Here is a 56,927-nt window from a genome sequence, read left to right on the forward strand (position 1 = left end):
GAAGAGTCTATCAGCTACGGCGTGATCAAGATGAACATCGATACCGATACCCAATGGGCGACCTGGGACGGTATCCTGCAGTATTACAAAAAGAACGAAGGCTATCTGCAGTCGCAGCTGGGTAACCCGGAAGGCGCTGACAAGCCGAACAAAAAATACTACGACCCACGCGTCTGGCTGCGTTCAGCCCAGGCCTCTATGGTGGTCCGTCTGGAGCAGGCTTTCAAAGAGCTTAACGCTGTCGACGTACTGTAATAGTCAGTGAGTTAGCGTACAAAAAAGGCCCGAAAGGGCCTTTTTTTATGCATCTGCGGCAGAAAATTGCGGTTAAACGACCCGCTGTTTGGCGCTTCAAACAATAATTGATTACCCTAGATCACGGGGTGTCGGATTACATCTGGCAGTTTTTGTTTATTCCCGGCGGGAATCCAATTACAGGGCTTATTAATGGAAGATTTACACGTCGTCGATGGCTTAACGAACGCAGGCAGCTGGCTGGTGCGCAATCAGGCGCTGATCCTCAGCTATGCCGTCAATATTGTGGCGGCTATCGCCATCATTATCGTCGGGATGATCATCGCCCGCATCATTTCTAACACCGTAAACCGTCTGCTGCGCGCACGACACATTGATGCCACCGTGGCTGACTTCCTCTCTGCGCTGGTTCGCTACGGGGTGATTGCCTTCACCATTATCGCGGCATTGGGACGGATTGGGGTCCAGACCGCTTCGGTGATTGCGGTACTGGGTGCGGCGGGTCTGGCCGTTGGTCTGGCGCTGCAGGGATCGCTCTCTAACCTGGCAGCCGGCGTATTGCTGGTGACTTTCCGTCCGTTCCGCACCGGCGAGTTCGTCGATCTGGGCGGCGTAATGGGCACGGTACAGCAGGTGCAGATCTTCTCAACCACCCTGAAAACGGCCGATGGCAAAGTGGTGGTGGTGCCGAACGGCAAGATTATCAGTGGGAACATCGTCAACTTCTCTCGTGAACCGATCCGCCGTAATGAGTTCATCATTGGCGTTGCTTACGATGCGGATGTTGATGAGGTGATCGCATTACTGCAGCAGGTAGTTGAAGCCGATAGCCGGGTGCTGAAAGAGATGGGCATTCAGATTGGCCTGAACGAGCTGGCTGCCTCTTCAATGAACTTTGTGGTGCGTTGCTGGAGCAACAGCGGCGATCTGCAGAACGTCTACTGGGACCTGCTGAAGAACTTCAAGCGGGCGCTGGATGCCAAAGAGATCGGCATTCCTTATCCGCAGCTGGATGTGCATCTGCATCAGCAAACACCATCTGACGCAGTGTCATCTCCGGCTCAGCCACAGTAATCTCTCTCAATGGGCGGCCACCGTCGCCCATTAATTTCTCTAATTATAGATTAATTATTTCAATTTCCGCTAATCATCCAGCCTCTTTATACTGCGTCCCATCTTAACTTTCTCGGGACTTAATCCGGTGCTGACTCTCTATTTTCAAGGGCTTGCTCTTGGTGCTGCGCTTATCCTGCCGCTGGGACCTCAAAACGCGTTCGTGATGAATCAGGGCGTAAAACGCCAGTATCATTTGATGACCGCCTCACTGTGCGCACTGAGCGATATTGTGCTGATCTGCGGTGGTATCTTCGGCGGCAGCGCCTTGCTGAACCAGTCGCCATTGCTGTTGATGCTGATCACCTGGGCCGGGGTGGCTTTTCTGCTGTGGTATGGCTGGGGCGCGCTGCGTACTGCTTTTAGCGGCAGCGTTGATTTAGCCGACGGCCAGCCGCTGAAGCAGGGAAGGGCGCGGATTATCGCCACGCTGCTGGCAGTGACCTGGCTGAATCCGCACGTCTATCTCGATACCTTCGTGGTACTGGGAAGTCTGGGCGGTCAGCTACCCACCACGACCGCCCGCCAGTGGTTCGCCATGGGCACCATCAGCGCCTCTATCCTGTGGTTTTTTGGCCTGGCGCTGCTGGCCGCCTGGCTATCACCACGGCTGCGCACCGCCAGAGCACAGCGCATTATTAACCTGCTGGTCGGGGTGGTGATGTGGTTTATTGCCCTGCAACTGGCGCGTCAGGGACTCGCCGGTTTTTAAACTTCACCCGAACAGGCTGCGGTAATTGCCGCGCTGAGGGCGAACTTTTGCCATAATGACCACTCAAAGCATGGCGCATACCGATGCGCTTTTGGGCTTCGCCGGTTGGAAGCCGTCATATTGACCTTTTCAAGGAGGACTTTCATGAAACTGAAAGCATTGGCTTTGGCCGCAATAATGAGCGCAGGGGCACTGCCCGGCGTACAAGCTGATGAGTTGCCGAATGGGCCGCACGTCGTGACCTCGGGTAAGGCAACGGTCGATGCCCGTCCGGACATCGCTACCTTATCCATCGTGGTTAACGTGTCATCAAAAGATGCCGCCGATGCGAAAAAGCAGGCCGATAGCCGGGTTGCGCAGTATTTCGATTTTCTGCAGAAAAATGGCATTGAGAAGAAAGATATCGATGCTGCTAACCTGAGTACCCAGCCAGAATACGATTACACCAAAGAGGGTAAATCGGTACTGAAAGGCTATCGTGCCGTGCGTCAGGTGCAGGTGACTCTGCGTCAGCTGGACAAACTCAACGATCTGCTGGATGGCGCGCTGAAGTCCGGCCTGAATGAGGTTCGCAGCGTTGAGTTAGGCGTGGCCAATCCGGAGAGTTATAAGCAGCAGGCCCGCAAAGCGGCAATCAAAAATGCTACTCAGCAAGCTTCAGAGCTGGCAGCCGGTTTCAACGCCCAGCTGGGCTCGATCTACAGCATTCGCTATCAGGTCGCCAACTACCAGCCGATGCCGATGAACCGTATGTATAAGGCCGCCGCTGCTGCCGATACGTCGGCTCAGGAAACCTACGATCAGCAAAGCATCAACTTTGACGATCAGGTCGATGTGGTGTTCGAGATCAAACCGAACACGCCATAATGAAAAACGGGGCCTGCGCCCCGTTTTCTTTTGTGGTTACGCGGCGACGTCATCCTGACGCAGCACGCGATGTCCGTGCGCGATCAGCGCATCGGTCACCCGCCGCATCAGACGGCTCTCCGGCGCGAAGCGATGCCAGTAGAGCATCCGGCGCTGATAGAGGCCGGGCGTCAAATCAATCAGCTCACCGCTTGCCAGCTCGCGCTCAATCTGCAAGTGCGGGATCATACAGCAGGTCGAACCCTGTCGCGCCATCTGCACAAAAGCTTCCGATGAATTGACGATATGGCAGGGCACGCTGCCCGGCGACAGATCGAAGTTTTGCTGCAGAAACGCCTGATGCATATCATCCAGATGGTCAAACGCCACGGCAGGCGCTTTCAGCAGGGCAGAACGGGTGACGCCGTTCGGGAAGAAGCGGTCGGCAAAGTCACGTGATGCGACGAACAGATAGTCGAGCGCACCCAGTTGATCCACCAGGCAACTCGGTAACGGCTGGGGCTGAATACTCACGGCACCGACCACTTCACCACGGCGTAAACGCTCCTGGGTACGGGTTTCATCTTCTACCTGCAAATTCAGCCGTACCGGTGAGTCGGCCAGCACATCTTTCAGCGCAGGCAGCAGCCAGGTTGCCAGACTGTCGGCGTTGACCGCCAGCGACAACAGCAGCGGCGTAGTACCGCTGTTTTCATCGCCCAGCCACTCCTCTTCCAGCAGCTCTACCTGATGCAACAGCGCCAGCAGTTTCTGGCCCTGTTCGGTCGGGCGAGGCGGGACGGTACGCACCAGCAGTGGCTGACCAAACAGATTCTCCAGCTGCTTGATACGCTGTGAAACCGCCGACTGCGTGATACATAATTTCTGTGCGGCGCGTTCGAAACCGCGTTCACGAATCACTGAATCCAGCGCCTGAAGCGTACGATAATCCGGGCGTTTCATTGTTATTTTCTCTCCTTCAGGGTGGACGTTACTATGCCACAAAAGTGTCACCTGTGAGCGACCGCGTGTTTTTTGTGGTCTGGCTTCCAAAGCGATAAATCCGCGTCTGTCACCCGAGCAATTTCAGTCAGCCTTGTTTTATACTACGCGCACTTCGTTGTCGCACAGGTTTTAAACATACCATGACCCAGGATGAACTGAAAAAAGCCGTAGGCTGGGCTGCACTCGATTATGTGCAGCCTGGTACGGTTGTCGGCGTCGGCACCGGATCGACCGCGGCCCACTTTATTGATGCGCTCGCGACGGTCAGGCATCAGATTGAGGGCGCGGTCTCCAGTTCCGACGCCTCAACCCAGAAGCTGAAAAGCCTGGGGATTCAGGTGTTCGATCTGAATGAGATCGACATTCTGTCGGTTTACGTCGACGGTGCCGATGAGATCAATCCGCAGATGCAGATGATCAAAGGCGGGGGAGCCGCGCTGACGCGTGAGAAAATCGTCGCCGCGGTGGCTGAAACCTTTATCTGCATTGCTGACGCCTCCAAAGAGGTCGACGTGCTGGGCCGTTTCCCGCTGCCGGTTGAAGTGATCCCGATGGCGCGCAGCTACGTGGCGCGTCAGCTGGTTAAACTCGGAGGATTACCTGAATACCGTCAGAACGTGGTCACCGATAACGGCAACATTATTCTCGACGTGCATAATCTGCGCATTCTCGATCCTATAGCGCTGGAAAAAACCATCAACGCCTTGCCCGGCGTGGTCACCGTCGGTCTTTTTGCCGCTCGGGGTGCCGATATCGCACTGATTGGCGGGCCTGACGGGGTTAAAACCATCAAAAAATGATCTGTCCGGCGTCATTACGGCGCCGGTTATTTCTGCCCGCAAAACATCTTTTCTCGCCAGGGTGAAATTTGGTGACTTATGTCACATTAGCGTCATCCACAGCGGGTTCGTTCTCCCTTCATCGCAGACATCACGATTTTGTACGGCAATGTGCTGTTGCTGAGCCTTGCCGTGCTGTCGGGCAGGCAATCGTTTGTATTGCCGGACGCGTATTTTTTGATATTTTGACAGAAGGCTGGCTTATGGCAGTCCTCAATGAATTCTGAATAGGGTCGGGAAATGGCAAAGGTATCACTGGAAAAAGACAAGATTAAGTTCCTGCTGGTGGAAGGTGTCCATCAGAGCGCGGTGGAAAACCTGCGGGCTGCAGGCTACACCAACATCGAATTCCACAAGGGCGCGCTGGACTCCGACGCGTTAAAAGCATCGATCCGTGATGCACACTTTATTGGTATCCGTTCCCGCTCCCAACTCACCGAAGAGATCTTTGCCGCAGCTGAGAAGCTGGTCGCGGTCGGCTGTTTCTGCATCGGGACTAACCAGGTTGATCTGCAGGCTGCTGCCAGCCGTGGTATCCCGGTGTTTAACGCCCCGTTCTCCAACACCCGCTCGGTGGCGGAACTGGTGATTGGCGAAATGCTGCTGATGCTGCGCGGCATCCCGGAAGCCAATGCCAAAGCCCACCGCGGTATCTGGAACAAGAATGCCAAAGGCTCGTTTGAAGCGCGTGGCAAAAAGCTGGGCATCATCGGTTACGGCCATATCGGCATGCAGCTGGGCGTGCTGGCTGAAAGCCTGGGGATGCACGTTTTCTTCTACGATATCGAAAACAAACTGCCGCTGGGTAATGCGACTCAGGTACGCCATATGGCGGATCTGCTTAACATGAGCGATGTGGTCAGCCTGCACGTGCCGGAGACGGTCTCCACCCAGAATATGATCGGTGCTGAGCAGCTGGCGCAGATGAAGCCTGGCGCACTGCTGATTAACGCCTCACGCGGTACGGTGGTGGATATTCCGGCGCTGTGCGAGGCGCTGGCCAGTAAACAGGTTGGCGGCGCCGCGATCGACGTCTTCCCGGTTGAGCCTGCGACTAACAGCGATCCGTTCATCTCGCCGCTTAGTGAGTTTGATAACGTGATCCTGACGCCGCACATTGGCGGATCGACGGAAGAAGCGCAGGAGAATATCGGTATTGAAGTGGCCGGTAAGCTGGCGAAATACTCCGATAACGGCTCCACGCTGTCAGCGGTTAACTTCCCGGAAGTGTCACTGCCGATGCATGGCGTCAGCGCCAGCCGTCTGCTGCACATCCATGAAAACCGTCCTGGCGTGCTGACGGCGATCAACCAGATTTTTGCTGAGCAGGGCATCAACATTGCGGCGCAGTATCTGCAGACATCGCCATTTATGGGCTACGTGGTGATTGATATTGATGCTGAGCCAGAGCTGGCTGACAAAGCGTTACAGCTGATGAAAGCGATTCCGGGCACCATCCGCGCCCGTCTGCTTTACTAAGCAAACTGCACCGCAGGTAACGCAACGCGTTGGCCCGGCTACGGGCGTACCTCAGGGATGAGGTGCGTAATCGCGTGGGCCGGGCGTGTCATGGATGGCAGCTTTTGCGTCTTTCCGATCTGGCCGTGTTCCCTGCGCTGGCCCGATCTCACCACTCATCGGACAGACTTTGCCAGAAATATCAGGCGCTTCATTGCGCCTCCTTCATTCCAAACGTCTACTCCCACTGCCAGAGTTTTGACGGCGTCATTATCGCTGGCAAAGGCACATCCCAGCCGGCCACCGGCAGGCTATCGACGCGCTGACAGTCGTGCGCCAGGCCCACCGGCAGGAAACCGTGCTGCCGCCAGTTTTGCAGGGTGCGATCGTAAAAACCGCCACCCATCCCCAGGCGCTGTCCATACTGGTCGAAAGCCACCAGCGGCACCATCATCACATCAAGCTGATCCAGGGTAATCAACTGCCGGATGTCCAGCGGCGGCTCGGGAATGCGCAGCTTATTGCGCACCAGTTGGGTTTCGGTTGAGTAGCGCAGAAACAGTAAGTTGCCGGGCGAGAAAGGGTGTAAAACCGGCAGGAAGACCTGCTTTTTCTGCTGCCACAGTCGGGCAATCAGCGGGCGGGTGTTGAGTTCGCCATCGACCGACAGAAACAACGCCACGTTTTGTGCGGCAGTGATCGGGGCGTAATTGAGGGCGTGTTCAGCGAGTTGCTCTGCCGCCTGTTCCTGCTGCTCATCGGTCAGTGCGTGCCGCAGATGACGGACGTGCTGGCGAATCGCCTGGCGCTGGCCTTGAAGCTGAAGCTGAGAAGAGTCAGACATGGTTTCCCCGCCGGATAAGTCGCTGTTGAAGCAACTATAACATGACAGTTGGGGAAAAATACCGGGACCACAAGAGGACGCGCTGGGAACTACAGAAGAGAGATCTCCGAGATGCCGCCGTAGGCTGTAACCCTTGAACCCTTGGTTCAAGGTGAACATGCCGTCGTAACCATCAGGCTTCTCGGACGAACCGAGCATGCACACAGGTTACAGAGCGTCACATTCTGTTTTTTCGAAATATCGGCTCAGGGGACTGGCCCACATGCAAACATCTCAGAGAAAATTTACCTCACCGTTACCTGATTATAGCAACCATGAAGTTTTATTCGAACTTCGCACCCTCACGCTCAGAGATGCGACCTTGCTCAACCAGTGCCTGTTCAATCGTCTGCTGCAACATACGGATACGCTGTTCCATATTAGCAGCATAATCGCGCGTTTTCACTTTCTCTTGCGCCAGCTCGTGGCAGACGTTTAACGCGGCGATGAACACCAGTTGTTCTGTATTGGTGACTCTAGTGCGAACTTTTAGATCTTGCAACCGTTGATTGAGATCTTCAGCCGCTGCATTCAGCGCATCTTGCTGTTCAGGCGGACAATTCACTCTCAACGAACGACCAAAAATTTGTAAATCTACCGGTTGTGCAGACATGCCACCTTCCTGACTGATTACTTCGCCCGCAACTCCCTTAGCAGTCAATGGCTTGGGAGGCGGGCAACTATATAGACCCGCGAAATAAGTTACAACCCCTTTTCTGGAAACCTTGAGGCAGCTAGTGGTAGCATAACACGAACTTATTCTGCCAACGACGATGAAAACTTATGTCCTTACAGAACGCAACCCCCGATTACAACGCGCTGGCGGCGGCGCTCTCACAGCAGGGCGTAGGAATGACCCCCGCAGAAATGCATGGCTTGCTGAGCGGCATCCTGTGCGGCGGCAATCAGGACCCCAGCTGGAAGACTCTGGTGCACGATCTGGCCAATGAAGGCATGGCGTTTTCACAAAGCCTGTCGATGCCGTTACAGGCACTGCATGAAAATATCGCCACCACCCTGGAAGATGAGGGATTCCTGTTTCAGCTGCTGTTACCCAGCGATGATGACATCACGGTATTCGATCGCGCCGACGCGCTGGCCGGCTGGGTGAATCATTTTCTGCTCGGCCTTGGCGTGACACAGCCTAAACTGGATAAAGTCACTGGCGAAACCGGTGAGGCGATTGATGATTTACGCACCATCGCCCAGTTGGGTTACGAAGAAGATGAAGATCAGGAAGAGCTGGAGCAGTCGCTGGAAGAGGTGATTGAGTATGTCCGTGTTGCAGCGCTGCTGTGCCACGATACCTTTACCCGTCCACAGCCGACCGCGCCAGAAGTCCAGAAACCGACGCTACACTAAGCTTACGATAACGGGTCACCTGGTCAGTTTAAACAGGTCAGATTACAGGGAGTGCAGAGATGATTTCACTGGACAGATTCCAGCAGCGTCGACAGGCGCTGTTAGCGAAAATGGTTCCTGGCAGCGCCGCGTTGCTGTTTGCCGCGCCTGAAGTGACGCGCAGCAACGACACTGAATACTCATTCCGTCAAAACAGCGACTTCTGGTATTTCACTGGCTTCAACGAGCCGCAGGCGCTGCTGGTGCTGATTAAAAGTGATGAAACGCACAACCATAGCGTCCTGTTTAACCGGGTGCGCGATCTGACAGCAGAAGTCTGGTTCGGGCGTCGTCTGGGTCAGGATGCGGCACCGGCAACGTTGGGTGTCGATCGCGCCCTGCCGTGGAACGATATTGGTGAGCAACTGCACCTGCTGCTCAACGGTCTGGATGTGGTTTACCACGCGCAGGGTGAATATGCGGAAGCTGACACGCTGGTGTTTAACGCGCTGGATAAACTGCGCCGCGGTTTCCGCCAGAATCTTAGCGCACCGGCCACGGTGACAGACTGGCGTCCATGGGTGCATGAGATGCGCCTGTTCAAAGATGCGGATGAGATTGCGCTGTTACGCCGTGCTGGCGAAATCAGCGCGCTGGCCCATACCCGCGCGATGCAGGCCTGCCGCCCAGGGATGTTTGAATATCAGCTCGAAGGCGAAATCCATCACGAATTTAATCGCCACGGGGCGCGCTTTCCCGCCTACAACACCATCGTTGGCGCCGGTGAAAACGGCTGCATCCTGCACTACACCGAGAATGAAAGCGAACTGCGTGATGGCGATTTGGTGCTGATCGACGCTGGCTGCGAATTCCACGGCTATGCCGGTGACATTACCCGCACCTTCCCGGTTAACGGCAAATTCAGTGCCCCGCAGCGCGCACTCTATGACATCGTACTGACATCGTTGTATACCGCGCTCAGCCTGTTCCGGCCGGGGATCAGCATCCGCGAAGTGAATGATGAAGTGGTGCAGATTATGGTCAGCGGTCTGGTAGAGCTGGGTGTACTGCAGGGGGAGGTCGACACACTGATTGCCGAAGAGGCCCATCGTCAGTTCTATATGCATGGCCTCAGCCACTGGCTGGGGTTAGATGTGCATGATGTCGGTCACTATGGCACGCCCAGCCGCGATCGCGTGCTTGAGCCAGGCATGGTCCTGACCATTGAGCCAGGGCTTTACATCGGCCCGGATGCCGATGTACCGGCAGAATATCGCGGCATTGGTATTCGTATCGAAGATGACATTCTGATCACCGAAACCGGCAATGAAAATCTTACCGACAGCGTGGTGAAGGATGCCGCAGCGATCGAAGCATTAATGGCGGCGGCAAAAACAGCATGAGCATTCTGATTGCCGGTGGCGGCATGACCGGCGCGACGCTGGCGCTGGCAATATCCCATCTGACCCAGGGCCGGTTGCCGGTGACGCTGATTGAAAGCAGCGAACCCGCCAGCCGGGCACACCCCGGCTATGATGGTCGCGCCATTGCGCTGGCGGCGGGCACCTGCCAGCAACTGGCCGATATCAACCTGTGGCAGCGTATTGCCGGCTGCGCCACGCCAATTACCCGGATTCATGTTTCCGATCGCGGTCATGCGGGCTTTGTTTCGCTGGCGGCAGCTGATTACGACATTCCGGCGCTGGGGCAGGTGGTAGAGCTGTTTGATGTCGGACAGCGTCTGTTTACTGAACTGAAGAAAGCGCCGGGCATCACTCTGCGCTGTCCGGCTCGCGTTACTCAGGCCAGCCGCAGCGAGCAACAGGTAACGGTAACGCTTGATAATGGCGAGCAGCTAAATGGCGATCTGCTGGTGGCGGCAGACGGCTCACGCTCTGCGCTGGCCGCCTCCTGCGGCATTCAGTGGCAAACCGATGACTATCAGCAGCTGGCGTTGATTGCCAACGTCACTACGGCGTTGCCACATCAGGGGCAGGCGTTTGAACGCTTCACCGAGCACGGTCCGCTGGCCCTGTTGCCGATGTCAGATCATCGCCTGTCGCTGGTGTGGTGCCATCCGCTGTCACAGCGTGACGCGCTCACGCGCTGGAGCGAAGCCGAATTCCTCAGTGAACTGCAGCGGGCGTTTGGCTGGCGGCTGGGCAAATTTACCCATGCCGGTCAGCGGGAATACTACCCGCTGGCGCTGCAACGGGCGGTGCAGCCGGTCACACATCGTGTGGCGGTGGTCGGCAATGCGGCGCAGACGCTGCACCCGATTGCCGGACAGGGCTTTAACCTTGGCCTGCGTGACGTAATGTCGCTGGCCGAGACGCTGGCGTCAGCCCATCAACAGCAACAGGATCCCGGCAGCTATGCGGTACTGCAACATTATCAGCAGCGCCGTGAGCAGGATCGCGCCGCGACCATCGGTATTACCGACGGCTTAGTGCGTATCTTTGCCAACCGTCATACGCCGTTGGTCATCGGGCGTAATCTGGGTCTGCTGGCGATGGATCATCTGCCGTGGCTACGAAATCAACTGGCTGAGCGCACGCTTGGCTGGGTTAAGCGTTAATAAAGAGGCTTTGATGCAAACTTTTGATGTGGTGATTGCCGGTGGCGGTATGGTCGGACTGGCAGTGGCTTGTGGCCTGCAGGGCAGCGGACTGCGCATCGCGGTACTGGAAAAATCTCCCGAGCCGCCAGTCAGCCTGAGTGATACACCCTCGATTCGCGTCTCGGCTATCAATGCGGCCAGTGAGCGTCTGCTACAGAAGCTGGATGTCTGGTCGACCATTCTCTCGCTGCGTGCCAGTGCGTATCACGGTATGGAAGTGTGGGATAAGGACAGTTTCGGTACCATCGCCTTTGACGATCAGCAGCAGGGGCTGTCTCACCTGGGCCATATTATCGAAAATCCGGTGATTCATCGCGCCCTGTGGCAACGCGCCAGCGCCTGCAGCGACGTGACGCTGATGGCATCCGCCGAGCTGCAGCAGGTGGCGTTTGGCGATAACGAAGCCTTTATTACCCTGCAGGATGGCAATATGTTAACCGCGCGTCTGATGATTGCGGCTGACGGAGCCAACTCCTGGCTGCGTAACAAAGCCGATATCCCGCTGACTTTCTGGGATTACGATCATCACGCGCTGGTCGCTAACGTCCGCACCGGGATGCCGCACGATGCGGTAGCGCGTCAGGTGTTCCATGGCGACGGTATTCTGGCTTTCCTGCCGATGCAGGACCCGCATCTGAGTTCGATTGTCTGGTCGCTGTCACCGCAGGAGGCGAGCCGGCTGGAAAGTATGCCGGAAGCGTTATTCAATCAGCAGCTGTCGGTGGCGTTTGATATGCGGCTTGGTCTGTGCCAGCTGGAAAGCGAGCGCAAATCGTTTCCTCTGACGGCGCGCTATGCCCGTAATTTTGCCGCGCACCGCCTGGCGCTGGTCGGGGATGCGGCCCACACCATTCATCCGCTGGCAGGACAGGGCGTGAACCTGGGCTTTATGGACGCGGCTGAACTGATCGGTGAAATTCGCCGGCTGCATCAGCAAGGCAAAGATATCGGACAGCACCTCTATCTGCGCCGCTACGAACGCAGCCGTAAGCACAGCGCCGCGCTGATGCTGGCTGGCATGCAGGGCTTCCGTGAGATGTTTGCCGGTAACAACCCGGCAAAAAAACTGCTGCGCGATGTCGGCCTGAAGCTGGCAGACAGCCTGCCGGGCGTTAAACCGCTGATGCTGAAGCAGGCGATGGGCCTGAATGACCTGCCGGCGTGGCTACGCTGAACCCGCTCTGACCCGCTCCCGAGCCAGCATTTGCTGGCTTTTTTTCTGTCCGAAACCCACTCTGCACCATCACAAGGCAGCGCCGCACCACTATCGCCCCTCGTTTGATTTATTCTAATTTTGCCGCTCAATTCGCATTACTTTTTCTTATTCGGCGCATCGGCGAGCACCGCATTTTTTATAACATCCTGAACGGCTTCTCGCATAAATTTGCTGCGGTTATTTAACCTTCCTACATTTATTGCGTGATTAATCACAAAATTGCAGTTTTTTATCCTGTCGGTGATTAATCCTGGTTAGGCTGTGCATCAGCTTTCGACCCCGGTTTGCTTATGGTTAATCGCCAGATTCGGTGGTAACGTCAGCCTAAAGAGAACGTTTGCGTCGGCAGGGTTTGCGGCGCGCTTTGGTACTCACTCGCTTCTGCACAGGATGGTTATGACTCAGCAAACACCTCTGTTTGAACAGCATCAGGCCTGCGGCGCTCGCATGGTGGATTTTCATGGCTGGATGATGCCGCTGCACTATGGCTCCCAGATGGATGAGCATCATGCGGTGCGTAATGACGCCGGCATGTTTGATGTCTCCCACATGACCATTGTTGACCTGAAAGGCCCGCGTACCCGCGAATTTCTGCGCTACCTGCTGGCAAATGACGTGGCAAAACTGACTCAGCCCGGCAAGGCGCTCTATACCGGCATGCTGAATGCATCAGGTGGCGTCATTGATGATTTGATTGTTTACTTTATGAGCGAAGACTTTTTCCGGCTGGTGGTGAATTCCGCAACGCGGGAGAAAGACCTCGCCTGGATCGCTGAACATGCGCAGGGCTACGGCATTACGCTGACCGAACGTGACGATCTGGCGCTGATTGCCGTACAGGGGCCGCAGGCCCAGCAGAAAGCGCAGACGCTGTTCAGCGAGACACAACGGCAGGCGGTATCCGGGATGAAGCCGTTCTTCGGCGTACAGGCGGAGGCGCTGTTTATTGCCACCACCGGCTACACCGGCGAAGCGGGATATGAGATTGCGTTACCGGCAGACGAGGCGGCCGATTTCTGGCAGCGGTTGCTGGCCGCCGGAGTAAAACCTGCGGGTCTCGGTGCACGTGACACGCTGCGGCTGGAAGCCGGCATGAACCTGTACGGTCAGGAAATGGATGAAAGCGTTTCACCGCTGGCTGCCAACATGGGCTGGACGGTGAGCTGGGAGCCGGCCGATCGGGCCTTCATCGGACGTGAAGCGCTGACGTTAAAGCGTGAACGCGGCACCGAAAAACTGGTCGGGCTGATCCTGACCGAAAAAGGCGTGCTGCGTAACGGCTTGCCCGTGCGCTTTACCGACGATCAGGGCGAGCCACAGGAAGGGATCATCACCAGCGGTTCGTTTTCGCCCACTCTGGGTTACAGCATTGCCCTGGCACGCGTGCCAGCCAGTATCGGCGACACCGCCATCGTTGAGATCCGTAACCGCCAGATGCCGGTAAAGGTTACCCGACCGATTTTTGTCCGCGCCGGTAAACCGGTCGCCCAGTAAATTTTATTCAGGAGAAATGGCCAATGAGCAATGTGCCAAATACGTTGAAGTACCGCGACAGCCACGAGTGGGTGCGCAAAGAAGAAGATGGTTCTTATACCGTAGGCATCACCGAACATGCGCAGGAACTGCTGGGTGACATGGTGTTTGTCGATCTGCCTGAAGTCGGCGCAACCTTTGCTGCTGGTGAAGAGTGTGCAGTCGCCGAATCAGTCAAAGCGGCCTCCGACATCTATGCACCAATCAGCGGTGAGATTGTTGCGGTTAACGACCTTCTGTCCGATTCGCCAGAGCAGGTCAACAGCGAACCTTATGATGGCGGCTGGTTATTCAAAATCAAAGCCAGCGACGAGTCTGAAATTGACACGCTGCTGGACGCGGACGCTTACAAAGCCTCTATCGACGAGTAATCGTCAGGCGGCCTCGCGCAGAGGCCGCAGATTTCTGTTTGCACTCTCTGTTCCCCAGCCCGATTCAGGATTTACTGCTAATGACTCAGACTCTCAGCCAGCTTGAACACAACGGTGCATTCATTGAGCGCCATATCGGTCCTTCACCCGAGCAGCAAGCGATGATGCTTGAGGCGATTGGCGCCCCCTCGCTGGAGGCGTTAATCGGCACGATTGTCCCGGCCGACATTCAGTTGCCCGGCCCGCCAGCCGTGGGTGAAGCGGCGACGGAACAACAGGCGCTGGCTGAACTGAAAGCGATTGCCAGCCAGAATCTGCGTTACAAATCCTGGATCGGGATGGGATATAGCGCGGTGATCACCCCACCGGTTATCCTGCGCAATATGCTGGAAAACCCAGGCTGGTACACCGCGTATACTCCGTATCAGCCGGAAGTTTCGCAGGGACGACTGGAGGCGTTGTTAAACTTCCAGCAGGTGACCCTCGATCTGACCGGCATGGATATCGCCTCGGCCTCGCTGCTGGACGAAGCGACCGCTGCGGCAGAAGCGATGGCGATGGCCAGACGCGTCAGCAAGCTGAAAAATGCCAACAAATTCTTTATTGCCGATGATATTCATCCGCAAACGCTGGATGTGGTGCGGACCCGTGCCGAAACTTTTGGCTTTGAACTGATTATCGATCGGGCTGAAAAAGCGCAGGATCATGACGATCTATTTGGCGTGCTGCTGCAACAGGTTGGCACCACCGGTGAAGCGCACGATTACAGCGCGCTGATTGCCGGACTGAAAGCCCGCAAAGTGGTGGTCAGCGTCGCAGCGGATTTCATGTCGCTGGTCCTGCTGGAAGCGCCAGGCAAGCAGGGTGCCGATATTGTCTTTGGCTCCGCACAACGCTTCGGCGTGCCGATGGGGTACGGTGGCCCTCATGCGGCCTTCTTCGCCAGCCGCGATGAGCATAAACGTTCAATGCCGGGGCGCATCATCGGCGTCTCCCGCGATGCCGCCGGTAATACCGCGCTGCGCATGGCGATGCAGACCCGTGAACAGCATATCCGTCGTGAAAAGGCCAACTCCAACATCTGTACCTCACAGGTGCTGCTGGCGAATATCGCTGGCCTGTATGCGGTATTCCACGGTCCGGCCGGACTGAAACGCATTGCCTCACGTATTCATCGTTTTACCAACATTCTGGCGGCGGGCTTGCAACAAGGCGGCCTGACGCTGCGTCATCAGCACTGGTTCGATACGCTGACGGTTGAAGTAACAGACAAAGCGGCGGTCCTGAACCGCGCTCAGAGCTTTGGCGTCAACCTGCGAAGCGATATTCACCATGCTGTTGGCATCACGCTGGATGAAACCACCCGTCGTGAAGATATTCTGGCGCTGTTCGCCATTCTGCTGGGCGATGCGCACGGCCTGGATCTGGATAAGCTCGACAGCGAAGTCGCACTGGAGAGCCAGTCGATTCCAGCCGGTTTGCAGCGCCACAGCGATATTCTGACCCATCCGGTGTTCAACCGTCATCACAGTGAAACAGAGATGATGCGCTACATGCACAGCCTGGAGAAAAAGGATCTGGCGCTGAATCAGGCGATGATCCCTCTGGGCTCCTGCACCATGAAGCTCAACGCCGCGGCAGAAATGATCCCGATTACCTGGCCGGAATTTGCCGAACTGCACCCGTTCTGCCCGGCAGAACAGGCCAGCGGTTATCTGCAGATGATCGGTCAGCTGTCACAGTGGCTGGTGCAGCTCACCGGTTACGATGCGCTTTGCATGCAGCCGAACTCTGGTGCACAGGGCGAATATGCCGGTCTGCTGGCAATTCGTCGTTATCATGAAAGCCGCAATCAGGGCGACCGTCACCTCTGCCTGATCCCCAGCTCGGCGCACGGCACCAATCCGGCGTCGGCCCAGATGGCCGGCATGGATGTGGTAGTGGTGGCCTGTGACAAACAGGGCAACATCGACCTCGGCGATCTGCGTGAGAAAGCGGCACAGGCGGGCGATAAACTCTCCTGCATCATGGTGACCTATCCGTCAACACACGGCGTTTATGAAGAGACCATCCGCGAAGTCTGCCAGATTGTGCATCAGTACGGCGGTCAGGTTTATCTCGACGGCGCAAACATGAATGCCCAGGTCGGTATCACCACGCCAGGCTATATTGGCGCGGATGTCTCGCACCTTAACCTGCATAAAACCTTCTGTATCCCGCACGGCGGCGGCGGACCGGGAATGGGGCCGATTGGCGTAAAAGCGCATCTGGCACCGTTTGTTCCGGGCCATAGCGTGGTGCAGATCGATGGCGTATTAACCCAGCAGGGAGCGGTGTCAGCGGCCCCGTTTGGCAGCGCCTCTATTCTGCCGATCAGCTGGATGTACATCCGCATGATGGGAGCAGAAGGGCTGAAGCAGGCCAGTTCAGTCGCGATCCTGAATGCCAACTATATTGCCAGTCGTTTGCAGTCCGCCTATCCGGTGCTCTATACCGGCCGTGATGGTCGGGTGGCGCACGAATGTATTCTTGATATCCGGCCACTGAAAGAGCAGACCGGCATCAGCGAACTGGATATTGCCAAACGCCTGATCGACTACGGTTTCCATGCGCCAACCATGTCGTTCCCGGTCGCGGGCACGCTGATGGTGGAGCCGACCGAATCGGAAAGCAAAATCGAGCTGGACCGCTTTATTGATGCGATGCTCTCTATTCGTATGGAGATCGACCGGGTCGCGGCGGGCGAATGGCCGCTGGAAGACAACCCACTGGTGAATGCGCCGCATACCCAACTGGAAATCGTCAGCGAGTGGACGCATCCTTACAGCCGTGAACTGGCGGTTTTCCCGGCGGGCAGCCACAACAAATACTGGCCGACGGTAAAACGTCTGGATGATGTGTTTGGTGACCGCAATCTGTTCTGCTCCTGCGTACCAATGAGCGACTATCAGTAACTCACGCCAATCGCATAGCCGCTAAGCAAATCTGAGCAGGGCCGATTCGTCGGCCCTTTTTTATCTGGAGGCGAAATGAAATTAGCACTGGTTACCGGCGGCAGCCGCGGTATCGGACGCGCCACGGCGTTATTACTGGCGGCCAGAGGCTATCGGGTGGCGGTCAATTATCGCCAGCGCGAGGCAGAAGCACAGCAGGTGGTGACAGAGATTCAGCAGCAGGGCGGCGAGGCCTTTGCGCTGCAGGCAGATATTGCTGATGAAGCCCAGGTGATGGCGATGTTTGCGCAGCTCGATCAACAGCCAGCGCCGCTGACGCTGCTGGTCAATAACGCCGGGATTCTGTTTCAGCAGTGCCGGGTCGAGCAGCTGGATGCAGCACGCCTGCACAAAGTGTTTGCCACTAACGTCATCGGCACCTTTCTCTGCAGCCGCGAAGCAGTAAAACGTATGGGCACCCATCACGGCGGTCAGGGCGGCGCGATTGTTAACGTCTCGTCAGCCGCCTCACGGCTTGGCGCACCGGGAGAGTACGTCGATTACGCCGCCTCTAAAGGGGCGATGGATACGCTGACCAAAGGGTTATCGCTGGAAGTCGCGCAGCAGGGGATTCGGGTAAATGGGGTTCGTCCGGGATTCATTTATACCGAGATGCATGCCGACGGGGGTGAAGCAGGCCGGGTTGATCGCCTCGCCAGTGTAATCCCGATGGGCCGCGGCGGGCAGGCAGAGGAGGTGGCAGAAGCGATCGTCTGGCTGGCCAGCGAGGCGGCCTCTTATGTCACCGGCAGCATCATTGATGCCGCCGGCGGACGCTAACCGACAGCGCCGCCGCTTTTCAGCCGCGGCGTCATCCGTTACAGGTTTTCGCCGTTGCTGGCGATGACCTGCTGATACCAGTTAAAGCTTTTCTTCTTCGAACGGGAGAAATCGCCGCTGCCGTCGTCGTTTTTATTGACGTGAATAAAGCCGTAACGCTTATCGTACTGGCCGGTGGTAAAGGAGACGCAATCCAGGCAGCCCCACGGCGTATAGCCCATTAATTCCACGCCGTCGTGCGTCACCGCCTTTTTCATCTCTTCGATGTGGGCGCGCAGATAATCGATACGGTAATCATCTTCAATCACGCCCGCGTCGTTTGGCTTGTCGATTGCGCCAAAACCGTTTTCTACGATAAACAGCGGTTTCTGATAACGCTCATACAGCTCGTTAAGCGCGTAACGCAGGCCGACCGGGTCAATCTGCCAGCCCCAGTCTGACGCTTTAACGTGTGGATTTTTTACCACGCCTTCGAAACCGGTGATCGGATCGTCCACGCCGCTGGCATCAGTCTTCACGGCATTACTCATGTAATAGCTGAAACCGACGTAGTCCGCACAGCCTTCACGCAGCGTGTCGGCGTCCTCCGCTTCCATCTGGATCTCATAGCCTTTACGCGCCCACTCTTTCAGCGTGTAGGTCGGATAGTAGCCGCGCATCTGCACATCACTGAACACGTAACGCTGATGCATCGCTTCCTGCGCCAGCACCACATCATCAGGATGACAGGAGAATGGGTAGACCGGCACCATGGCGATCATACAGCCAATCCGGAAGTCAGGATTAATAGCATGACCGAGTTTGACCACCTTAGCGCTGGCGACAAACTGGTGGTGCATTACCTGATACATCGCCTGCTCAGGCTTCTCATGCTCGGTAAAGATTACCCCAGAGCAGCAGTAACCAAACAGCGGATATTGCCAGTTGCGCTGGTTATTGATCTCGTTAAAGGTCATCCAGTATTTCACTTTGTTTTTATAGCGATTCAGCACTACTTCGCTGAAACGCACAAAGAAATCGACCACTTTGCGGTTGTGCCAGCCGCCGTACTGTTTCACCAGGTGATAGGGCATTTCGAAGTGGGAGAGGGTGATGACCGGTTCAATGCCGTACTTCAGCAGTTCATCAAACAGATCGTCGTAGAATTGCAGGCCAGCCTCGTTTGGCTGTTGCTCGTCGCCATTCGGGAAGATGCGGGTCCAGGCAATTGAGGTGCGGAAGCATTTGAAGCCCATTTCGGCAAACAGCGCGACATCCTGTTTATAGTGTGAGTAGAACTCAACGGCCTGATGGTTAGGATAGAAATTGCCGGGCTGGACACCGTCGGTAATCACCCGATCGACGCCGTGTGAACCGCCGGTCAGCACATCAGCGATGCTGACGCCTTTACCGCCCTGATCCCAGCCGCCTTCAACCTGATGCGCTGCCACCGCTCCGCCCCAAAGAAACCCTTTTGGTAACTGCAATTCTGCACTCATGCTTCACCCCATTACGGATATTGAAATTGGAATGAGTTTAGCAAGGCAATAATGAAAGTCACGATATAACAGCGCGCCAGTAATGTGATCTGTTACATCAGAAAAACAGGCTGTTTTATTTACCCAGTTGGCGGCCAATCGCTTCAATAATATAGGTGACCGGCACCTGCGTCGTAATGTCTGAATTATCAGCCATCCGAATAATCGGGACGTGATAGCAGAGGCTGAAATCACTCATTTTCGCCAGCGAGCAGCTCTCGGTGTTAGTGATGGCAATGATTTTGCACTTGTTGAGGCTGAACTGGCTGGCAATGCGCAGGATCTCTTCGGTCTCGCCGGAGACGGATAAAATAATCGCAATCGCATTTTCATACAGATCAGGGCTGACCGGATAATAGGGATCGTCAATCGCGTGGCTGAATTTACCCAAATTGGAAAAGAAACGGGCGCCATATTTTGCCAGGCTGCCTGAGGTGCCGACGCCAATAAAAAATACCCGCTCCGCCCGATTAATCTTTTGCGCCGCCTGGGCAATGATCTGCTCGAACTCCGGGTTATTAATACTTTTAAAAAAACTCAGCATCTCATTGACGCTGGCGGTATTAACCTGCGGCGCAGTCTGCTGCTCGGTTAACCGTAGCCGGATACGGAATTCCGACCAGCCTTCACAGTGCATCTTGCGGCAAAATCGCAGCACGGTAGTGGTGGAGACCGCGGCCTGCTCGGCCAGCTCGCGAATGGTCATATAGCTGACACGTTCACGATGTTTGATGATGAACTGATAAACCTGCATTTCCAGGTCGTTAAGGCGGGCGAGATCGCGGTGCGAAAACATGGGTGGCTCATTGTACAGTTGACCAGCCCGCAGTTTACCAGATTCATCGGCTGGTTTGCCCGTTACAAGGTTTCACAGATTAATTTCAGCGTACATGTGTACACCGAAACTGATGTTGGCTACTCTGGATAAGGTTTTTTTTATCGCTTCACTTTCAGGACACCTTATGACCACCACGCGTTTACCCTCAACGGGCTACTCACTGACCGAGGAAATTGCCAATAGCATCAGTCATGGGCTGGGCTGTCTGTTTGGCGTTGTCGCACTGGTATTAATGCTTAACCAGGCGAGGGATACGGGCGCAGATGCCATGGCGATCACCAGCTACAGCCTGTACGGCGGCAGCATGATTTTGCTGTTCCTGGCCTCAACGCTCTATCACGCCATTCCCAACGGACGGGCCAGACCCTGGCTGAAAAAGCTGGACCACTGCGCTATCTACCTGTTGATTGCCGGCACCTATACGCCTTTCCTGCTGGTGGGCCTGAGGTCGCCGCTGGCCTACGGTCTGATGGTGGTGATCTGGAGCCTGGCACTGGCCGGCATCATCTTTAAGCTGACCATTGCGCACCGCTTTAAAGTGCTGTCGCTGGTAACCTATCTCTGCATGGGTTGGCTGTCGCTGATCGTGGTGTATCAGCTGGCGATGACGCTGGCACCCGGCGGTATCTGGCTGCTGGCAATCGGCGGCATCATCTATTCGCTTGGGGTCATTTTCTACGTCGCGCGCCGCATTCCATTCAATCATGCTATCTGGCACGGGTTTGTACTGGGCGGCTGTGTCTGTCACTTCTGCGCGATTTACTTTTATGTCGGATAGCCAGGCGGAGCGATCCTCCGCCTGGCCGCGATCAGAGCTGTGACGCGAGCATATCTTCCAGCTTTTGCTGATCGAGTGCGAACTGGCGGATGCCTTCTGCCAGCTTATCGACCGCCATCGCGTCCTGATTATGCAGCCAGCGAAATTGCGCTTCCGTCAGAGGCGAGGGCGGATTCGACACCGCAGTCGAAGGCGTCAGCTGGCGCGTCACCGGCAAATTACTGCTTTCCAGGCTCTGCAGCAGCTCAGGCGAGATGGTCAGCCGATCGCAACCGGCCAGGGCCAGGATCTGTTCGGTTTTACGAAAGCTGGCCCCCATAATCACCGTCTGATAGCGGTGAGATTTGTAGTAGTGGTAAATATTGCGAACCGATACCACGCCCGGATCGTGCTGCGCTGTGTATTCCGCCTGCGGATTGCGGCTGTGATGCCAGTCAGAGATGCGTCCGACAAACGGCGAAATCAGGAACACCCCGGCTTCGGCACAGGCCTGCGCCTGAGCGAAGGAAAACAGCAGCGTCAGGTTGCACTGAATGCCGTTGCGCTCCAGCGTTTCAGCCGCGCGGATCCCTTCCCAGGTTGATGCCAGCTTAATCAGAATACGTGAGCGGTCGACGCCTTGCTGTTCATACATCCGCACCAGCTTTTCAGCCCGGGTGACGCACATGCCGCGGTCAAATGAGAGCCGCGCATCGACCTCGGTCGAAACCCGGCCCGGCACGCTTTTCAGGATCTCCACGCCCAGATTGACCGCCACCCGATCGCAGGCATTGATGATCTGCGTCTGTTTACTGCCGCCCTGTGTTCTGGCGTAATTCACCGCCTCTTCAATCAGTGGCTGGTAGCGGCTCAGGGTCGCCGCTTTCAGAATCAGTGACGGATTAGTGGTGGCATCCTGCGGATGATAGCGACGTATCGCCTCGATATCGCCGCTGTCGGCGACCACGGTGGTGTACTGTTTCAACGCCTCTAAGGGGTTCATTTTTCACTCCATAATCAGGTCTGCAGCGCCATGGCGGGCACACTTTTCCCTGCGAAAGCAGCGTCGCATTTCTGGTGGTGTCGGTAAGGGGGATCGGGCGAAGCCCTGAGTTGACTGACTTCGCCCGCACAGCAAAGGCGGCTTACTTATTCAGGCTGGCCTGCTCGTAGTACTCAATTTTATCGACTTTAGCGCTCGAGCCGCCGGCTTCAAATTCTGACGCCAGCCAGGCGTTGACGATACTTTTCGCCAGCTCCGGCCCGACCACGCGTGCGCCCATCGTCATCACCTGGGCATTGTTACTTTTACGGGCGCGCTCAGCAGAGAAGGTGTCGTGGCACTGGGCCGCACGGACGCCGGGGACTTTGTTGGCGACAATCGCCACCCCGATTCCGGTGCCGCACAGCAGAATTCCACGCTCATATTTCCCCTGCTGGATAGCGGTTGCCAGCGCAAACGCCACATCCGGATACATCGGCCGGTCATTACGGGCGTCATTGCTGTAATCCACCACTTCGTACTGCTTCTCTTCCAGATGACGTTTAATCAGGTTTTTCAGCTCAATCGCCGCATCATCGGCGCCAATCGCGATCGTTTTCATCGTCTTCTCCAGCAAGTTACCCGCTCAGCCCGCCATGCAACAGCAGGCGCAAAAATGTTCAGCATCAGCCTGACACACTTCTGTTCATATGTTCAAGTCTATTTCATTTGTTTGGAAAGCAATTCGACCGTGAAGCGCAGGCAAAGGCGGCCTTCACGCCGCACAGCGCGGCGCTTTCGGCGTTTTATCTGAAAAGTGCACCAGATTTAATTCGTTTGAAGAGGATCACAGATCTCATTGTTGCAGTTGAGAGCTGCTCAATTATACGTGTACTGTTCATTTGTTCGCGTAGTGATACCAATGTACAAGAAGACCCATCGAGGACTCGCACATGGATTACCCAGGCTCTGTTTTTTGCACCTGCTTCGACAATGCACCGCGTGCGTTGCCAACACCTGACACTCTCTTTCATCGCGCCCGGACCGGAGGTGCGTCGTGACCCAAACCACAATGACCGCAGTGGAGCAATCCGCGATTCGTAAGATCTCCTGGCGACTGGTGCCGTTCGTCGCCCTGATGTTTTTTATCAACTTCCTCGACCGTACGGCAATTTCGTTCGCCGGGCCGAATGGCATGATGCAGGACCTCGGCCTGACTGCCGTACAGTTCGGCCTCGCCTCCGGCATCTTTTTCATCGGCTATATCCTGCTGGAAGTGCCGAGCAACCTGGCCCTGCATCGCTTTGGTGCCCGCAGATGGCTGGCGCGCATCATGATCAGCTGGGGCATCGTGTCGCTGCTGTTCACCTGGGTCAGCAGCATTAATGGGCTCTATACCCTGCGCCTGCTGCTGGGCATCGCCGAGGCGGGCTTTTTCCCGGGCGCAATCCTCTATCTCAGCATGTGGGTACCGGCGCGCCATCGCAGCAAAATTCTGTCACTTTTTTACCTGGCGCAGCCGCTGACCGTGGTATTTGGCGCACCGCTGGCAGCGTCCTTCATTGAACAGCATGGCCTGTTTGGACTTGCGGGCTGGCGCGTGATGTTCCTCGGCGTCTCGATTCCGGCGATTTTGATCGGCATTGTGGCGCTGTTCTGGCTGGTGGATTCACCGCGGCAGGCGAAATGGCTGACGGCGGATGAGAAAAACTGGCTGACCCGTGAGCTGGATGCTGAGCATCAGGCCAAGCAGCACACCGGACACCAGGGCGTCCGCAGCATTCTGGGTAATGGTCGGGTCTGGATGCTGTGTCTGATCTACTTCGGTTTTATCTATGGCCTGTACGCGCTGGCTTTCTTCCTGCCGACTATCATCGGCGGCTTCCAGCAGCAGTTCGGCACCACCTTCAATGTGATGCAGAAAGGGTTGATCACCGGCGTCCCTTATCTGATTGCGGCAGTCGTGATGTTCTTCTGGTCCCGTGACGCCTCACGTCGTGGCTGCAAAACCTGGCATATCGCTATCCCGGCGGTGGCCGGTGGTATCAGCGTGCCGCTGGCGCTGTTCATGGACTCACCGTTCACCACCATCATGGTGATTGCGATTACCGCCAGCTCGATCTTTGCCGCCTTACCCAATTTCTGGACCTTACCGACGCAGTTTCTGACCGGTGCCTCTGCCGCGGCCGCTATCGCCCTGATCAATACGCTGGGCAATGTCGCAGGCTTCTCGGCGGGCTATATCACTGGCGCGCTGCACGATGCAACCAGCAGCTACACCGTACCGATGTTTGTGGTGGGCGGATTTATGCTGCTGTCAGCGGTGCTGATGCTGTTGCTGAATCGCAGTCGCCAGCAGGAACCGACCTCTCTAGCACAGGAGCAATTACCATGACTTACCTGTTTAACCAACCTTCAGCCTTCGCGGCTGAACTGATTGAAGGCTTTGTGGCCGCCAATGCCGATAAAGTGCGTCAGGTGCCTGGCGGAGTGGTACGCAACACCCGCAGCCAGCCGGGCAGCGTGGCGGTGGTGGTCGGCGGTGGCTCCGGCCACTATCCGGCGTTCGCCGGGTTGGTTGGGCAGGGTCTGGCGCACGGCGCGGCAATGGGTAACCTGTTCGCCTCGCCGTCGGCGCAGCAAATTTATAATGTGGCCCGCGCGGCAAACAATGGCGGCGGCGTATTACTGATGTTCGGCAACTACGCCGGTGACGTGCTGCATTTCGGTCAGGCCTGTGAGCGTCTGCGCGGCGAGGGTATTCCGTGCGACATTCTGGCGGTCACCGACGACATTTCCAGCGCCGGCATCGACGAGATTGAAAAGCGGCGCGGGGTGGCGGGGGATCTGACGGTATTCAAAGTCGCCTGTGCCGCCGCAGAAGCAGGCTATGCGCTGCCGGAGGTGCTGCGGGTGGCGCAGCATGCCAATAACCGCACCCGTTCATTTGGCGTGGCATTTTCTGGCTGTACCTTACCCGGCGCATCACATCCGCTGTTTGAAGTTGAAAAAGGGCGGATGGCGCTGGGCCTGGGGATTCATGGCGAACCGGGCATCAAAGAGACGGAGGTGCCAACCGCCGATGAGATGGCTGACATCTTTGTCAGCCGGCTGCTCAGCGAACTGCCGCCGGGCGTCAGCCAGACGGCGGGACAGCGGGTGGCGGTAATTCTTAACGGTCTCGGCACGGTGAAATATGAAGAGCTGTTTGTGGTCTACCGGCGGGTGGCGCAACTGCTTGAGGCGGCGCGGCTGCAGATCGTCGAGCCGGACGTCGGTGAATTCGTCACCAGCTTCAATATGGCCGGTGCCTCACTGACCTTGATGTGGCTGGATGATGAGCTGGAAACCTTCTGGCGCGCCCCGGCGAATGCGCCGGCCTATCGCAAAGGCAGCGTTATCGTTGCCGAACCGCTGGGTCAGGAGGCCACGCAGGCGCAGGCGGAAGAGAGTCTGCCTGTCGCCAGCGCCGCCTCACAGCAGAGCGCACAACAGGTGCTGCAACTGCTGGAGGCGGTGGCCACGATGCTGCAACGCAACGCCGAAAAACTGGGAGATATTGATGCGGTCGCCGGCGATGGCGATCACGGCATCGGCATGGAACGCGGCGTGTTGGGCGCGGTGGAAAAGGCGCGTCAAGTCGCAGCCCGGGGCGCCGGTGCCGGCACGCTGTTATGCCGTGCTGCGGATGCCTGGGCAGACAAAGCGGGCGGCACCTCTGGCGCACTGTGGGGCGTAGCGCTGACCGCCATCGGAACCGCTATCGGTGATAATCAGACGCCGGACGCTGCGCGAATCGCCAGAGGCGTACGACAGGCGCAGGAAGGGATTCAGCACTTTGGTAAAGCGCGGGTCGGCGACAAGACCATGGTTGATGTGCTGGTGCCGTTCAGCGACAGCCTGAATGCGGCCGTCGCACGCGGTGCCTCGCTGACGGACGCCTGGCACGAAGCTGCGCGCGTGGCTGACCAGGCGGCGCAGGCCACGGCACAACTGCTGCCTAAAATGGGTCGCGCCCGTCCGCTGGCCGAAAAAAGTCTCGGTACGCCCGATGCAGGAGCCATTTCGCTGGCAATGATTGTTAATACGGTGGCTGATTTGTTGAAAGATCACGCGACCGCCGGGCAGGGAGTCTGAGCATGACACAACCTGCTCTGTGGCTGGGTGTCAGCCTGAAAATGTACTTCAGCTACCAGCAAACTCTCGACTGGTGCCACGAAGTCGCCGCGCTGGCGCGTCGACATCCGGCGATTCAGCGTGGCGATATCGGGCTGTTCGTCCTGCCTGCCTATCCGGCGATTCCGGCGGTTGCCGCTATTTTTGCCGATACCCCGGTGCGCGTTGGCGGCCAGGATGTTTGCCAGGCCGAAAACGGTGCCTGGACCGGCGAAGTCAGTGCCAGCATGTTGCAGGAACTCGGCTGCAGCCTGGCTGAGATTGGTCACGCCGAACGCCGCCGCCATTTCCATGAAGATGCCGCGCAGATTGCCGCCAAGGTGGCGATGTCGCTCCGCCACGGCCTGACCCCGGTGTTGTGCATCGGTGAAACGCAACAGGGTGAACCGTCACAGGCGATCGCCCTGTGTCAGCAGCAGCTGGCCGAGGCGCTGTCGCTGGCGCAGCAGCAGGGGCTGACCGGTACGCTATTTTTCGCCTGGGAACCACAGTGGGCGATTGGCGCACCGCAACCGGCTCCGGATCACTACATCCGCGCGGTCTGTGAAGGGCTACGCGAGCTGCCGTCGCCTGCGGGTATTACCCTGCAGGTGATCTACGGCGGCAGCGCCGGCCCCGGCTTGATTCAGCGCCTTGGCGGCGCGGTTGACGGCCTGTTCCTCGGCCGCTTTGCCCATGATCCTGCCGCGCTGGCGCAGATTATCGATGAGGCCAGCGCGTTGCTGGCGGAGCGTCTCTCATGAGCCAGATCGGACTCAGCACCTATGCCTTTTTCTGGCGCATGTCAGAGCGGGTCCCGCAGCCGCTGACGCTGGAGCAGATGCTGGAGCAGACCGCCGCGCTGGATTTGTCGCTGTTCCAGATTTGTGATTATCCGGCGATTGAGAGCTGGTCGGATGCTGACCTGCAACGGTTGCGGTTGCGGGCTGATGCGCTGGGCATCACGCTGGAGCTGGGGACTCGCGGGCTGGATACCGCCCATCTGCAACGCTACCTGCAGCTGGCACAGCTGCTCGGCGCGCAGGTGGTACGCTCCATGTTTTATACCGCCAGCCATCGACCGTCGCTGGAGCAAGCGGCACAGCTGATCGCCAGCGTGCTGCCGGACTATGCACGTCAGCAGGTGCGCCTATGTCTTGAAACCTACGAGCAGGTCAAAACCGCTGACCTGATGTCAGTGATTAACCGCTTTTCATCGCCGTGGCTGGCGGTCTGTCTCGATCCGGCCAACTGCGTCGCCGGGCTGGAGTTACCTGAACAGGTTATCGCGCAGACTGCGGCACGTGTCGGCAATCTTCACATCAAAGACTTTGCCTTTACCCGGCGTGACGGCTGGGTTGGCTTCACCTATGCCGGTTGCCCGATGGGCGAAGGCTTACTGGATTATGACCAGATGATCGCCAGCGTGCGCCCGGCCGAAAGGGGCATTAACCAGATTATTGAACACTGGTTGCCATGGCAGGAGGACGCCGCTACCACCTGTCAGCGTGAGGCGGAGTGGACAGCGCGCAGCGTGGAATTCTTACGTAGTAAACAAAATCGGGAGTAATAATAATGAATCAACTGAAAACCCTTACTGTGATTGGCGCCGGCGGCAAAATGGGCATGCGCATTTCAGCCAACTTCCAGAAAAGCGATTACCAGGTCTTTTACTGCGAGAATTCACCCGCTGCACAGCAGCAGGTTACTCAACAGGGCCGTGAGCTTTCAGATGCCGATTCGGTGGTGCCGTTAAGCGACGTCGTCATTCTGGCGGTGCCGGACATCGTGCTGGGTAAGGTCTCTGAAGCGGTCGTGCCGCAGATGAAGCCAGGCGCGGTACTGTTAACGCTCGATCCGGCGGCCGCTTATGCCAACCTGATCTTCCAGCGTGACGATATCGACTATGCGGTGGCGCATCCGTGTCACCCGTCCGTTTTCCTTGAGCGCTACACCAAAGAAGAGCACGCCGACGCGTTTGGCGGAATTGCAGCTATTCAGCATGTGGCCGCCGCCTGGGAAGCGGGCAGTGAGGCGCAGCGCGACGAACTCAGCAAGGTTATCCGCGTGATGTATGGTCCGGTGGAGCAGGTGCACTGGGTGACCGTAACGCAGCTGGCCTACCTTGAGCCGACGCTGGTGGAGACCGTTGCCTGCATGGTCGGGGCCTTTATGAAAGAGGCGCTGGACGAAACGGTTAAGCACAGTGGCGTACCGGAAGAGGCCGCAAAGGCGATGCTCTACGGGCATATCCAGATTGCGCTGGCGGTGGCGTTCCGCGCCACCAATCCGTTCTCTGATGCCTGCATGATCGCCATGGAGTATGGACGCGAGAAGATTGTGAAGCCTGACTGGAAGCAGATTTTCGAGCAGAAAGAGCTGGATATCGTGATTGCCCGCATGCTGAAAATCGACGCGATTCGTCGCTAATCTGTGACACTGCTAGCGGCTCGCCGCGTCAATGCCTGGCGAGGTGAGCCGTATCAATGGTATAAATTCCCTCCTGAAACGCCTGTGCTTAGTCAGGTAACTCACTGCGAGACAGATAACGCATGGAAAAACACACGCTTTCTCAGGACTCCGAACTGCTGACCGAAATCGCAGTCGCCTATTATCAGGACGAAATTACCCAGGAAGAGATTGCGCGTAAGTTTGGCATTTCACGCATCAAAGTCGGACGGCTGCTGAAGCGCGCCAGGGAAGAGGGCATTGTTGAAATCAACGTGCGTTACCACCCGGTGTTCAGTACCCGTCTTGAGCAACAGCTGCTTGACCGCTTCCCCCACTTACAGCGCGCGCTGATCGCCCTCGACCTGCAGGACAACGATGAGCAGCGACGTCAGGTGGCGGCGCTGGTCTCCTCCTGGCTGGAGCAATCACTTAAAGAGAATTCGGTCGTGGCGGTCGGGCAGGGACGCAATGTGGCGGCTGTCGCCGACCATCCGGGTCAGGTACCGACGCGTAACTGTCACTTTATCAGCGGTATCGGCGGCACGCACCGCCCCGGTGATGCGATCAATGCCGACCATATCAGCCGTCGTCTGGCGAAGAAATTTGGTGGCATCAGCGAAACGCTCTACGCCCCGGCTTATGTTGAAGATCGGGCGCTGAAAGAGGCGTTTATGCAAAACGGCACGATTAAAGAGACGCTGGATCGGGCGCGCAAAGCCGACTTTGCCCTGGTCGGCATTGGCGACATGAATGAAAACAGCTATATGGTGAAATTAGGCTGGTTTACGCCGCATGAAATTATCGACGCCAGTCTGAATCAGGGCGTGACGGGCGATATTGCCGGCTATGATTTTTTCAATTCGCAGGGACAGCACGTCGATACCGTAATGAACGATCGGGTGATTGGTCTGAGCATTGATGAGCTGCGCAAGATCCCCTGCGTTATCGCCATCGCCTCAGAGAACACCAAAGCAATGGCGATTCTCGGTGCGTTGCGTACCGGTGCCATCGACATTATCGCCACCACGGCGCAAAACATCCGCACTCTGCTGAACATGACGCAGAAAACGGAGTAATCGCCGGGCAGGCACGCAGCTTATGCGGCTGCGTGCCTGAGTGGTTACTCTTCCTGCAGCGAGTAGGGCAGCGGCTGAATCGTCAGCTGTCCGCCTTCATCACCCTCAACCCGCAGCACGCTATCCGGCTCCAGATCGTTATTCATCACCACCTGCACCCAACTGACACCGTCATCCAGCTGCACTGCCGCCAGCACGCTGCCGGTACGACGCCAGCGCTCACCCATCCGGAGTTCCAGCGCCGTATTTGCCGCTGGCAGATGGCTGGCCTGGCCCGCCAGCCAGTAGAGCGCGCGTTTGTTCGCACCGCGGTATTTGGCCCGCGCCACCATCTCCTGACCGGTATAGCAGCCTTTTTTAAAGCTGATGGCGTCCAGCGCCTGCAGGTTGGTGGCCTGGGGAATAAACTGCACGCTGGTGGCGGGATCAATCACCGGAATGCCGGCTTCAATGTCCAGCGCCAGCCACTGCTGACTATCATTTAACTGTGCATCATCCGCCAGTTTCTGCTGCAGTGATTCGGCCTGGGCCAGCGAGGTAACGATCAGGAAACGCTCTGCCGGATGCGCGAACCACAGCAGCGTCGTTTCTCCCTGCTGCACCACCGGGGTTTCGCTGTCGGGCAGCTGTTCAAACAGGTTGGCCAGCGCAGCGCGTGCCTGAAAACCAGCCACGCCGAGTAACACTGCCTCATCGTCGGCCGCCAGCGTCACTTTAGAGAACACCGCATATTTCTTTAATTCGCTCAGTTGGGTGTCGCGCAGTTCACGACGAACCAGGTAGGCGTAGCCTTCGCCACGATGGAACAGACGCAGGTTGCTCCACATCTTGCCTTTAGCATCACAGTGGGCGGCGGGCAGATGGTGCGCAGCATCCAGCGCGGCGACGTCCAGCGTCAGCTGACCCTGCAGGTAGGAGGTGCTGTCGGGACCGAAGACGGAAACCAGCGCCCAGGCATCCAGTGAAATCAGCGTTAACGGCAGACGGGACGAGGCTGCAGGCTGGCGCGGCGGTAAGGTAAAGGTTGGCATGGAGATATCCTGAGTAAGAGGGTTCATCCGAAAAGATATCCTCAATGTTAAAAGAGCCGACTGGCAATGCAACCTGTTTACCGATAACGGCGCACAAATCGCGTGATAACCCTGAAAAAATGCGGCTTGCTTTGCGGCCGATTGCACAGTGTGTTGCGCTGCGCCTGCAGCCCGCCACAATCCAGGTTACACTAGCCGCCATGTTGTGAACTGTGGAAACTGACGCATGGATATCAATGATAAATCACGTATTCAGTGGGCCTGCCGCCGTGGCATGCTGGAGCTGGATGTCGCTATTATGCCGTTCTTTAAATATGAATATGACAGCCTGAACGACACCGATAAGCAGGTGTTTATCGCGCTGCTGAAGAGTGACGATCCCGACCTGTTTAACTGGTTGATGAACCACGGTGAACCCAGCGATCCTGAACTGAAGCGGATGGTTAACCTGATTCAGCAGCGTAACCGTGAACGCGGCCCCGTGGCAATGTAAGCTGCGGCCATCCCGCCTGGCGCGCGGCCTGCTGGGCGTCTGGCTGGGGGTGACGGTAACGGCTCTATTGCTGCTGACGCTGCCGGTCAGCGGATGGCTGATTAAACTGGCGATGATCGGACTGCTGCTGGCCGAAGGCTGGCGTAATCATCGACGGCTCAGTCAGCGGCGCGGTTCGCTTCAACGGGAAAGTGCGCAAATCTGGTGCTGGCAGGGTACACGCTGGCGGCCGACTCAGCCGCTGCGCTGGTTGCCGTTTGGCGTGCTGCTGGTGGCGAAAAGCGAGCAGGGCAAGACGCTGCGCTGGTGGCTGATGCAGGACAATATGCAGCCTGGCGAATGGCGGGCGTTACGCGCCTGCTGTTTCAGCGAGGTGCAACACTGACGGCGTCACTAGCGGCATCAGTTGCGGCGTCAGGGCCAAAAGCCACCCGCCGGACCACACCGTTTCGCGATTACAGCAGTTCGGCGGTTTCCGTTAACACCTGCTCGCACCACTGCTCGACGCGCTCGTCGGTGACCTCAAACTGATTCACATCATCGAGCGCCAGACCGACAAACTGCTTCCCATCGGCACTGAGCGGTTTCGGGCTGGTGAACTCGTACCCTTCCAGCGGCCAGTAACCCACAAAACGCACCCCCATCGGCTGCAATAGCTCATGCAGCATACCGAGCGCATCAAGGAACCATTCACCGTAGCCAATCTGATCGCCCATGCCGTACAGCGCCACAATCTTATTGCGCAGATTCAGGGTCGACAGCTGTGGCCAGATCGCTTCCCAGTCCTCCTGCAACTCGCCAAAATCCCAGGTCGGGATGCCCATGATCAGCAGATCGTACTGTTCCATCAGGCGCGGATCGTCATCTTTGACGTTGTGCAGGGTGACCAGCTCTTCGCCAATAAAATCGCGAATTTTCTCCGCTACGATTTCGGTGTAACAGGTACTGGAACCGTAAAAAAGACCGATTTTCATGCAGATAACACTCTGTAAATACTGACTTTGGCGCAATTGTACCAGAAGCGCCGTTGAATCAGGCATAATGAGCATGATTTTACAGCGAACGGCGGGGATAACGTGCAAGACAGCGAACTGACTGAACAGTTTCTCGATGCGCTCTGGATTGAACGCAATCTGGCGCAGAATACTCTCTCCTCCTATCGCCAGGATCTCCAGACGCTGACCAGCTGGCTGGCGCATCATAACCTGACGCTGCTCAGCGTGATGCCGCTGGATCTGCAGCAGTTTCTGGCCGAGCGGCTGGAGGGCGGTTACAAGGCGACCAGTTCAGCCCGGCTGCTGAGCGCTATGCGCCGCCTGTTTCAATACCTCTACCGCGAGAAGCTGCGCGCTGACGATCCCAGTGCGCTGTTATCGGCACCAAAACTGCCGCAGCGGCTGCCGAAAGATCTCAGTGAAGCGCAGGTTGAACGCTTGCTACAGGCACCAAATATCGACATCCCGCTGGAGCTGCGCGACAAAGCGATGCTGGAGTTACTCTACGCCACCGGTTTGCGTGTTTCTGAGCTGGTCGGCCTGACGCTGAGTGATATCAGCCTGCGCCAGGGTGTGGTGCGGGTAATCGGCAAAGGCGATAAAGAGCGTCTTGTGCCGTTAGGTGAAGAAGCGGTTTACTGGCTGGAGCATTATCTGGAACATGGGCGTCCGTGGTTGCTCAACGGACAGACGCTGGACGTGATGTTCCCGAGCAACCGGGCGCAGCAGATGACGCGGCAGACCTTCTGGCACCGCATCAAGCATTACGCCACGCTGGCCGGCATCGACAGTGAAAAATTGTCGCCCCATGTGATGCGCCATGCGTTTGCTACCCATCTGCTGAACCACGGTGCCGATCTGCGTGTCGTACAGATGTTGCTGGGACACAGCGATCTCTCCACCACCCAAATTTATACGCATGTCGCCACCGAGCGCCTGCGTCAGTTGCATCAACAACATCATCCGCGGGCCTGATCTGCGGGAATAAGGAAAGAGATGAACAAGCATTTTGCCATGCTGGCGCTGTTAGCCAGTGCCTTTTCCGGTCTGGCGCAGGCCGATGACAGCGCCATTCAGCAATCATTGAAAAAGCTCGGCTTAAATCAGACTGAGATTACCTCATCGCCGCTGCCGGGCTTTAAAACCGTGCTGTCGGAAAGCGGCGTGCTCTACGTGACCGATGATGGCAAACACATGATTCAGGGCCCGCTGTATGACGTCAGCGGTGCGCAACCGGTCAACGTAACCAATAAGCTGCTCGATAAAAAAGTCGAGGCGCTGGTGCCGGAAATGATCGTCTACAAAGCACCGAAAGAGCAGCATGTGGTGACGGTGTTTACCGACATTACCTGTGGCTACTGCCGCAAACTGCATGAGCAGATGGCGGACTACAATGCGCTGGGTATCACCGTGCGCTACCTGGCGTTCCCACGTGAAGGACTGCATGGTCAGATTGAAGGCGCGATGAAAGCGATCTGGTGCAGCGCCGATCGTAATAAAGCCTTTGATGATGCGATGAAGGGCGATGCGCCGAAAATGACCGCGCCTGACAGCTGCAAAATCAATATTGAACAGCATTACAAGCTCGGGGTGCTGTTTGGCATTCAGGGCACGCCAGCCATCCTGACCGACAGCGGCATGATGATTCCGGGCTATCAGGGTCCGCAGGAGCTGAAGCAGGTACTGGATAATCAAAAACGTGGTGGTTAATCGGTGGTAAAAAACGAAGTGGAACTGCGTCGCCGTGAGGTGACGGTCGAAGATGCGCTGCCGGCAACCCTGCCGCCGCTGCTGAAACGTCTTTATCTGCAGCGCGGGGTACGCGACGCGGCTGAGCTGGAGCGCGGCGCGAAAAACCTGCTGCCGTTCCAGGCGCTGAGCGGAATCGATAGCGCGGTAGCGTTGCTGCATCAGGCGCTGCTCGATGGCCGTCGCATTATGGTGGTGGGCGATTTTGATGCCGACGGCGCGACCAGTACCGCGCTGACGGTGATGGCGCTGCGCAGCATGGGCGGCAGCAACGTGCAGTATCTGGTGCCGAACCGCTTCGAAGATGGCTATGGTCTCAGTCCGGAAGTGGTTGAACAGGCGCGTGCGCGCGGTGCGGCGATGATCCTGACGGTGGATAACGGCATCTCGTCGCATGCTGGCGTGGCATGTGCACATCAGCACGGCATTCCGGTGCTGATCACCGATCACCACCTGCCGGGTGAGACCCTGCCGGCGGCGGAAGCGATCGTCAATCCTAACCTGGCGGACTGCAATTTTCCTTCCCGCGCGCTGGCCGGTGTCGGCGTCGCCTTTTATCTGATGCTGGCCCTGCGCGCTTATCTGCGGACGCAGGGCTGGTTCGGCACAACCCGCAGCGAACCCAATCTGGCTGAACTGCTGGATCTGGTGGCGCTTGGCACGGTGGCCGATGTGGTGCCGCTCGACGTCAATAACCGCATTCTGGTGTGGCAGGGACTGAGCCGGATTCGCGCCGGTAAATGCCGTCCCGGCATTCGTGCGCTGCTGGAGATTGCCAACCGCGATGCGCGCCAGCTGGCGGCCAGCGATCTCGGCTTTGCGCTTGGACCACGGCTCAATGCGGCAGGGCGGCTGGATGATATGTCAGTCGGGGTGGCGTTACTGATGACCGACGATCTCAGCCAGGCGCGGATGTTAGCCAGCGAACTGGATGCGCTCAACCAGACGCGTAAAGAGATTGAGCAGGGCATGCAGAGCGAAGCGCTGGCACTGTGTCAGGCGCTGGAACGTGAACAGAGCGACCTGCCGCTGGGGCTGGCATTTTATCATCCGGAGTGGCATCAGGGCGTGGTCGGGATTCTGGCCTCGCGGCTGAAAGAGCGCTTTCATCGCCCGGTGATTGCCTTTGCGCCAGCCGGTGACGGCACGCTGAAAGGCTCCGGCCGCTCGATTGCCGGTCTGCATCTGCGTGATGCGCTGGAGCGGCTCGATACGCTGAATCCAGGGCTGATGCTGAAGTTTGGCGGCCATGCAATGGCGGCGGGACTGTCGCTGGAAACCGCACGCTATGAGGAGTTTCGCCAGCGTTTTGCCGAACTGGTCGGCGAATGGCTGGATGGCGAATCGCTGCAGGGCATCATCTGGTCCGATGGCGCGCTGCAGCCGCAGGAATTTTCCCTGCAGACCGCTGAGATGCTGCGTGAAGCGGGCCCCTGGGGCCAGGCGTTCCCGGAGCCAGCGTTCGACGGCAAATTTAAGCTGTTACAGCAGCGGCTGGTCGGCGAGCGGCATCTGAAAGTGATGGTGGAACCGCTGGGCGGCGGCCCGCTGATTGATGGCATCGCCTTCAATGTCGATTCCACACTGTGGCCCGACACCAGCGTACGTCAGGTCGAGCTGGCCTACAAACTGGATATCAATGAATATCGCGGGAACCGTTCGGTGCAGCTGATCATTGATCATCTCTGGCCGATTAACTGACCTCTGGCGGCGGTCGTGCGGCAGCGCGCGGCCGCCCGCCGGGCTCAGGACCGCCTTCTTTTCCTCTGGTGAAACACCACTCGCCACGCGGTTAATCGATCGCCGCGCCACCACCGCATCAGCGCTACAAACTGTCGTCAGTTTCGGGTAAACTTATGCGTTAATTTTCCTGTCCCATCGAACGCAAAAAAGACGCTAAAGCCATGTTTGAAATCAACCCGGTCAAAAACCGTATTCAGGACCTCAGTGAGCGCAGCGACGTTCTTCGGGGGTATCTTTGACTACGATGCCAAGAAAGAACGCCTCGAAGAAGTAAACGCCGAGCTGGAACAGCCAGACGTGTGGAACGAACCGGAACGCGCCCAGGCACTAGGCAAAGAGCGCTCCTCGCTTGAAGCGATTGTTGACACTCTCGATCAGATGACGCAAGGCCTGGAAGATGTCCAGGGTCTGCTGGAGCTGGCAGTCGAAGCGGACGACGAAGAGACGTTCAACGAAGCGGTGGCCGAGCTGGATGGCCTCGAAAGCAAACTGGGCGAACTCGAATTCCGCCGCATGTTCTCCGGTGAGTACGACAGCGCCGACTGCTATATCGATCTGCAGGCGGGCTCCGGCGGTACCGAAGCGCAGGACTGGGCCAGCATGCTGATGCGTATGTATCTGCGTTGGGCTGAAGCCCGCGGCTTCAAAACTGAAATTATTGAAGAGTCTGAAGGCGAAGTGGCGGGTATTAAATCCGTGACCATTCGTGTGTCAGGCGATTACGCCTTTGGCTGGTTGCGTACCGAAACCGGCGTGCATCGCCTGGTGCGTAAGAGCCCGTTCGACTCCGGCGGTCGTCGTCACACCTCCTTCAGCTCAGCCTTTATCTATCCGGAAGTGGATGACGATATTGATATCGACATCAACCCCGCCGATCTGCGCATTGACGTCTATCGCGCCTCCGGTGCCGGCGGTCAGCACGTTAACCGGACGGAATCTGCGGTACGTATTACCCATATTCCGACCGGCACCGTGACCCAGTGCCAGAACGACCGTTCTCAGCACAAGAACAAAGATCAGGCGATGAAGCAGATGAAGGCGAAGCTGTACGAGCTTGAGATGCAAAAGAAAAATGCTGAGAAACAGGCGCTGGAGGACAACAAGTCCGACATCGGCTGGGGCAGCCAGATCCGTTCTTACGTGCTCGACGATTCGCGCATTAAAGATCTGCGTACCGGTGTGGAAACGCGCAACACCCAGGCGGTGCTGGACGGCGATCTGGATCGATTCATTGAAGCTAGTTTAAAAGCAGGGTTATAAGGAACCGACATGTCTGAACAACAACCGCAGAGCGCTGACGCCGCACTTGAGTTAAACAACGAACTGAAAACGCGTCGCGAAAAGCTGAGCGCGCTGCGTGCAAATGGCGTGGCGTTTCCTAACGATTTCCGTCGTGACACCCTCTCGAACCAGCTGCATGAACGCTATGACGAGAAGAGCAACGAAGAACTGGAAGATCTGGGCATTGAAGTCAGCGTTGCCGGACGCATGATGACCCGTCGTATCATGGGTAAAGCGTCATTCGTTACCCTGCAGGACGTTGGCGGACGCATTCAGCTCTATGTCTCGCGTGACGATCTGGCCGAAGGGATCTACAACGAGCAGTTCAAAAAGTGGGACCTCGGCGATATCCTTGGCGCGCGCGGCAAGCTGTTCAAAACCAAAACCGGCGAACTGTCGATTCACTGTTCTGAGCTGCGTCTGCTGACCAAAGCCCTGCGTCCGTTACCGGATAAGTTCCACGGCCTGGCCGATCAGGAAACCCGTTATCGTCAGCGCTACCTCGATCTGATCGCCAACGATGAATCCCGTAACACCTTCAAAATTCGCTCGCAAATCATGGCCGGTATCCGCCAGTTCATGGTCAGCCGCGACTTTATGGAAGTGGAAACTCCGATGATGCAGGTGATCCCAGGCGGCGCATCGGCGCGTCCGTTTATCACCCATCACAATGCGCTGGACATCGATATGTACCTGCGTATTGCCCCGGAACTCTATCTGAAGCGTCTGGTGGTAGGGGGCTTTGATCGGGTGTTCGAGATCAACCGTAACTTCCGTAACGAAGGCATTTCGCCACGTCATAACCCTGAGTTCACCATGATGGAACTCTATATGGCGTATGCGGATTACAAAGATCTGATCGAGCTGACCGAAAGCCTGTTCCGTACGCTGGCACAGGATGTGTTGGGTACCACCGTGGTGCCGTATGGCGAACATCAGTTCGATTTCGGTAAGCCGTTTGAAAAACTGACGATGCGCGAAGCGATCAAGAAATACCGTCCGGAAACCGACCTGGCCGATCTGGAAGACTTTGATAAAGCGGTAGCGATCGCTGAATCGCTGCACATTAAAGTCGAGAAGAGCTGGGGACTGGGCCGTGTGGTCACCGAGATCTTCGAAGAGACGGCAGAAGCGCATCTGATTCAGCCAACCTTCATCACCGAATATCCGGCTGAAGTATCACCGCTGGCGCGTCGTAACGATCAGAATCCAGAGATCACCGATCGCTTTGAGTTCTTCATCGGCGGCCGTGAAATCGGTAACGGCTTCTCCGAGCTGAACGATGCGGAAGATCAGGCTGAGCGTTTCCTGCAGCAGGTGAATGCCAAAGATGCGGGCGATGACGAAGCGATGTTCTACGACGAAGATTACGTCACTGCGCTGGAACACGGTCTGCCGCCTACTGCGGGTCTCGGTATCGGTATCGACCGTATGGTCATGCTGTTTACCAACAGCCACACCATCCGCGACGTGATCCTGTTCCCGGCGCTGCGTCCGGGCAGCAAGTAAGTCACTTTGCGTTAAGCAGAATGCAGAAAGGCCGGAGACTCCGGCCTTTTTTTTCGTCGCTGTCCGGTTCAGACAACGGCGGTCACGACTTCACTACGCCATCCAGCCACTGCTGAAACCGCGCATAAGGTACATACAGCGCCACGTTCTTATACAGAGTTTTGCCGCTGGTATTGTCATTAATACGGTCGCTGTAGCCGATGATTACTCCCGCCAGCGTATCGTCAGAGGCGTTATACACCGCGCCGCCCGACATCCCTTTCACCACTCCAGCATTGGCCGCCACCACCACGCAGTCCGCCTTGTTCCAGCTGTTCGCCAGCGTGGTATTGATCAGGTTCTGGCCGCTGGAACTGACCGGCATCGCCGAAATAAAGCTGTAGCCGTACAGATTGACCCGATCGCCGATATGACTGTTGCGAAAGCTGGGTGGCAGGCTTGCCTCGCTGTTTTTGTGGTAGACCACCGCCAGATCGCATTGCGGATGCCAGGCTTTGACCCGGTAAAGTGAAAATTTCGCCACGTGCGCGGCGGTCAGACTGTATTCCGCCGTCAGCGGAATCGTGGTACCCAGCGTGCCTAAGCCGAGCACGGTAGGAATGCCGGTCACGGTCATATCGACCCGCTTTTCGGCCTCTTTACTGTACTCATAGTGGCCAACCGAGCAGCCGGTTAAAGCAAAAACCATCAAGGCAATGAGCCGTTGCATTCTTTCTCCCCGCGTCAGAATTCGATCACATCACCTGGCGTTTCATAATGGGGTTATCGGCAACGCTAAAATTTTATTTATTGCTGACACATTAAAAAGGGTAACGGGTGACGGGCAAATGACAACCAGAGATTGCCTGCGGCGGTGATTCCTGGATTTTTCCACCGTGCCGGAGATGAGCGTCTGGCGGATTGATGACAGAAATTATTGCTGGTGTGGCAATAATCCTTTGCTGCTATTGGGGTATATGGGCTCCAGCGGCTGTGCTGTAATAGCCAGCGTGACGCAGATCAAATTTTAATAAGCGTCGATTGGGCCACGCGTTCGCGCGGTTCACCTGCATTTTCATGGTATTGGGAGAAATGTTATGCCTGTAGCGTTACTGGCGCTGGCGTTGAGTGCGTTCGCCATCGGCACCACCGAGTTCGTCATTATGGGGCTGCTGCCGGACGTGGCGGCCGATCTTCAGGTGTCGATTCCGTCAGCGGGCTGGTTAATCAGCGGCTATGCGTTGGGCGTGGCGATTGGCGCACCGATTATGGCGCTGCTGACCGCCCGGTTGCCGCGTAAAAAGACGCTGACGCTGCTGATGGTGATCTTCATCGTCGGCAACCTACTGTGCGCGCTGGCGTACAACTATAACCTGCTGATGCTGGCGCGCATTGTAACCGCGCTGTGTCACGGTGCTTTCTTTGGCATTGGTGCGGTGGTCGCAGCCAGTCTGGTAGCACCAGGTCGTCAGGCTTCTGCCGTGGCGCTGATGTTTACCGGTCTCACGCTGGCGAACGTGCTGGGCGTGCCGCTTGGCACCTGGTTTGGTCAGCTGTTTGGCTGGCGTGCCACCTTCTGGGGCGTAGCGGTCATCGGCGTACTGGCCTTCATCGCCCTGATTGTCAGCCTGCCGAATAACAAGCAGGAAAAACCGGTCGACCTGGCGAGTGAAGTGAGCGCGCTGGCCAACGGTAAACTGTGGCTGTCGCTGCTGATGACGGTGTTTTTTGCCGCGGCAATGTTTGCCTTGTTCAGTTATATCGCGCCGCTGCTGTTACAGGTGACCGGCATCAGCGACCGTGGCGTCAGCTGGACGCTGTTCCTGATTGGCGCAGGCCTGACGGTCGGCAATATTCTGGGCGGCAAGATGGCGGACTGGAAAGTCTCCTTCAGCCTGATCCTTAGCTTCTCGCTGATTGCGATCTTCTCCCTGCTGTTTAGCTGGACCAGCCATGCGCTGTGGCTGGCGGAGATCACTCTGTTCCTGTGGGCGATGGCCACCTTTGCTACCGTGCCGGGTCTGCAGATTAATGTGGTACGCCACGGTAAAGAGGCTCCCAATCTGGTGTCGACCCTGAATATTTCAGCGTTCAACGTTGGTAATGCGCTGGGTGCCTGGGTCGGTGGGGCAGTGATTGGTCGGGGCTACGGCCTGACGGCGGTGCCGGTTGCCGCCGCCGCGCTGGCACTGATCGGTCTGCTGGTTTGCCTGATCACCTTCCGCAAATCGGGTGGCGCAACGTCTGCGGTGCGCGCTTAAGCTAAGCGGGCGGCGATGCGCGCCGGGAAGTCAGCCACCTGCTGCTGCAGATGTCTGACAAACGCATCGACCAGCGCCGAGGCGGGGCGGTGATGCGGTCTGACCAGGCTGACGGTAAACGGTACCGAAACGCTGAATCGCCGCATCACCACACCGCTGTCGGCATAATCGAGCGCCGTCAGCGGATTAACGATCGATACCCCGACGCCCGCCCTGACCATCGCACAGACGGAGGCGGCGCTGTGGGTCTCCAGCACCAGACGACGCTCAACATCCTGCTCATGAAACAACGCATCCAGCAGCTGGCGATAACTGTCAGTGCGCGACAGGCTGACATAATTCTCACCGGCAAAATCCTGCGGCGTCAGCACGGCCCGCTGGCTCAGTGGATGCTGAGGCGGCAACACGCAGACTTCATCGCAGGTTAAGAGCGCATGGCGGTCAGTGCCGGCCGGCGCATGCTGAGTTTCGGTTAAGCCGAGGTCATAGCGCTGCGCCGATAACCACTCCTCCAGCAGCGGCGACTCCTGCGGAATCACATTCAGGCTGACATCCGGGTAGCGCTGCAAAAAAGGCTGACACAGCGGCGGCAGCAGCGACTGCGAAAACACCGGCAGACAGGCGACAGAAAGCTCCCCCTGACGAAACTGACGCAGATTATCAGCCGCCTCCATAATGCGATCCAGCCCGTACCAGGAACGCTGAACCTCTTCAAACAGGCGCAGCCCCTGTACCGTAGGCTGCAGACGTCCGCGTACCCGACCAAACAGCTGTAGCCCCAATTGCTGCTCCAGCCGCGCCAGTTCCCGACTGACCGTAGGCTGAGAGGTGTGCAGCAGAGTCGCGGCCTGCGTCAGGTTACCGCTGGTCATCACCGCGTGAAAAATTTCGATGTGTCGCCAGTTAATGTTCGCCATCAGGTGATGCCATATCAGTTTTGCATAGATGCTATTAAAACAGATATTTTTCGCTATGACACGATTCTGGCTTAATGCGGTTATTGCCACAGGAGATCCCTCATGCCCCGTTCCTTACAGACCACCGAAACCGCGCTCAACGTCACGCATCTGCTGCCGCTGGCACGCCGCTATGCCGGGCCTTTCTGGGCCTACGATGCGCAGATCATTCAGGCACGCATCGCCCAGTTACAGGCGTTTGATGTGGTGCGTTTCGCCCAGAAATCCTGTTCAAATATTCATATTCTGCGCCTGATGCGGGCGGCCGGAGTAAAGGTAGACTCGGTATCACTGGGTGAGATTGAACGTGCGCTGGTGGCGGGGTATCAGCCGGGCGGAGATGAGATCGTCTTTACCGCTGATCTGTTTGATCAGCCGACGCTGGAGCGGGTTGCGGCGCTGCAGGTACCGGTTAATGCCGGTTCGGTCGATATGCTGCATCAGCTGGGCGCTGTCTCGCCGGGTCATGCGGTATGGCTGCGGGTTAATCCCGGTTTCGGGCACGGCCACAGTCAGAAAACCAATACCGGCGGCGAAAACAGCAAGCACGGAATCTGGCATGGCGATCTGGCTTTAGCGCTGGCGGCGATCCAGCAGTACGGTCTGCGGCTGGTGGGGATTCATATGCACATCGGTTCCGGGGTCGATTACGCCCATCTGCAACAGGTGTGTGATGCGATGGTCAGTCTGGTGGTGGAGTTTGGTCAGGATCTGACGGCGATCTCAGCGGGTGGCGGCCTGTCGATTCCTTATCGCTACGGTGAAGAGGCGATCGATACCGATCACTATTTTGGCCTGTGGGATGCTGCGCGTCAGCGCATTGCTCTGCATCTGGGCCACGCCGTCAAACTGGAGATTGAGCCGGGCCGTTTTCTGGTGGCCGAATCGGGCGTGCTGGTGTCGCAGGTGCGGGCGGTCAAAGCGATGGGCAGCCGCCACTTTGTGCTGGTCGACGCCGGATTCAACGATTTAATGCGCCCATCAATGTATGGCAGCTATCACCATATCTCGCTGATGGCGGGCGACGGGCGTCAGATTGATGAGCAGCAGACCCTCGACAGCGTGGTGGCGGGGCCGCTGTGTGAGTCGGGCGACGTCTTTACCCAGCTGGAAGGCGGCAAAGTCGATACCCGTGCGATTCCGGCTGCGCAGGTCGGTGATTATCTGGTATTTCATGACACCGGCGCGTATGGCGCATCTATGTCATCGAACTACAACAGCCGTCCACTGATCCCGGAAGTGCTGTTCGAACAGGGGCAGCCGCGCGAGATCCGTCGCGCGCAGACTATCCAGGAATTACTGGCGCTGGAAGGCGGCTAACCGCTTGCTCAGGCGGTACCTGCTGCCGCCTGTGCGTTAAACAGCTCTTTACGCAGCATTACCATCTCCTCCGCCAGATCGCGACACAGCATCGCATTCATTAAGTGATCCTGAGCATGCACCAGGATCAGCGTCACCGGCAGTTTGCCGCTGCCTTCATCCGCGCCAATCAACTGCGTCTGAATCTTGTGCGCCTGTTTTGCTGCGGCATCGGAGGCGGTCAGCGCCGCGTCGGCAGCCGACCAGTCACGCTGGCGCGCAGACTGGATCGCCATCATCGCTGACGATCGTGCTTCACCCGCATTGATCAGCAATTCCATCATGGTTTGTTCGAAATCCATACAATCCTCGCTATTGGTATGCCAAATTGGCTTTTTTAATCATACTGGAATGCCAAAAAACGTTTCCGGGAGCTTTGTCACAGAAAGAATGGTTAAGAATCGTCATTTTGGTATGCCACTAACCGGGAAGATACCGACCACTACTGGAATGCCGATCTTACATCTCTGAGGGTTGACCCATGTCTCTACAGGACCGCCTTATCGATTCCCTGGGCAGCTTTGCCACCCGCTTCAATAGTTATCGCTACATCATGGCGATCAAAGCCTCGTTCATCACCCTGATGCCGGTGATCATCGTTGGCGCTTTCTCAGTGCTGATCTCTAACATGGTGCTGGACAGTAAAAATGGCCTCGCCAGCTTTGCTGCACTGGGATTTTTAGCCGACCTGAAACCGATCACCAGCAGCATTAACTACGCTACGCTCAGCTTCCTCAACATTGGCGCGGTGTTCCTGATTGGCATCGAGCTTGGCCGCATCAACGGCATCAAAACCTTGTTCCCTGGCCTGCTGGCGATCATTTGCTTTGTGTCCGTGACGCCGACCACTTTACAGATGATGGTCGACGGTCAGATGCATCTGGTCACCGACGTGCTGGCTAAACAATTCTCCGATACCAAAAGCCTGTTTCTCGGCATGTTTATCGCCATCCTGTCGGTAGAGATCTATTGCCGGCTCGAGCAGGTTGAGCGGCTGAAAATTAAGATGCCGGACACCGTGCCGCCCAACGTTGCCGCCTCTTTCTCCGCGCTGATCCCGTCAATTATCACCGTGACGCTGGTCGCCACCTTTGGCTTTATTTTCCATCGCGTTACCGGCATGTATCTGTATGACGCGGTCTATCAGGTGGTGCAGCAACCGCTGGAGTCGGTGGTACAGAGCCTGTGGGGAATTCTGATTCTGATGTTCGTCGCCCAGCTATTTTGGGTGATCGGCATTCACGGTAATCAGATGGTGAAACCGATTCGTGAACCGCTGCTGCTGGGGGCGATTATGGTCAATATGACCGCCTTTGAGCAGGGTAAAGAGGCGCCGAATATCATCACCATGCCGTTCTGGGATGTCTATATGAGCATTGGCGGGTCCGGCCTGACTATCGGCCTGCTGACCGCGGTGATGCTGGCGACGCGCCGTAAAGAGATGCGCGAAATCGCCAAGCTCTCGTTCGGTCCCGGCATTTTCAATATCAATGAGCCGGTAATATTTGGCATGCCGATTATGCTCAATCCGATCCTGGCGATCCCGTTCATCATCACGCCGCTGGTAACCGGCTCAATCGGCTATTTCGCCACAGTGATGGGGTTTGCCGGCAAAGCGGTGGTGATGGTGCCGTGGACCACGCCGCCGATCATTAACGCCTGGCTGTCGACTGCGGGATCGATGGGCGCGGTGGTGACCCAGATTATCTGCATTATGGTGTCGGTGCTGATCTACCTGCCGTTTGTCAAAGTGGCAGCCCGTCGCGCCGATGCCGCCGAAGCGAAGAATCAACAACCTGAACTGGCCCGAAACCAATCGGAGGTGTTATGAGTCGCCAGCTTATTCAGATCCCGCAGAATTTTATCCTTGGCGCCGCCGCGTCAGCCTGGCAAACCGAGGGCTGGAGTGGCAAAAAAGCCGGGCAGGATTCGTGGCCGGATGCCTGGTATCAGCAGGATCGGCACGTCTGGCATCAGGGCTATGGTCCGGCCGTGGCGACCGACTTCATTAACCGCTTTGCTGAAGATGTAGCGCTGATGAAGGCCAGCGGGCTGACCCACTACCGCACCTCAATCAACTGGTCGCGCTTTCTCACCGATTATGAAAGCGCCACGGTGGATGAGGAGTACGCGGCTTACTATGACCGGCTGATTGATGAAATGCAGCGCCAGGGCATTGAACTGATGCTCTGTCTGGAGCATTACGAGCTGCCCGCTACGCTGCTGGAGCAGTATGGCGGCTGGCAGTCAAAGCACGTGGTTGAACTGTTTATCCGTTACGTCGAGCAGGTATTTAAACGCTATGCCGGCCGGGTAACGCGCTGGTTTGTGTTTAATGAGCCGATTGTGGTGCAGACCCGGGTCTATCTCGACGCGCTGCGCTGGCCGTACGAGCAGAACACCCATAAATGGATGCAGTGGAACCACCACAAAAATCTCGCCACCGCGCGGGTGGTGCAGCTGTTTCGCCAGCAAGGCTATGCCGGTCGTATCGGGACCATCCTCAACCCGGAGGTGACCTATCCACGCTCGTCGGCCGCGCATGACCAGAAGGCGGCGCAGATCTACGACCTGTTCTATAACCGGGTGTTTCTCGATCCGGCTATCAAAGGCGAGTACCCGGCGGAGCTGCTGGCGCTGCTGGATAAACATCAGATTGAGTGGCAGGCCACAGCGGAGGAGCTGGCGATCATCGCCGCCAATACCGTCGATGAGGTCGGGCTTAACCTTTACTATCCGCACCGCGTGAAGGCGCCGTCCCGTGCCTGGCATCCCGATACGCCGTTCCATCCTGCCTGCTATTACGAGCACTTTGAATTGCCGGGCCGGCGGATGAACCGTTCACGCGGCTGGGAAATTCAGCCGGAAATCATCTGGGATATGGCGCAGCGGATGCGTGATGAGTACGGCAACATCCCGTGGTTTGTCGCCGAGAGCGGAATGGGCGTCGAAAACGAAGCGCAATTTAAAAACGCTGAGGGGGAAATTCAGGACGACTACCGCATTCACTTTATCAGCGAGCACCTGCATCAGGCGGTCCGTGCGCATCAGGCGGGCATCAACTGTCAGGGCTATATGCTGTGGGCCTTCACCGACAACGTCTCGCCGATGAACGCCTTCAAAAACCGCTATGGCCTGATCGAAATCGACTTAGATAACCAGCGTCAGCGTCGCATGAAAAAATCCGCCCACTGGTTCCGGGCGCTGCGCGACAGTCAGCAATTTACCCTGTGGCTTGATGATGAGCCGAAATAACAAGAGGAAGCGAGGATGAAACGTATTGTGCTGGCCTGTGCCGCAGGCATGTCGACCTCAATGGTGGTAACGCGGATGGAAAAAGAGGCCGCCGCGCGTGGATTAGCCTTCCACATCTACGCCATTCCCGAGCAGAACCTGCAAGAGGAGCTGCAAAATTACGGCCACGAGGTGGTGGCGGTGCTGCTGGGGCCGCAGGTGCGCTTTAAGCTGGAAGCGAACAAAAAACTGACCGACAGCTATCAGTTGCCGATTGCGGTAATCGATTCTGTTGCCTATGGCACCCTGAATGGCGCAAAGGTACTCGATCAGGCGCTGGCTTTGATACACTGAGTCTCAGTTTGCGGGTCACTTCTCTGGCTCGCGGGCATTGTCGCGCAGGGAACGGCGGCAATGCCGTTAGCGCAATGATTGCAAAGGGTGACAGCGTGGACAAAGCCGAAGCGCCACAAGAAAAAAAACAGTATCAGGAAATTGGTCAGCATCTGCGCCAGCAAATCTGCGACGGACACTATCCGGTGGGATCGCGCCTGCCGCCTGAACGCCAGCTGGCTGAAACCTGGGGCGTCAGCCGGACCATCGTCCGCGAAGCGCTATTAATGCTGGAGCTGGAAGGAACGGTGGATATTCGCCAGAGTTCCGGCGTCTACGTGATGCGCATTCCCTCCGCCAGCGATGATGAAGAAGAGGCCTTTTTCCGCAGCGATGTCGGTCCGTTTGAAATGCTGCAGGCGCGCCAGTTGCTGGAAAGCAACATCGCCGCGTTTGCCGCTAAAATGGCCACCAAAGCGGATATTGAAAATCTGCGCCGCACGCTGGAGCAGGAGCAGCGCGCCATCGCCGCCAACGACAGCAGTCAGGATAACGACAAGTTATTTCATCTGCTGCTGGCGGGAGCCAGTCAGAATCAGATGCTGCTCGACACCGTCACCAGTATCTGGCGTCATCACGACAGCAGTCCGCTGTGGCAGCAACTGCGCCCCCAGTTTGAAACCCGCGCCTACCGCCTGAAATGGCTGGGCGATCACCAGACCATTCTGGCCGCTCTGCGTCGTCGCGATGTGATGGGCGCATGGCAGGCCACCTGGCAGCATCTTGAGAATGTGAAGAATACGCTGCTTGAGCTGTCCGATGCGGATGCGCCTGACTTCGACGGTTACCTGTTTGATTCAGTGCCGATCTTCCAGGGGAAACTGATGTAATGGAGATTGTGCCGCTCAGCGCCGTGCCCCATTTTGCCGATCAGATTACCGAATGGCAGTGGCGCGCTTTCGGCGAACCCAACAGCCGTGACTTCTTCGCCAGCATCGTCGCCAGCAGCCTGAGCGGCGCCGATTTCCCGGTCACTTTTGTCGCCGTTGAGGCAGGCAAGGCGATCGGCACGGCAGGTTTCTGGCGATGCGATCTGATCAGCCGTCAGGATCTGTTCCCGTGGCTGGCCGCACTGTATGTCGATGCGCCCGCGCGCGGCAAAGGCGTCAGCGACGCGTTGCAGCAGCGGGTGATTGCACACGCCCAGGATCAGGGGTATTCGCGGTTGTGGTTATGGTCGACCTTCAGCGGCTACTATGACCGTTTTGGCTGGCAGCCGCAGGGCGAGGCGCTGGAGTATCCCGATAAGCGCGTGCAGCTCTATTATCGGGATATATAAGGTGTGCCAGCCGCACTCGTGGCGGCCGGCAGCGGAGGACTCAGGGTGCCGGATAGGTATAACGGCGGTGGATCGCCTCAATGCCTTCCAGAATCTCTGCATTTAACGTCAGATTGAAGCTGTCGATATTGGTCTGCAGCTGCTCAAGCGTGGTCGCACCGAGCAGGGTGCTGGCAACAAACGGCTGCTGACGCACATAAGCCAATGCCATCTGTGACGGATCAATCTGGTGCTGGCGGGCTAACGCCACATACTCGGCAATCGCCTGCTGCGACTGCTCGCCGCTGTAGCGGGTAAAGCGACTGAACAGGGTATTACGGGCACCGGCAGGCTGCGCGCCATTCAGATACTTACCGCTCAGAGTACCGAACGCCAGGCTGGAGTAAGCCAGCAACTCAACCCCTTCATGCTGGCTGATTTCGGCCAGGCCCACTTCAAAGCTGCGGTTCAGCAGGCTGTAGGGGTTCTGGATGCTGATGATGCGCGGCAGTTCATGCTTCTCCGCCAGTTGCAGATAGCGCATTACGCCCCATGCGGTTTCATTCGACACCCCGATATAGCGAATCTTACCGGCGCGAACCTGCTCGGTCAGCGCTTCCAGCGTCTCCAGCAGCGTCACCTGGGCGGTGGTTTCACTGTACTGATAGCCCAGCTTGCCAAAATAGTTGGTCTGACGCTGCGGCCAGTGCAGCTGATAAAGATCGAGATAGTCGGTATTCAGGCGTTTCAGGCTGGCATCCAGCGCTTCACGGATGTTCTTGCGATCCAGCGCCATGTTAGGGCGAATCGACGCATCATTACCGCGCGACGGGCCCGACACTTTGCTGGCCAGAATGATTTTGTCACGGCTGCCGCGCTGCTTCAGCCAGCTGCCAATGTACTGTTCGGTCAGACCCTGGGTTTCCGGACGCGGTGGTACCGGATACATTTCGGCGGTATCAATAAAATTAATGCCGGAACGAATAGCCAAATCCAGTTGGGCATGGGCGTCGGCTTCACTGTTCTGCTCGCCAAACGTCATGGTGCCCAACCCCAGCTGACTCACTTCCAGCGTGCTATGGGGAATACGATGATAGTGCATTGCCAGCTTCCTTTTCTTTATGGAATGGAATGTTGTGTCCTCAGGGACTATAGCGCGAGCAATGGCGGGGAAGGAAGGGGGAAAAGTCGGGGAAATCGCCTGCCAGCGGGGAATCTGTGGCAGGCGAGACAATTTCGCACTTAGCGTTCAATGATGGTCGAGACCTCATCGCCGTTAATCTGTACTGCGTGACCCGACTGATCGGTGTACTGCACCAGCCCGGTCTCTTTATCAATGGTCGGCTTACCTTCGGTCATAATCATCCGGCCATCTTTCGTTGCCATTACATAATCAGAACTGCATCCGCTTAACATCGCTGCGGTTAGTGCCACAATGGCGATACCTGCCCATCCTTTCATCACGCCTCATCTCCACACATCATCGACTGCAAAAAGTGTAGTAATAAATCGTTTTGCCGGCCGGGTTAATCGTAGGAATCTGAAAATTTGCGGGCGAGCACGCTCGCCCTTGACTTTTCTATGCGGTTTTTTTCTTACTGCGCATCAGGTTAAGGCATTCAACCGCCATTGAGAAGAACATCGCGAAATAAATGTAACCTTTTGGTACATGAACCGCGAAACTCTCCAGAATCAGGGTGAAACCGACCAGAATCAGGAAGGCTAATGCCAGCATTTTGACCGACGGATGGCGCTCAACGAACTCACCAATGCTACGGGCTGCGAACATCATCATCAGCACCGCGATCACTACCGCAGCCATCATGATAAACAGATGATCGGAGAGGCCGATGGCGGTAATCACCGAATCGAGGCTGAAAATAATATCCAGCAGCATGATCTGCACGATTGCACCAAGGAACGAATGGACGTTAGATTTTTGTTCCGCTTCGTTACCTTCAATGGTTTCGTGGATCTCCATGCTCGATTTCCACAGCAGGAACAGACCCCCAGACAGCAGGATCAGATCGCGGGCAGAGAACGCATGGTCCATCAGGGTAAACAGCGGATTCGTCAGTCGGGCGACCCAGGCAATAGAGGCCAGCAGGGCCAGACGCATTAACATTGCGCCTAACAAACCGATACGGCGCGCGCTGGCTTGTTGATGCTTTGGCAGTTTAGCGACCACTAACGACAGGAAAATAATGTTATCAATACCCAGCACCACCTCAAGGATGGTCAGGGTTCCCAGTGCCAGCCAGGCATTGGGATCGGCAATCCACTCAAACATACCTACATTCAATCCTAAACGAAAATTAAACGGGGATTATACGCACTGAATTTGCTTCTCTCCCACAAAATTGCGCCACGTCAGATCAGAATGTCATTGTTAAAGCAGGAAGTGGCGCGCCAGCAGCGGTCCGGTAAAACTCTTTTTCAGGTAGAAACCGCGCGGTAAGGTTAGGATCGGTTGGCCGCGATCGCCAATTCCTTCGGTCAGGGCTTTACTGTTGGCCGCTTTGGGACGGATTTGTAGCCAGGCACCGTGCCGTGCCGTGATCTGCTCAACCCGACCCAGCACGATCATGTCCATCAGCTCTTCCCAGTCCTGCCGCAGCATCTCATCTTCCTCCGCGTCGGGGCTCCAGAGTAGCGGCGCGCCGACCCGGCGCTGGCGCAGCGGAATGTCCCGCTGACCCTCGACCGGGATCCACAACACCCGCGCCAGTTTGTGTCGCACGTGGCTGGTCTGCCAGGTAACACCACTGTTACCGGTGAGCGGCGCGACGCAGACAAAGGTGGTTTCCAGCGGTTTGCCACTGGCATCAATCGGGATGGTTTTCAGCTCAATGCCGAGATGGGCGAAATCCTGTTCGGCTTTGCTACCGGCGCTGGCCCCGAGATGCCATTCCAGCAGCATACCCACCCAGCCTTTATCGCGTTTAAGATCGGCAGGCATCGTCAGACCTGCCCGTTCGGCCAACGTTTCCAGCGTTAACCCGGCTAAATCCTCTGCCCGGGCTAACAGGGTGGCTTCATCTTCAGGCGGTGCTGGCAGGTAGTTCATAGTGAAGACTCGCATTGCTCAAAAAATATACAGTATGTTGCACAGTGGGTTTACCCGAAATATTCACCGTGCTGAGTGGGGATAATAACATGATAGATCGTGCTTTTTTTACCGATTGGCCCTGGCAATATTATCGGACGCTTCAGGTTATCCCAACTTACTCGCAACAATGAACAGGATCTCATACCGGGTTATCCACAGAAAAATGGGATAACCGGCCTGACTGTGCGGTACTGGTTCCATTTACAGCCTTGACTTTCCCACTTTTGACCATAATTTGCCCGCTCTGGCCTAAGGCTGAACGATTCGTTGTGGATAACATGCTGGCTGGTTAAAATTCGCCCAACTGTAAAGAGTGGACAGTTTAATCGGCCATTTAACCTGAGCGTATTTTGTTAATTCATCTATTTTTGTTTTTATAATCATAGTGATAGTTAATTATCGCTTTTTGACGATGCAGACGCGCCTGACAGGGTTATTCAGTTAACTCCCGCGTTCTGCACAAAGCTATCCACAGAAAAGGTGAATAAGATCGGCTTTTCTGACCCCGATTGTTTATAACTAATGGCTTCTCTGTGAGTTATCCCGAAGTTTTACGCTTAACACCCCGTGAATCCAGTGGTTTACCGCCTGTAAGGAGTGTGAAACAATCAGGCTATTCAAATTTAGCTTTGAGGTAGTCCGGTGATCGATGATGATGGCTACCGCCCGAATGTTGGTATCGTAATTTGTAACAGGCAAGGACAAGTGTTATGGGCCAGGCGCTTTGGACAGCACTCCTGGCAATTTCCTCAGGGAGGCATCAATCCCGGTGAAACCGCTGAACAGGCGATGTATCGCGAACTGTTCGAGGAAGTGGGGTTACACCGTAAAGATGTTCGAATACTTGCATCTACCCGTAACTGGTTGCGCTACAAGTTGCCAAAACGTTTGGTGCGTTGGGACACAAAGCCGGTATGTATCGGCCAGAAACAAAAGTGGTTTCTTCTGCAGTTAATGTCTAATGACGCGGATATCAATGTGCAGCACAGCAGCACGCCTGAGTTCGACGGCTGGCGCTGGGTGAGCTTCTGGTATCCGGTGCGTCAGGTTGTCTCCTTCAAGCGCGACGTCTATCGTCGGGTAATGAAGGAATTCGCTGGCGTGGTGATGTCTATGCAGGAGAGTGCGGGGCAGCGAAACAATCCTGCCCATCGACGTAAGAGAGGATAGGCCACGCCCTTTATGCTCACTCAGTTGCGCGAAATTGTAGAAAAAGTGGCGAGTGCGCCGCGTCTGAATGAAGCACTCGACATTCTGGTCAATGAGATCTGTCTGGCGATGGAAACGGAAGTCTGTTCCGTTTACCTCGCCGATCACGATCGTCGCTGCTATTACCTGATGGCGACGCGCGGGCTGAAAAAGCCGCGTGGTCGCACCGTAACGCTGGCGTTTGACGAAGGCATTGTCGGGTTAGTCGGCCGTCTGGCCGAACCGATCAACCTTGCCGACGCGCAGAGTCACCCCAGCTTTAAATATATCCCCGCAGTTAAAGAGGAGCGCTATCGCTCCTTCCTCGGCGTGCCTGTTATCAGCCGTCGCCAGTTGCTTGGCGTGCTGGTGGTCCAGCAGCGTGAACATCGCCAGTTCGATGAGAGTGAAGAATCGTTTCTGGTGACGCTGGCCACACAGATGGCGGCGCTGCTGTCGCAATCGCAGATGGGCCAGCTGTTTGGCCAGTTCCGCCAGACCCGGGTGCGCGCGATTGCGGCAGCACCCGGTGTGGCGGTGGCACCGGGCTGGGTCGATGAGACGCAGCCGCTGCTCGACCAGGTTTCCGCCGCGTCAACGCTGGATGTTCAGCGTGAACGTGAACGCCTGTCGCTCGCCATGAGCGAAGCTGCCAGTGAGTTCCGCCGCTTCAGCAAACGGTTTAGCGCCAGCGTGCAGAAAGAGAGCGCGGCGATCTTCGACCTTTACTCGCACCTGTTAACCGATGCCCGGCTGAAGAAAGATCTGTTCGATGAGATCGAACGTGGATCGGTGGCAGAGTGGGCGGTTAAACAGGTAATCGAGAAGTTTGCCGAACAGTTCGCCCGGCTGACCGACAGCTATCTGCGCGAACGCGCAGGCGATCTGCGGGTGTTGGGTCAGCGGCTGTTATTTCACCTCGATGATTCGCTGGTGGGCACCAATGCCTGGCCGGAGCGCTTCGTGCTGGTGGCCGATGAGCTGACCGCCACCTCTCTGGCCGAGCTGCCGCACGAACGGCTGGCCGGGGTGGTGGTACGCGATGGTGCCGCCAACTCCCACGCGGCGATCCTGACGCGCGCTATGGGTATCCCGACGGTGATGGGTGCGGATATTCTGCCGCATCAGCTGAATAAACGGCTGCTGATCGTCGATGGTTACCGTGGCGAGCTGTTAATCGATCCCGAACCGGTGCTGGTGCAGGAGTACCAGCGTCTGATCAGCGAAGAAAATGCGCTGAGCAAGATGGCGGAAGGAGTAGTCGATCAACCGGGTGAGCTGAAAAGCGGCGAGCGCGTACAGGTGATGCTCAATGCCGGTTTAAGTCCGGAACATGAGCAGGCGCTGGGCAGCTGGGTTGACGGCATCGGTCTCTACCGCACTGAAATTCCCTTCATGCTGCAAAATGGCTTTCCGTCAGAAGAGGAGCAGGTGGCGCAGTATCAGGGCATGCTGCAGCTGTTTCACAACAAGCCCGTCACGCTGCGCACCCTCGATGTCGGGGCAGATAAACAGCTGCCGTACATGCCGATCAGCGAAGAGAATCCCTGCCTGGGCTGGCGCGGTATCCGCCTGACGCTTGACCAGCCGGAGATTTTTCTGGTGCAGGTCCGGGCGATGCTGCGGGCGAATGCAGCATCCGGCAACCTCAGTATTCTGCTGCCGATGATCAGTCATATTGATGAAATCGACGAAGCGAAACGGCTGATCGATCGCGCCGGTCGTGAAGTGGAAGAGATGCTGGGCTATGCAATTCCCGCGCCGCGCATAGGCATCATGATCGAAGTGCCGTCGATGCTGTTTATGATCCCGCATCTGGCGTCGCGCGTAGACTTTGTTTCAGTCGGCACCAACGATTTGACCCAGTATCTGCTGGCGGTGGACCGCAATAACACCCGCGTGGCCAATCTTTACGACTCGCTGCACCCGGCAATGCTGCGCGCACTGCATGCCATTGCGCATGAAGCCCGTCTGGCCAATCTGGAACTCTGCCTGTGTGGTGAAATGGCGGGCGATCCGATGTGCGTCGCGCTGCTGGTGGGCATGGGTTATCACCACCTCAGCATGAACGGTAAAAACGTTCCGCGGGTAAAATACCTGCTGCGCCATCTGGATCATGAAGAAGCGCAAAAGTTGAGTGAGCAGGGAATGAATGCGCATACCGCCACTGAGGTTCGTCATCTGGTTTCGACCTTTATGGAGCGTCGTGGACTGGGCGGGCTGATTCGGGGAGGCCGCTAAGCGCCACTTCAGGCTATTTTATTTGCCATTCTGGTCCTGGGCAGTGCTCACAATCCTCACGTACCAGGTGTACGCTCCGGTTGTTGCGCGCTGTACATGACCAGACTGGCTGCAACAATGTACGCCTGAAGGGTCAGGCTATTTTATTTGCCATTCTGATCCTGGGCAGTGCTCACAATCCTCACGTACCAGGTGTACGCTCCGGTTGTTGCGCGCTGTACATGACCAGACTGGCTGCAACAATGTACGCCTGAAGGGTCAGACTATTTTATTTGCCATTCTGGCCCCGGGCAGTGCTCACAATCCTCACGTACCAGGTGTACGCTCCGGTTGTTGCGCGCTGTACATGACCAGACTGGCTGCAACAATGTACGCCTGAAGGGTCAGACTATTTTATTTGCCATTCTGGCCCCGGGCAGTGCTCACAATCCTCACGTACCAGGTGTACGCTCCGGTTGTTGCGCGCTGTACATGACCAGACTGGCTGCAACAATGTACGCCTGAAGGGTCAGACTATTTTATTTGCCATTCTGGCCCCGGGCAGTGCTCACAATCCTCACGTACCAGGTGTACGCTCCGGTTGTTGCGCGCTGTCCGTGACCAGACTGGCTGCAACAATATACGCCTGAAGGGTCAGACTCTGGGCGTTATCCGCGTTTACATTTGCGGGACAATTCACAAAACCGGCTGTGCTATGATGCGCAGCCTTAATTTATGTGCCTGACAACGCCCCTTTTTAGGGTTGAAAAATAGACGGTGAATGATGAATAACGGCTATATTGCATTTCCGCAGTTCGATCCGGTGATCTTCTCGATCGGACCGGTTTCGCTGCACTGGTACGGTCTGATGTATCTGGTAGGCTTCGTTTTCGCCATGTGGCTGGCGGTGCGCCGTGCCAATCAGCCCGGCAGCGGCTGGAAAAAAGAGGAAGTGGAAAACCTGCTGTATGCCGGTTTCCTCGGCGTGTTTCTGGGCGGGCGTATCGGTTACGTGCTGTTCTACAATTTACCGCTGTTCCTCGAAAACCCGCTCTATCTGTTCAAAGTCTGGGATGGCGGCATGTCATTCCACGGTGGCCTGATCGGGGTGATTGTGGTGATGCTGGTGTTCGCTCGCCGTACCAAACGTAACTTCTTCCAGGTGGCTGATTTCATCGCGCCACTGATCCCGTTTGGTCTGGGTGCGGGCCGTCTCGGCAACTTCATTAACGGCGAGCTGTGGGGCCGTGTCGATCCGGGCTTCCCGTTTGCCATGCTGTTCCCGGGATCACGCAGCGAAGATGTGGCGCTGGCTGCCACTAACCCACAGTATCAGGCGCTGCTCAATACCTACGGCGTCCTGCCGCGTCATCCTTCGCAGCTTTATGAACTGATCCTGGAAGGGGTGGTGCTGTTCATCATCCTTAACCTGTTTATCCGTAAGCCGCGTCCGATGGGCAGCGTCTCTGGCCTGTTCCTGATCGGTTACGGTGCATTCCGTATCATCGTCGAGTTCTTCCGCCAGCCGGACGCCCAGCTTGGCCTGTTTGAAGGCGGGATCAGTATGGGACAGATTCTCTCCGTTCCGATGATTATCGCCGGTATTGCCATGATGATTTGGGCCTATCGTCGTCGTCCACAGCCACAATTTCGCGAGGAAAAATGAAACAGTATCTGGACCTGATGCAACATGTGCTGAATGAAGGCACGCCAAAAGCTGACCGCACCGGTACCGGCACGCTTTCAATTTTTGGTCACCAGATGCGTTTCAATCTGCAGGAGGGTTTCCCTCTGGTCACCACTAAAAAATGCCACATCCGTTCAATCATTCATGAACTGCTGTGGTTCCTGAAAGGTGATACCAACATCGGTTACCTGAAGGAAAATAACGTCTCAATCTGGGATGAGTGGGCTGATGAAAGGGGCGATCTTGGCCCGGTTTATGGCAAACAGTGGCGCAGCTGGGGCACGGCCAGCGGCGAGCAGATCGACCAGATCAGCAAGGTGATCGCGCAGCTGAAAAGCGACCCCGACTCACGCCGGATTATCGTTTCAGCCTGGAACGTCGGTGAACTGGATCAGATGGCGCTGGCACCGTGCCACGCGTTCTTCCAGTTCTATGTGGCTGACGGCAAACTCTCCTGTCAGCTTTACCAGCGCTCCTGCGATATCTTCCTCGGCCTGCCGTTTAATATTGCCAGCTACGCGCTGCTGGTACATATGGTGGCGCAGCAGTGCGACCTGCAGGTCGGTGACTTTGTCTGGACCGGTGGCGATACCCATCTCTACAGTAATCATCTGGAGCAGGCACGCCTGCAGCTGACCCGCGAGCCGCGTCCGCTGCCGAAGCTGGTGATCAAGCGCAAGCCAGCCTCGCTGTTTGACTACCAGTTTGATGACTTCGAAATTGAAGGTTACGATCCGCATC

Annotated in this window: 55 protein-coding genes and 1 other RNA gene (2 of these 56 only partly in view); 39 read left to right on the plus strand and 17 right to left on the minus strand. The window is 56.8% G+C overall.

Going from position 1 to position 56,927, the window contains the following annotated elements:
• From fbaA to ABIB18_RS15520, 4 genes are all read left to right on the plus strand, one after another.
• Positions 1-255 carry the final stretch of a class II fructose-bisphosphate aldolase gene (gene fbaA / locus ABIB18_RS15505; protein ID WP_031375765.1) on the plus strand. It extends 825 nt beyond the left edge of the window, so the window shows 255 of its 1,080 coding nt (coding positions 826-1,080); its start codon lies off the left edge, out of view; it ends in the stop codon at positions 253-255.
• Between the two features lie 192 nt (positions 256-447).
• Complete coding sequence (mscS, locus tag ABIB18_RS15510; RefSeq protein WP_069728852.1) at positions 448-1,329, plus strand: small-conductance mechanosensitive channel MscS; 882 nt, start codon at positions 448-450, stop codon at positions 1,327-1,329.
• Between the two features lie 127 nt (positions 1,330-1,456).
• A complete protein-coding gene (gene argO, locus ABIB18_RS15515) occupies positions 1,457-2,080 on the plus strand; it encodes an arginine exporter ArgO (RefSeq protein WP_031375763.1) in 624 nt (207 codons plus the stop codon).
• A gap of 144 nt (positions 2,081-2,224) precedes the next feature.
• The gene (locus tag ABIB18_RS15520; RefSeq protein ID WP_031375762.1) at positions 2,225-2,947 is read left to right on the plus strand and encodes an oxidative stress defense protein; all 723 of its coding nucleotides are present in this window, start codon (positions 2,225-2,227) and stop codon (positions 2,945-2,947) included.
• A gap of 36 nt (positions 2,948-2,983) precedes the next feature.
• Here ABIB18_RS15520 and ABIB18_RS15525 read toward each other — a convergent pair whose 3' ends face one another.
• The gene (locus ABIB18_RS15525) at positions 2,984-3,889 is read right to left on the minus strand and encodes a LysR family transcriptional regulator ArgP (protein ID WP_009087111.1); all 906 of its coding nucleotides are present in this window, start codon (positions 3,887-3,889) and stop codon (positions 2,984-2,986) included.
• Positions 3,890-4,071: 182 nt separating this feature from the next.
• On the opposite strand from ABIB18_RS15525, the gene rpiA reads away from it, so the two are divergent.
• On the plus strand, positions 4,072-4,731 hold the full coding sequence (rpiA, locus tag ABIB18_RS15530) for a ribose-5-phosphate isomerase RpiA (RefSeq protein WP_046289231.1): 660 nt from the start codon (positions 4,072-4,074) through the stop codon (positions 4,729-4,731).
• 279 nt (positions 4,732-5,010) lie between these two features.
• Positions 5,011-6,249, plus strand: coding sequence for a phosphoglycerate dehydrogenase (gene serA, locus ABIB18_RS15535; protein WP_031375760.1), 1,239 nt, complete (start codon positions 5,011-5,013; stop codon positions 6,247-6,249).
• A gap of 217 nt (positions 6,250-6,466) precedes the next feature.
• Here the strand turns inward: serA and ABIB18_RS15540 are convergent, their stop codons facing one another.
• The 3 genes from ABIB18_RS15540 to zapA all read right to left on the minus strand — a co-directional run bounded on the left by ABIB18_RS15540 (position 6,467) and on the right by zapA (position 7,724).
• On the minus strand, positions 6,467-7,072 hold the full coding sequence (locus tag ABIB18_RS15540; RefSeq protein WP_354474737.1) for a 5-formyltetrahydrofolate cyclo-ligase: 606 nt from the start codon (positions 7,070-7,072) through the stop codon (positions 6,467-6,469).
• Between the two features lie 99 nt (positions 7,073-7,171).
• Positions 7,172-7,355, minus strand: a non-coding RNA gene (gene ssrS / locus ABIB18_RS15545) — 6S RNA.
• Between the two features lie 39 nt (positions 7,356-7,394).
• A complete protein-coding gene (gene zapA, locus ABIB18_RS15550; RefSeq protein ID WP_031375758.1) occupies positions 7,395-7,724 on the minus strand; it encodes a cell division protein ZapA in 330 nt (109 codons plus the stop codon).
• A 170-nt stretch (positions 7,725-7,894) separates the two neighbouring features.
• On the opposite strand from zapA, the gene ABIB18_RS15555 reads away from it, so the two are divergent.
• The 8 genes from ABIB18_RS15555 (at position 7,895) to ABIB18_RS15590 (ending at position 17,965) form a co-directional block, all read left to right on the plus strand.
• The gene (locus tag ABIB18_RS15555; RefSeq protein WP_031375757.1) at positions 7,895-8,473 is read left to right on the plus strand and encodes a YecA/YgfB family protein; all 579 of its coding nucleotides are present in this window, start codon (positions 7,895-7,897) and stop codon (positions 8,471-8,473) included.
• 59 nt (positions 8,474-8,532) lie between these two features.
• Positions 8,533-9,855: a Xaa-Pro aminopeptidase gene (gene pepP, locus ABIB18_RS15560; protein ID WP_031375756.1), complete on the plus strand. Its 1,323-nt coding sequence runs from the start codon at positions 8,533-8,535 to the stop codon at positions 9,853-9,855.
• Positions 9,852-11,030 carry a 2-octaprenyl-6-methoxyphenyl hydroxylase gene (gene ubiH, locus ABIB18_RS15565; protein WP_159223253.1) on the plus strand — a complete coding sequence of 393 codons (1,179 nt, stop codon included), beginning with the start codon at positions 9,852-9,854 and terminating at the stop codon, positions 11,028-11,030. Before pepP ends, ubiH begins: the two co-directional genes overlap by 4 nt.
• Positions 11,031-11,043: 13 nt before the next feature.
• Positions 11,044-12,246: an FAD-dependent 2-octaprenylphenol hydroxylase gene (ubiI, locus tag ABIB18_RS15570; protein WP_089561215.1), complete on the plus strand. Its 1,203-nt coding sequence runs from the start codon at positions 11,044-11,046 to the stop codon at positions 12,244-12,246.
• A gap of 438 nt (positions 12,247-12,684) precedes the next feature.
• Positions 12,685-13,782: a glycine cleavage system aminomethyltransferase GcvT gene (gcvT, locus tag ABIB18_RS15575; RefSeq protein ID WP_354474740.1), complete on the plus strand. Its 1,098-nt coding sequence runs from the start codon at positions 12,685-12,687 to the stop codon at positions 13,780-13,782.
• 23 nt (positions 13,783-13,805) lie between these two features.
• Entirely contained in the window at positions 13,806-14,192 is a 387-nt protein-coding gene (gene gcvH, locus ABIB18_RS15580; protein ID WP_031375752.1) for a glycine cleavage system protein GcvH, read from the plus strand.
• 80 nt (positions 14,193-14,272) lie between these two features.
• Positions 14,273-17,146, plus strand: coding sequence for an aminomethyl-transferring glycine dehydrogenase (gcvP, locus tag ABIB18_RS15585; RefSeq protein ID WP_046289230.1), 2,874 nt, complete (start codon positions 14,273-14,275; stop codon positions 17,144-17,146).
• A gap of 75 nt (positions 17,147-17,221) precedes the next feature.
• Positions 17,222-17,965: an SDR family oxidoreductase gene (locus ABIB18_RS15590; RefSeq protein WP_046289229.1), complete on the plus strand. Its 744-nt coding sequence runs from the start codon at positions 17,222-17,224 to the stop codon at positions 17,963-17,965.
• A 38-nt stretch (positions 17,966-18,003) separates the two neighbouring features.
• On the opposite strand, the gene ABIB18_RS15595 is transcribed toward ABIB18_RS15590, so the two are convergent.
• Together ABIB18_RS15595 and ABIB18_RS15600 are read right to left on the minus strand one after the other, a co-directional pair.
• Positions 18,004-19,443: a 6-phospho-beta-glucosidase gene (locus ABIB18_RS15595; RefSeq protein ID WP_069728858.1), complete on the minus strand. Its 1,440-nt coding sequence runs from the start codon at positions 19,441-19,443 to the stop codon at positions 18,004-18,006.
• Positions 19,444-19,558: 115 nt separating this feature from the next.
• The gene (locus ABIB18_RS15600; protein WP_031375751.1) at positions 19,559-20,278 is read right to left on the minus strand and encodes a MurR/RpiR family transcriptional regulator; all 720 of its coding nucleotides are present in this window, start codon (positions 20,276-20,278) and stop codon (positions 19,559-19,561) included.
• Positions 20,279-20,444: 166 nt separating this feature from the next.
• Between ABIB18_RS15600 and trhA the strand changes: the two genes are divergently transcribed.
• Entirely contained in the window at positions 20,445-21,098 is a 654-nt protein-coding gene (gene trhA, locus ABIB18_RS15605; protein ID WP_089561213.1) for a PAQR family membrane homeostasis protein TrhA, read from the plus strand.
• Between the two features lie 31 nt (positions 21,099-21,129).
• Here the strand turns inward: trhA and tal are convergent, their stop codons facing one another.
• The gene (gene tal / locus ABIB18_RS15610; protein ID WP_089561212.1) at positions 21,130-22,080 is read right to left on the minus strand and encodes a transaldolase; all 951 of its coding nucleotides are present in this window, start codon (positions 22,078-22,080) and stop codon (positions 21,130-21,132) included.
• 142 nt (positions 22,081-22,222) lie between these two features.
• Complete coding sequence (rpiB, locus tag ABIB18_RS15615) at positions 22,223-22,681, minus strand: ribose 5-phosphate isomerase B (RefSeq protein WP_031375748.1); 459 nt, start codon at positions 22,679-22,681, stop codon at positions 22,223-22,225.
• A gap of 450 nt (positions 22,682-23,131) precedes the next feature.
• Here rpiB and ABIB18_RS15620 point away from each other — a divergent pair, with 450 nt between their 5' ends.
• The 6 genes from ABIB18_RS15620 (at position 23,132) to ABIB18_RS15645 (ending at position 29,741) form a co-directional block, all read left to right on the plus strand.
• Complete coding sequence (locus ABIB18_RS15620) at positions 23,132-24,454, plus strand: MFS transporter (RefSeq protein ID WP_354474818.1); 1,323 nt, start codon at positions 23,132-23,134, stop codon at positions 24,452-24,454.
• On the plus strand, positions 24,451-26,196 hold the full coding sequence (locus tag ABIB18_RS15625; RefSeq protein WP_046289227.1) for a dihydroxyacetone kinase family protein: 1,746 nt from the start codon (positions 24,451-24,453) through the stop codon (positions 26,194-26,196). Before ABIB18_RS15620 ends, ABIB18_RS15625 begins: the two co-directional genes overlap by 4 nt.
• Before the next feature lie 2 nt (positions 26,197-26,198).
• Positions 26,199-26,978 carry a triose-phosphate isomerase family protein gene (locus ABIB18_RS15630; protein WP_089561210.1) on the plus strand — a complete coding sequence of 260 codons (780 nt, stop codon included), beginning with the start codon at positions 26,199-26,201 and terminating at the stop codon, positions 26,976-26,978.
• On the plus strand, positions 26,975-27,784 hold the full coding sequence (locus ABIB18_RS15635) for a sugar phosphate isomerase/epimerase family protein (RefSeq protein ID WP_354474746.1): 810 nt from the start codon (positions 26,975-26,977) through the stop codon (positions 27,782-27,784). Before ABIB18_RS15630 ends, ABIB18_RS15635 begins: the two co-directional genes overlap by 4 nt.
• 2 nt (positions 27,785-27,786) lie before the next feature.
• Positions 27,787-28,644, plus strand: a complete 858-nt coding sequence (locus tag ABIB18_RS15640; RefSeq protein ID WP_122983626.1) for a phosphogluconate dehydrogenase C-terminal domain-containing protein — start codon at positions 27,787-27,789, stop codon at positions 28,642-28,644.
• Positions 28,645-28,766: 122 nt separating this feature from the next.
• Complete coding sequence (locus ABIB18_RS15645) at positions 28,767-29,741, plus strand: sugar-binding transcriptional regulator (RefSeq protein ID WP_046289226.1); 975 nt, start codon at positions 28,767-28,769, stop codon at positions 29,739-29,741.
• A gap of 44 nt (positions 29,742-29,785) precedes the next feature.
• Here ABIB18_RS15645 and ygfZ read toward each other — a convergent pair whose 3' ends face one another.
• Positions 29,786-30,772 (minus strand): tRNA-modifying protein YgfZ, encoded by a 987-nt coding sequence (ygfZ, locus tag ABIB18_RS15650; protein WP_031376215.1) that lies wholly within the window; start codon positions 30,770-30,772, stop codon positions 29,786-29,788.
• Between the two features lie 226 nt (positions 30,773-30,998).
• Here ygfZ and sdhE point away from each other — a divergent pair, with 226 nt between their 5' ends.
• Positions 30,999-31,265: an FAD assembly factor SdhE gene (gene sdhE, locus ABIB18_RS15655; protein WP_031376214.1), complete on the plus strand. Its 267-nt coding sequence runs from the start codon at positions 30,999-31,001 to the stop codon at positions 31,263-31,265.
• Complete coding sequence (locus tag ABIB18_RS15660) at positions 31,240-31,650, plus strand: protein YgfX (protein WP_031376213.1); 411 nt, start codon at positions 31,240-31,242, stop codon at positions 31,648-31,650. Before sdhE ends, ABIB18_RS15660 begins: the two co-directional genes overlap by 26 nt.
• Before the next feature lie 70 nt (positions 31,651-31,720).
• Here ABIB18_RS15660 and fldB read toward each other — a convergent pair whose 3' ends face one another.
• Complete coding sequence (fldB, locus tag ABIB18_RS15665; RefSeq protein WP_031376212.1) at positions 31,721-32,239, minus strand: flavodoxin FldB; 519 nt, start codon at positions 32,237-32,239, stop codon at positions 31,721-31,723.
• Positions 32,240-32,341: 102 nt separating this feature from the next.
• On the opposite strand from fldB, the gene xerD reads away from it, so the two are divergent.
• From xerD to lysS, 5 genes are all read left to right on the plus strand, one after another.
• The gene (gene xerD, locus ABIB18_RS15670) at positions 32,342-33,235 is read left to right on the plus strand and encodes a site-specific tyrosine recombinase XerD (RefSeq protein ID WP_031376211.1); all 894 of its coding nucleotides are present in this window, start codon (positions 32,342-32,344) and stop codon (positions 33,233-33,235) included.
• 21 nt (positions 33,236-33,256) lie between these two features.
• Positions 33,257-33,970, plus strand: coding sequence for a bifunctional protein-disulfide isomerase/oxidoreductase DsbC (gene dsbC, locus ABIB18_RS15675; RefSeq protein WP_031376210.1), 714 nt, complete (start codon positions 33,257-33,259; stop codon positions 33,968-33,970).
• 3 nt (positions 33,971-33,973) lie between these two features.
• A complete protein-coding gene (recJ, locus tag ABIB18_RS15680) occupies positions 33,974-35,710 on the plus strand; it encodes a single-stranded-DNA-specific exonuclease RecJ (RefSeq protein WP_354474750.1) in 1,737 nt (578 codons plus the stop codon).
• A 203-nt stretch (positions 35,711-35,913) separates the two neighbouring features.
• Positions 35,914-37,012, plus strand: a protein-coding gene (prfB, locus tag ABIB18_RS15685; RefSeq protein ID WP_122983627.1) for a peptide chain release factor 2 whose coding sequence is annotated in 2 segments (ribosomal slippage) — positions 35,914-35,988 and positions 35,990-37,012 — 1,098 coding nt in all. Because the reading frame shifts where the segments join, the coding sequence is not laid out codon by codon here.
• Positions 37,013-37,021: 9 nt separating this feature from the next.
• Positions 37,022-38,542, plus strand: a complete 1,521-nt coding sequence (gene lysS, locus ABIB18_RS15690; protein ID WP_031376208.1) for a lysine--tRNA ligase — start codon at positions 37,022-37,024, stop codon at positions 38,540-38,542.
• 82 nt (positions 38,543-38,624) lie between these two features.
• On the opposite strand, the gene ABIB18_RS15695 is transcribed toward lysS, so the two are convergent.
• Positions 38,625-39,251, minus strand: coding sequence for a serine protease (locus ABIB18_RS15695; RefSeq protein ID WP_031376207.1), 627 nt, complete (start codon positions 39,249-39,251; stop codon positions 38,625-38,627).
• 367 nt (positions 39,252-39,618) lie between these two features.
• Between ABIB18_RS15695 and ABIB18_RS15700 the strand changes: the two genes are divergently transcribed.
• Entirely contained in the window at positions 39,619-40,782 is a 1,164-nt protein-coding gene (locus tag ABIB18_RS15700) for an MFS transporter (protein ID WP_031376206.1), read from the plus strand.
• Here ABIB18_RS15700 and ABIB18_RS15705 read toward each other — a convergent pair.
• Positions 40,779-41,699: a LysR family transcriptional regulator gene (locus ABIB18_RS15705; protein ID WP_031376205.1), complete on the minus strand. Its 921-nt coding sequence runs from the start codon at positions 41,697-41,699 to the stop codon at positions 40,779-40,781. The two genes, ABIB18_RS15700 and ABIB18_RS15705, sit on opposite strands and share 4 nt — an antisense overlap.
• Positions 41,700-41,801: 102 nt before the next feature.
• On the opposite strand from ABIB18_RS15705, the gene lysA reads away from it, so the two are divergent.
• Complete coding sequence (gene lysA, locus ABIB18_RS15710; protein ID WP_354474753.1) at positions 41,802-43,058, plus strand: diaminopimelate decarboxylase; 1,257 nt, start codon at positions 41,802-41,804, stop codon at positions 43,056-43,058.
• Between the two features lie 8 nt (positions 43,059-43,066).
• Here lysA and ABIB18_RS15715 read toward each other — a convergent pair whose 3' ends face one another.
• Positions 43,067-43,399, minus strand: coding sequence for a PTS lactose/cellobiose transporter subunit IIA (locus ABIB18_RS15715; RefSeq protein WP_069728871.1), 333 nt, complete (start codon positions 43,397-43,399; stop codon positions 43,067-43,069).
• A 179-nt stretch (positions 43,400-43,578) separates the two neighbouring features.
• On the opposite strand from ABIB18_RS15715, the gene ABIB18_RS15720 reads away from it, so the two are divergent.
• The 5 genes from ABIB18_RS15720 to ABIB18_RS15740 all read left to right on the plus strand — a co-directional run bounded on the left by ABIB18_RS15720 (position 43,579) and on the right by ABIB18_RS15740 (position 48,003).
• Complete coding sequence (locus ABIB18_RS15720; protein ID WP_031376202.1) at positions 43,579-44,928, plus strand: PTS sugar transporter subunit IIC; 1,350 nt, start codon at positions 43,579-43,581, stop codon at positions 44,926-44,928.
• On the plus strand, positions 44,925-46,352 hold the full coding sequence (locus ABIB18_RS15725; RefSeq protein WP_031376201.1) for a glycoside hydrolase family 1 protein: 1,428 nt from the start codon (positions 44,925-44,927) through the stop codon (positions 46,350-46,352). Before ABIB18_RS15720 ends, ABIB18_RS15725 begins: the two co-directional genes overlap by 4 nt.
• Before the next feature lie 15 nt (positions 46,353-46,367).
• On the plus strand, positions 46,368-46,685 hold the full coding sequence (locus ABIB18_RS15730) for a PTS sugar transporter subunit IIB (protein ID WP_031376200.1): 318 nt from the start codon (positions 46,368-46,370) through the stop codon (positions 46,683-46,685).
• A gap of 95 nt (positions 46,686-46,780) precedes the next feature.
• Complete coding sequence (locus ABIB18_RS15735; protein ID WP_031376199.1) at positions 46,781-47,554, plus strand: FCD domain-containing protein; 774 nt, start codon at positions 46,781-46,783, stop codon at positions 47,552-47,554.
• On the plus strand, positions 47,554-48,003 hold the full coding sequence (locus ABIB18_RS15740) for a GNAT family N-acetyltransferase (protein ID WP_089561203.1): 450 nt from the start codon (positions 47,554-47,556) through the stop codon (positions 48,001-48,003). The genes ABIB18_RS15735 and ABIB18_RS15740 overlap by 1 nt, the downstream gene beginning before the upstream one ends.
• Before the next feature lie 40 nt (positions 48,004-48,043).
• On the opposite strand, the gene ABIB18_RS15745 is transcribed toward ABIB18_RS15740, so the two are convergent.
• From ABIB18_RS15745 to mutH, 4 genes are all read right to left on the minus strand, one after another.
• The gene (locus tag ABIB18_RS15745) at positions 48,044-49,084 is read right to left on the minus strand and encodes an NADP(H)-dependent aldo-keto reductase (RefSeq protein WP_031376197.1); all 1,041 of its coding nucleotides are present in this window, start codon (positions 49,082-49,084) and stop codon (positions 48,044-48,046) included.
• A gap of 140 nt (positions 49,085-49,224) precedes the next feature.
• Entirely contained in the window at positions 49,225-49,443 is a 219-nt protein-coding gene (locus tag ABIB18_RS15750; protein ID WP_031376196.1) for a YgdI/YgdR family lipoprotein, read from the minus strand.
• Positions 49,444-49,561: 118 nt separating this feature from the next.
• The gene (locus ABIB18_RS15755) at positions 49,562-50,272 is read right to left on the minus strand and encodes a TerC family protein (protein ID WP_031376195.1); all 711 of its coding nucleotides are present in this window, start codon (positions 50,270-50,272) and stop codon (positions 49,562-49,564) included.
• 99 nt (positions 50,273-50,371) lie between these two features.
• On the minus strand, positions 50,372-51,049 hold the full coding sequence (mutH, locus tag ABIB18_RS15760) for a DNA mismatch repair endonuclease MutH (RefSeq protein WP_031376194.1): 678 nt from the start codon (positions 51,047-51,049) through the stop codon (positions 50,372-50,374).
• A gap of 684 nt (positions 51,050-51,733) precedes the next feature.
• On the opposite strand from mutH, the gene rppH reads away from it, so the two are divergent.
• The 4 genes from rppH to thyA all read left to right on the plus strand — a co-directional run.
• On the plus strand, positions 51,734-52,261 hold the full coding sequence (gene rppH, locus ABIB18_RS15765; RefSeq protein ID WP_031376193.1) for an RNA pyrophosphohydrolase: 528 nt from the start codon (positions 51,734-51,736) through the stop codon (positions 52,259-52,261).
• Positions 52,262-52,273: 12 nt separating this feature from the next.
• Entirely contained in the window at positions 52,274-54,520 is a 2,247-nt protein-coding gene (ptsP, locus tag ABIB18_RS15770; RefSeq protein ID WP_031376192.1) for a phosphoenolpyruvate--protein phosphotransferase, read from the plus strand.
• 763 nt (positions 54,521-55,283) lie between these two features.
• Positions 55,284-56,165, plus strand: a complete 882-nt coding sequence (lgt, locus tag ABIB18_RS15775; RefSeq protein ID WP_031376191.1) for a prolipoprotein diacylglyceryl transferase — start codon at positions 55,284-55,286, stop codon at positions 56,163-56,165.
• Positions 56,162-56,927: the 5' portion of a thymidylate synthase gene (gene thyA, locus ABIB18_RS15780; protein WP_089561201.1), read on the plus strand. Its footprint extends 29 nt past the window's final position; the window shows 766 of its 795 coding nt (coding positions 1-766); the start codon lies at positions 56,162-56,164; its stop codon lies beyond the right edge, outside the window. Before lgt ends, thyA begins: the two co-directional genes overlap by 4 nt.

Origin of the sequence: Pantoea sp. UYEF8, from assembly GCF_040546285.1 — a bacterium.
Classification (GTDB): Bacteria; Pseudomonadota; Gammaproteobacteria; order Enterobacterales; family Enterobacteriaceae; genus Pantoea; species Pantoea brenneri.

Coding starts and splice junctions, on each gene's coding strand:
- lysA (WP_354474753.1), top strand. CDS start 41,802: ATGCCCCGTTCCTTACAGACCACCGAAACCGCGCTCAACGTCACGCAT.
- ubiH (WP_159223253.1), top strand. CDS start 9,852: ATGAGCATTCTGATTGCCGGTGGCGGCATGACCGGCGCGACGCTGGCG.
- fldB (WP_031376212.1), bottom strand. CDS start 32,239: ATGAAAATCGGTCTTTTTTACGGTTCCAGTACCTGTTACACCGAAATC.
- ABIB18_RS15745 (WP_031376197.1), bottom strand. CDS start 49,084: ATGCACTATCATCGTATTCCCCATAGCACGCTGGAAGTGAGTCAGCTG.
- lysS (WP_031376208.1), top strand. CDS start 37,022: ATGTCTGAACAACAACCGCAGAGCGCTGACGCCGCACTTGAGTTAAAC.
- ABIB18_RS15595 (WP_069728858.1), bottom strand. CDS start 19,443: ATGAGTGCAGAATTGCAGTTACCAAAAGGGTTTCTTTGGGGCGGAGCG.
- ABIB18_RS15645 (WP_046289226.1), top strand. CDS start 28,767: ATGGAAAAACACACGCTTTCTCAGGACTCCGAACTGCTGACCGAAATC.
- ABIB18_RS15700 (WP_031376206.1), top strand. CDS start 39,619: ATGCCTGTAGCGTTACTGGCGCTGGCGTTGAGTGCGTTCGCCATCGGC.
- zapA (WP_031375758.1), bottom strand. CDS start 7,724: ATGTCTGCACAACCGGTAGATTTACAAATTTTTGGTCGTTCGTTGAGA.
- dsbC (WP_031376210.1), top strand. CDS start 33,257: ATGAACAAGCATTTTGCCATGCTGGCGCTGTTAGCCAGTGCCTTTTCC.
- ABIB18_RS15705 (WP_031376205.1), bottom strand. CDS start 41,699: ATGGCGAACATTAACTGGCGACACATCGAAATTTTTCACGCGGTGATG.
- ABIB18_RS15590 (WP_046289229.1), top strand. CDS start 17,222: ATGAAATTAGCACTGGTTACCGGCGGCAGCCGCGGTATCGGACGCGCC.
- gcvP (WP_046289230.1), top strand. CDS start 14,273: ATGACTCAGACTCTCAGCCAGCTTGAACACAACGGTGCATTCATTGAG.
- rpiB (WP_031375748.1), bottom strand. CDS start 22,681: ATGAAAACGATCGCGATTGGCGCCGATGATGCGGCGATTGAGCTGAAA.
- gcvT (WP_354474740.1), top strand. CDS start 12,685: ATGACTCAGCAAACACCTCTGTTTGAACAGCATCAGGCCTGCGGCGCT.
- ABIB18_RS15715 (WP_069728871.1), bottom strand. CDS start 43,399: ATGGATTTCGAACAAACCATGATGGAATTGCTGATCAATGCGGGTGAA.
- lgt (WP_031376191.1), top strand. CDS start 55,284: ATGAATAACGGCTATATTGCATTTCCGCAGTTCGATCCGGTGATCTTC.
- mutH (WP_031376194.1), bottom strand. CDS start 51,049: ATGAACTACCTGCCAGCACCGCCTGAAGATGAAGCCACCCTGTTAGCC.
- ABIB18_RS15630 (WP_089561210.1), top strand. CDS start 26,199: ATGACACAACCTGCTCTGTGGCTGGGTGTCAGCCTGAAAATGTACTTC.
- ABIB18_RS15625 (WP_046289227.1), top strand. CDS start 24,451: ATGACTTACCTGTTTAACCAACCTTCAGCCTTCGCGGCTGAACTGATT.
- trhA (WP_089561213.1), top strand. CDS start 20,445: ATGACCACCACGCGTTTACCCTCAACGGGCTACTCACTGACCGAGGAA.
- ABIB18_RS15720 (WP_031376202.1), top strand. CDS start 43,579: ATGTCTCTACAGGACCGCCTTATCGATTCCCTGGGCAGCTTTGCCACC.
- ABIB18_RS15520 (WP_031375762.1), top strand. CDS start 2,225: ATGAAACTGAAAGCATTGGCTTTGGCCGCAATAATGAGCGCAGGGGCA.
- tal (WP_089561212.1), bottom strand. CDS start 22,080: ATGAACCCCTTAGAGGCGTTGAAACAGTACACCACCGTGGTCGCCGAC.
- pepP (WP_031375756.1), top strand. CDS start 8,533: ATGATTTCACTGGACAGATTCCAGCAGCGTCGACAGGCGCTGTTAGCG.
- ABIB18_RS15540 (WP_354474737.1), bottom strand. CDS start 7,072: ATGTCTGACTCTTCTCAGCTTCAGCTTCAAGGCCAGCGCCAGGCGATT.
- ABIB18_RS15600 (WP_031375751.1), bottom strand. CDS start 20,278: ATGTTTTCGCACCGCGATCTCGCCCGCCTTAACGACCTGGAAATGCAG.
- ABIB18_RS15740 (WP_089561203.1), top strand. CDS start 47,554: ATGGAGATTGTGCCGCTCAGCGCCGTGCCCCATTTTGCCGATCAGATT.
- sdhE (WP_031376214.1), top strand. CDS start 30,999: ATGGATATCAATGATAAATCACGTATTCAGTGGGCCTGCCGCCGTGGC.
- rpiA (WP_046289231.1), top strand. CDS start 4,072: ATGACCCAGGATGAACTGAAAAAAGCCGTAGGCTGGGCTGCACTCGAT.
- ABIB18_RS15725 (WP_031376201.1), top strand. CDS start 44,925: ATGAGTCGCCAGCTTATTCAGATCCCGCAGAATTTTATCCTTGGCGCC.
- ABIB18_RS15750 (WP_031376196.1), bottom strand. CDS start 49,443: ATGAAAGGATGGGCAGGTATCGCCATTGTGGCACTAACCGCAGCGATG.
- ubiI (WP_089561215.1), top strand. CDS start 11,044: ATGCAAACTTTTGATGTGGTGATTGCCGGTGGCGGTATGGTCGGACTG.
- ABIB18_RS15555 (WP_031375757.1), top strand. CDS start 7,895: ATGTCCTTACAGAACGCAACCCCCGATTACAACGCGCTGGCGGCGGCG.
- ABIB18_RS15695 (WP_031376207.1), bottom strand. CDS start 39,251: ATGCAACGGCTCATTGCCTTGATGGTTTTTGCTTTAACCGGCTGCTCG.
- gcvH (WP_031375752.1), top strand. CDS start 13,806: ATGAGCAATGTGCCAAATACGTTGAAGTACCGCGACAGCCACGAGTGG.
- mscS (WP_069728852.1), top strand. CDS start 448: ATGGAAGATTTACACGTCGTCGATGGCTTAACGAACGCAGGCAGCTGG.
- ABIB18_RS15730 (WP_031376200.1), top strand. CDS start 46,368: ATGAAACGTATTGTGCTGGCCTGTGCCGCAGGCATGTCGACCTCAATG.
- ygfZ (WP_031376215.1), bottom strand. CDS start 30,772: ATGCCAACCTTTACCTTACCGCCGCGCCAGCCTGCAGCCTCGTCCCGT.
- ABIB18_RS15525 (WP_009087111.1), bottom strand. CDS start 3,889: ATGAAACGCCCGGATTATCGTACGCTTCAGGCGCTGGATTCAGTGATT.
- serA (WP_031375760.1), top strand. CDS start 5,011: ATGGCAAAGGTATCACTGGAAAAAGACAAGATTAAGTTCCTGCTGGTG.
- ABIB18_RS15620 (WP_354474818.1), top strand. CDS start 23,132: ATGACCGCAGTGGAGCAATCCGCGATTCGTAAGATCTCCTGGCGACTG.
- ABIB18_RS15755 (WP_031376195.1), bottom strand. CDS start 50,272: ATGTTTGAGTGGATTGCCGATCCCAATGCCTGGCTGGCACTGGGAACC.
- ABIB18_RS15635 (WP_354474746.1), top strand. CDS start 26,975: ATGAGCCAGATCGGACTCAGCACCTATGCCTTTTTCTGGCGCATGTCA.
- ptsP (WP_031376192.1), top strand. CDS start 52,274: ATGCTCACTCAGTTGCGCGAAATTGTAGAAAAAGTGGCGAGTGCGCCG.